Source organism: Methylobacterium sp. AC433 (assembly GCF_979253015.1).
Genome location: NZ_CEEDBN010000003.1, coordinates 166,665 through 221,730 on the forward strand (window position 1 = coordinate 166,665; position 55,066 = coordinate 221,730).

Consider the following 55,066-nt stretch of genomic DNA (forward strand, 5'->3'; position numbering starts at 1 on the left):
CGGTCTCGGCCGGACGGACGAGGACGCGTTCCGACACGGCGCCGTAGACCGGGGGGGTGTTCACGTGGCGGTAGCACTCGGCGCCGCCGCAGCCGCCGGCTTGGGCCGAGGAGAACTGGGCCGAGGAGAAGGTGAGGACGGCGCCGGCGATGGCGGCGAGACTGATACGGGCTGCGACCGGCGTGGTCATGGCGGGTTCCTCGGATCGAGACGCTGTACAGGACGGGATGGCGCGCGAAGCCCGCGCGCATCTCGACGTTCCAGAGGCGGCCAAGTTGCCGCTCGATCAAGCTGTATCGAGACTCAAGGTAAAATTAACCCAAGCTTAGGACTACTTAGAAGTTTCACTGCGTAGGTAAAAACCCGCGGAACTGTCGCGAAAGTCAGGTCTGCCCACGCTTGAGCTGGTAGAAGATGTGCCGGCCGATGACATCCATCTTCTTCAGCCGGCGCGACCAGCCGGGTTTCACGTAGTCCGCATGGTAGTGCGTCGCCCCGCCGACCTCGCTCAGGTAGGTGCGTCCCTCGATCACCGCACTCGCGATGCGGGTGGCGGTCTGCCAGGACGGCCCATCCGCGACCCGCAGGGACTTGCCCTCGCAGGCGAAGGAGAATTGGCAGCCCATGTAGCGGTGCCGGTTCTGGTAGACGACGCCGCAGACATTGCCGGGATAGAGGCCGCTCTTCACCCGGTTGAGGACGACCTGGGCCACGGCGGCCTGTCCCTCCTCGGATTCGCTGCGGGCCTCGAAGTACACCGCCTCGGCGAGGCAGCGCTGCTCGCGGTCCATGGCATCCGGGCCGATCAGGTCGGCGTAGCGGTGGCGGGCGACATCCGGCAGCGTGGCGGCGCCCGGCGTGGCCCCATCCGCCTGGGTTCCGCGCGGCGACAGGCCCGGGAAGGCGAGGCTCGCGGCGGCGATCTCGATCGGCGTCGCGTCGGCCGGGGCGGGCGTGGTCGAGGACAGGGCTTCGGCGCGGGGGATGGCGGGCGTCGCCCCGTCTTCCACGACGACCACCGAGCCTTCGCTCTCCCCACCGGGGTCGAGACCGAGATCGGGTGCCGGCACGAAGCCGGCGTCGAGATCGGGATTCCACGTGGCCGAGCCGGCCGCCAGCAATCCGCTCGCTGGATCCGCGAGGCTGGCCCTGACCAGGAGGGCCTCGCCCCGGCCCTCGGGGACGGCGATGCCGTCGGCGTCACCGCGGGCGTAGACCCGATGCGGCGCGTGCGAGCGGGTCTCCGTCCCGGCGAGACGCGCGCCCGGGGAGGCCGTCGCCAGGAGACGGCCCTGCCCGGCGGCCCATCCGGCGGCACCCGGCGCCATGTCCGTGCCGGCGGTGGCGGTGAAGGAGACGAGCAGCCCGATGCCGGCCGCCCAGGGGGTCATCGCGGCGCTGAGCCAGCGCAGATGCGACGCGCGTCGTAACCGTTTCGTACCCACGCCACCGACTCGCACCAGGATGCCAAACGCTCAGGTCGCCGGCCCCACGAGAGGGGCGGGGCGACCGTTGCGTTCAACTATCGTGCGGTATGGTTGCGGAGCGGTTAAGCGCCGCCGTCAGAGGGCGCCGGGGCGTCCGTGCAGCGCCGCAAGGTTGCCGACCAGCGTGGCCAGACCGGAGCGACCGCTCTCCTGCGCGCCGGCGATGCGCTCGGCATCGGCTCCGCTCTGCGTCGCCACGGCAAAGACGAACAGCGCCACGGTGGCGAGGCCGCCGATGGCGGCCACGACCCAGAGATAGGCCTGCTGCATCGCACGGGGCAGCGGCACCGCGACGGGATTTTCGTTGAGGAACAGAGGAGGTGGGCTGGTATCGTTCATGCCGGCGATCCCACGCGGTGGCTGCCGCCCTTGTGAGCAGGGTTGCCTGCGCGCAACGGACTGGCACTAGCACTGAACGTGCCCGCGCGGAATCGGTTCGCCGCGTTTTCGACAATTTGTTGAACGGTTCGTTTCATGCCCGTCCGGGGGCGGCGCGGAGCCACCTCCGGACGGGGCGAGAGCAGGTCGTGGAGCGCCTACTTCGCGCCCTTCGCGGCCAGCGCCGCCTGGGCCGCCGCGAGGCGGGCGATCGGCACCCGGTAGGGCGAGCACGACACGTAGTCGAGGCCGACCTCCTGGCAGAAGGCCACCGAGGCCGGATCGCCGCCATGCTCGCCGCAGATGCCGAGCTTGATGTTCGGCCGCACCGCGCGGCCGCGCTCCACGCCGATCCGCACCAGCTCGCCCACGCCCTCCTGATCGATCGAGATGAAGGGATCCGCCGAGAGGATGCCCTTCTGGGTATAGGCGCCGAGGAAGGTCGCGGCGTCGTCGCGCGAGATGCCGAGGGCGGTCTGGGTCAGGTCGTTGGTGCCGAAGGAGAAGAACTCCGCCGTCTCGGCGATGTCGCCGGCCCGGAGCGCGGCCCGGGGCAGCTCGATCATCGTGCCCACTTGGTAATCAAGCGTGCCGCCTGTTTCGGCAGCGACGGCCTTCGCCATGGCGTCGATGCGCGCCTTGACGATGTCGAACTCCATCTTCGTGAAGACCAGCGGCACCATGACCTCGGACGTCACCGGAGCGCCGGTCTCCTTGGCGGCCTGGACGGCGGCCTCGAAGATCGCGCGGGCCTGCATCTCGGCGATCTCGGGGAACGCGATGGCGAGGCGGCAGCCGCGGAAGCCCAGCATCGGGTTGAACTCGTGCAGCTCCGTCATCCGGCGGCGCAGCTTGTCCTCCGACACCCCCATGCTGGTGGCGACGTCCCGCACCTCCGCGTCGGTGTGCGGCAGGAACTCGTGCAGCGGCGGATCGAGCAGGCGGATCGTGACGGGCAGGCCCGACATGATCGTGAACAGCTCGACGAAGTCCTGGCGCTGGTAGGGCAGGATCTTGGCCAGCGCCGCGCGGCGGCCCTCGACGTCGTCGGCGAGGATCATCTCGCGCACGGCGACGATGCGGTCACCCTCGAAGAACATGTGCTCGGTGCGGCAGAGGCCGATGCCCTCGGCGCCGAAGTTGCGGGCGGCGCGCGCATCGGTCGGGGTGTCGGCGTTGGTGCGGACCTTCATGGTGCGCACCTTGTCGGCCCAGCCCATCAGGGTGGCGAACTCGCCGGACAGGGACGGCTCCAGCATGGCCACCTCGCCCAGGAGGACCTGCCCCGTCGAGCCGTCGATGGTGATCTTGTCGCCCGCCTTCAGGACGGTTCCGGCCACCGAGAGGGTGCCGGCCTTGTAGTCGACGCGGATCGAGCCGACGCCGGAGACGCAGGGCTTGCCCATGCCGCGGGCCACCACCGCCGCGTGGCTGGTCATGCCGCCGCGGGTGGTGAGGATGCCCTCGGAGGCGTGCATGCCGTGGATGTCCTCGGGCGAGGTCTCCACGCGCACGAGGATACATTTGCGCTCGGCCTTGCGGGCGGCCTCGGCATCCTCGGAATTGAACACGATCTCGCCGGTAGCGGCGCCCGGCGAGGCCGGCAGGCCGGAGGCGATCACCTTGCGCTCGGCCTTCGGGTCGATGGTCGGGTGCAGGAGCTGGTCGAGCGCGGCGGGCTCGACGCGGCCGATGGCCTCCTCCTCGGTGATCAGGCCTTCCGCCGCGAGGTCGACGGCGATCCGCAGGGCCGCCTTGGCGGTGCGCTTGCCGTTGCGGGTCTGGAGCATCCAGAGCTTCCCGCTCTCGATGGTGAATTCCATGTCCTGCATGTCGCGGTAGTGGGTCTCGAGGAGACCGTAGATCCGCACCAGCTCGGCGTAGGAATCCGGCATGGCCAGCTCCATCGAGGGGCGGTCGGACTTGGCCTCGATGCGGGCCTTCTCGGTGATGTCCTGCGGGGTGCGGATGCCCGCCACCACGTCCTCGCCCTGCGCGTTGATCAGGAACTCGCCGTAGAGGGCGCGCTCGCCGGTGGACGGGTTGCGGGTGAAGGCGACGCCAGTGGCCGAGGTGTCGCCCATGTTGCCGAACACCATGGCCTGGACGTTGACGGCCGTGCCCCAGCTCTCCGGGATGCTGTTGAGCTCGCGGTACTTCTTGGCGCGCGGGATCATCCAGGAATCGAACACCGCGCCGATGGCGCCCCAGAGCTGGTCCTCCGGCGCCTGCGGGAAGTCCGATCCGTGCTCGGCCTTCACGATGGACTTGTACTTGCCGACGAGGTGCTTCCAGTCCTCGGCCCCAAGTTCCGTGTCGAGGCTGACGCCCTTGCCTTCCTTGTAGTGCTCCAGCGCCTCCTCGAAGGCGTGGTGCTCCACGCCGAGGACGACGTTCGAGTACATGGTGATGAAGCGGCGGTAGGAATCGTAGGCGAAGCGCGGGTCGCCCGCGCCCTGGGCGAGCGCCTCGACGGTGAGGTCGTTGAGCCCGAGGTTGAGCACGGTGTCCATCATGCCCGGCATGGAGGCGCGGGCGCCCGAGCGGACCGAGACGAGGAGCGGGTTCTCGGGGTCGCCGAAGCCGCGCCCGGTGAGCGCGCCGACCGCGTCGAGGGCGGCCTTGACCTGGGCCTTCAGCTCGTCCGGATACTGCTGTCCGTGATCGTAATAGTAGGTGCAGACTTCGGTCGTGATGGTGAAACCGGGGGGGACCGGCAGACCGAGATTCGACATCTCGGCGAGGTTCGCGCCCTTCCCGCCCAGGAGGTTGCGCATGGACGACTGGCCCTCGGCCTTGCCGTCACCGAAGGAGTAGACCCACTTGCCCATCTGTATCCGTCCGCTTGCAGGAGTGAACACTGCCCCATGCCTAACACGGCGGGTTGGACCATCTTCTGCTGCAACGCAAGATGAACGTCTTCTCCAGGCCGGGACAGCGTGACGCTTCGGGTCGGCTGTAACGGAGCCGTTGCCCGATCAGCCGAGCGCGCGGAACACGCCGAGGCCGATCAGGCCCACCAGGATGAGGTAGATCGCCACGATGAAGTTCAGCAGGCGCGGGACGATGAGGATCAGCACGCCGGCGGCCAATGCGATGACGGGCTGAAGGCTGGAGATCGTGATGGTCATGGGGCGCGCTCCGGCACGGCTTCAGGACTTGTGTGAGCCGCGAGGCGGCTCAGACGCGGTACTTCCCGTTGCGCTTGACCAGGACCTGCGTGCCCACGGGGACGCGCTCGTAGAGATCGACGATGTCCTCGTTGAGCATGCGCACGCAGCCCGAGGACATCTGCTCACCGATGCTCCAGGGCTCGTTGGTGCCGTGGATGCGGAACAGGATGTCGCGGTTGCCCTGGTAGAGGTAGAGGGCGCGGGCGCCGAGGGGGTTGTCGACGCCGCCCTTGCGGGTGCGTGGCAGGTCCGGGTTCAGGGAGACCATGGTGGTCGTCGGGCTCCAGTCCGGCCAGACGCCCTTGCGTCCGACCCGGGCCTGGCCCTTCCACGAGAAGCCGAGCTTGCCGACGCCGACGCCGTACTGCACGGCCGTCCCGTCCTCCTGCACCAGGGCGAGCTGCCGGTTGTCGATGTCCACCACGATCGTGCCCGGCTTCTCCGGGCCGGTGTAGCGCACCACCTGCCGGCGATACTTCGGATCGAGGCGCGACTTGTCGACCAGCGGCACGTCGTAGGGCTTGTCCGGCATCGTGCCGGTGTACCAGGCGGCCTCGTCGTCCTGGGCCAGGTTCACGGGGCCGCGCGACTGGCAGGCCGCGAGGGGTGCGATCAGGATCAGGCCGAGGGCGAGGCGGCGGGACGGCATGGACAGCTCCACGTTTCGATGCGTCTGACGACGGCTTCGTCCCTGACTAGCGCTCCCCGGCCGCGGACGTTGTGTCATTCCCGCCGCAGGTAGGATGTTGCGTATCGGGCAAGGCCCCTGCCGACAGGCCTTGGGAGCGACCGATGGCAGCGGCCGGACCCGGTCCCTGCGGCGCGCATTGCATCGCGCTGGCCGGGGTTCCATGATCGGCCCGGGCCGATGACGGCGCCGGAGCGCAGGCGACGATGGTGGAGACGCAGGTGCTTGCCGAGATCGATGCCGGGACCGCCCTGGCGGACCTCGCCCCGGCCGTCCATCTCGACCATTGCGTCATCCACGTCACCGATTGGGAACGCTCGAACGCCTTCTACCGCGACGTGATGGGCGCCGAGATCATCCCGCGCGGCGCGGCCTTCGCCTACCGCTTCGGCGGCGTTCAGCTGAACGTGCATGGGCCGGGCGTGGACGCGATGCCCCTGGCCCGGCATCCGGTGATGCCGGGCAACAGCGATCTCTGCTTCCGCTGGTCGGGGACGATCGAGCAGGCCGCCGACCATCTCGCATCGCAGGGCGTGGCCGTGGAGCTCGGTCCCGTCGCGCGCCACGGGGCGGCCGGGGCCGGCCTGAGCATCTATTTCCGCGATCCCGACGGCTCGCTGATGGAGTTCATCACCTATCCGCAGCCCTGAGCGACGCGCGAGTCGCCGTTCGCCCTCAGCCCTGGCTCTGGGCGAGCTGCTGATTGGTCTGCTCCAGGCGCAGCGCCAGTTCGCGCATGACCGCGATGGCGATGGGCGGGAACTGCCCCAGCAATTCGAGGAACACGGTGCGGTCGATCCGAAGGGCCGTCGTGGGATCCACGGCGGCGACCGTCGCCGAGCGCGGCTGGTCGGCGAGGATACCCATCTCGCCGACGAGGGCGTTCGCCCCGAGGAGGGCGAGGCGGAACGGCCCCTGGGGACTGTCGATGGAGACCTCCGCCGAGCCTTCGAGGAGCAGGTAGGCGGCGTCGGCCGCGTCACCGCGGGCGAAGAGCTGCTGGCCGGATTCGAAATGCACGCGCTCGCTGGTGAAGGCGAGGAGCTTCAGGCGCGACGGTTCGACGCCGCGAAACAGCGGCACCTGGCGAAGGGACGAAACCTCGGTCTCGAGGGTCATGGGTCGGGCTCCCGTGGCGCGACGTCCCTCCGGGCACGGCACGATCTTGGTGCATCCAATGCGGGTCGCAGCGGCTTTGTCCAGACCCCGCCCCGTCGCGCTCCGCCCGCGCCGCCAGATCGGCGCGAGGGATCACGGCCGAACGGTCCAGATCAGCGGGAGATCTAACGGTTAAGCTTGGATTAATCGCCAATCGTGGCGGCCGCGACTGCTCGTCCAACGATCAGATGAGGAACCATCGATATTGGCAAAGGTTGTCTTGGCAGTGAACGCAAAGCTGAGGAGGCGCTGATGGCATCAGGAAATTCCACCTCGAAGCGAGGTTTCGCGTCGATGGACCTCGAACGGCAGCGGGAGATCGCGAGCAAGGGCGGGCGCAGCGTGCCCGCGGAGAAGCGCTCCTTCTCGCAGGACCGCGAACTCGCCTCGAATGCCGGCCGCAAGGGCGGACAGTCGAGCGGCTCGGGCCGCCCCGGCGACGAGTAAGAACTACTCCGGCGCGTGGCCTTCAGGGCCACGCGCCATTCTTCGTCCGACGACGCGCCAACGAAAACGCCCCGTTCCTTCAGGACGGGGCGTTTTCGTTGCAAACGATTTTCGAGTGGGCTCTGTCAGGTCATGCAACGGCCCGGAACCATGCGACGGGCTTCCGGCCCAGCCAGTGAACTGATCGACCGCTCGCATCCTTCCTGCAGAGGCTTGCGGAGACGGGGCATGTCCTTCTCACTGGCGGTCCGTCCCATCTCGGGTGCGGTTGATTCGGACCGCGGTGCGACGCTCGGAACGGAGGCGACGTGCAACGGCCGCGATGTGGCCGGAACGACACGGGTCTCGGGGGAAATCCGATCGGCGACCAATGCCGGAGGCTTCGTGGTCGGGGTCCACTGATCCGCTGCCTGACGGACGGTCGGCTGGATCAGCAACGTCAGAACGGCGGCCGGCCCACTCACGCTGAGAAAGAAGCGAGACCGAGACATCGTCGTAATCTCCGCGCAGAGCTTGACAGGTTGTCGGTTCAACGCAGCTCGGAAACAACGGTTCCTTAACCATCGTAAACTGAAAAACCAAGCCTTAACGGGTTAGGTCGCATTCTCTGGATTGCACGCGTTCCGAGCCGCCGCTCATGAGGGTCGTGGCGAAAATGCATCTGGGAAGATAAAAATTCCGTCCGCACGGCACAGGTTCGGAACTGGAGCAGCCGCGCGTCGTTGTTCCAGCACCCGGCCGCCTGGTCCTCCCCCGCATTCCCCTTGTGCATTGGCCGGAACCTTCCAACGGGTCGGACATCCTCCGACCCGTTTTTTTGTGCCCGTTTTCCAGGGCGGGCCGGCGCTCCGAGCCGGCGCTCCGAACCGGGACCGAAGGCAGTTCAGCACGAAAAAACCCCGGTGGTCGGACCGGGGTTTCAGGGCTGTCAGGCCGCGATACTCGGCGCGCGTCGCGCGCCGGACGTCGCCAAATCAGGCGGACTTCGCCTCGCGACGGCGGGCGCTCTGCTGGAAGAACAGAGCCTGACTGATCACGGCCGAGACGTTGGCGGGCTGGAACGGCTTGGCGATCAGGAAGGCCGGCTCGGGCCGCTCGCCGGTGAGGAAGCGCTCGGGATAGGCGGTGATGAAGATCACCGGGACCTCGAAGGTCTTCAGCAGGTCGTTCACCGCATCGAGGCCGGAACTGCCGTCCGCCAGCTGGATGTCGGCCAGGATCAGACCCGGGCGCGTGCCCCCGGAAGCGATCTTGATCGCCTCGGTGCGGGTGCGCGCGACGCCGATCACGTTGTGGCCGAGCCCCTCCACGAGCGCCTCGAGGTCCATGGCGATCAGCGGCTCGTCCTCGATAATGAGGATCTCGGTCGCCATGTCGGCCGCGAGCTCGCGGCCGGCCTCGTCGACCAGATCGCGCACTTGGCTGACGTCGACGTCGAGGATGATCGCCGCGTCCTCCTCGGAGAAGCCTTCGAGGCAGGAGAGCAGGAAGGCCTGGCGCGGCAGCGGCGTGATCTGGCCGAGGCGGACCTCCGCCGGCAGGTCGTGCTGAACCTGCTCGCTCTGGCCGTTCACCGAGAGCGAGTTCCAGATGCGGGTAAAGACGCGGAACAGGTCGGCCTTCACGTTGGAGCTTCGGCCGAGCGTCTCGGGCTCGTTCACGAGGGTCTCGAGCGTGGCCGCGACGTAGGCGTCGCCAGCAACCTGGCTGCCGGTCAGCGCCCGCGCGTAACGGCGCAGGTACGGCAGATGCTGAACGACGAGTTGAGCTGTCGACATTATATCCCCTTGGCTTTGCCGTTCTCTCGGGCGCCTCCGCCACAACGCGGAATGCAGGGCTCCGTTCCGCCGGCCGGGAACCGATTGTTCACAGCAGCGTTGCAGGTGCAGCCATGGCCTATGTGAAGCCGCAAAACAATCGCGGCGATGTCGCTTGTCGACATCCAAGGGGACCGACGTATGGACGATAACGGACCGGGTCCCGGCTCCTCACCCGAGGGGGCCGACCCGAAGACGGGCGACGCTGTGCCCGGGCAGGGACTGAGCGATCATACCCAGAAGCGGATCGGACTTCATCTCCGGGCCATGTACGACACCATCGTGCAGCAGCCGGTGCCCGACCGGTTTCGTGACCTGATCGCCAAACTCGACGCGACGACGCCGGATCCCGACCCGCAGACCTGACGCGTCCGTCCGGGAGCCGGGTGGCCGAGCGTGCCGCGCCACGCATCCGCTTGGCGGGTCGCGCGAGCGGCAAGGAAAAAGGGCCGCTCGTCGGAGCGGCCCTTTTCATGTGTCAGGTTGCCGGCGTGCCGGCGTCGACGCGTATCAGAGCGTCGGCGAGCGGCCGCGCATCAGGCCGATCACGGCCGAGATGGCGAACAGCACGATGGCGACGAAGAACACGAGCTTCGCGGCTTCCATCGCCGTGCCGGCGATACCACCGAAGCCAAGCAGCGCCGCGACGAGGGCGACGACCAGGAACGTAACGGCCCATCCGAGCATGTGACTCAACCCTTCATCAAGTACGGTGCAGCATCGGCTGCGACCTCATGACAGCATAACGCCAAGTTAGCGGGACGGTTCCTGCGCCCGTCACAGGATCGCCACCTTTTCCTGTGGGGACGAGACCGCGCTTTGACTCGGTTTGTCGGTGACGCGGTGGCAGCCCGGCGTCAGAGAGCTTTGCGCCGCGAGGCCCGACGCCAGGCAAGAGCCGCGAGGGCCAGGGCGAGGCCGTACTGAGCGAAACCGTTTTCCGAGAGATCGCCGATGGACCCGTGCATCTGAAGCAGGAGCCGGGTCAGGCCGTTCAACGCGACGAGGGCGGCGCAGAACAGGGCCGAGGCGGCGAGCAGGGCGACGAATTCGGGCATGGCGGCGTGTCCGGTTGACCCGAACTCCACCACGCAAAGCTTGCGCCAGCCTCGCGACAGGCGCGGAGGGCACCCGCCATCCGACCGGCGCCCGTCCGAGCGCCGGCGGGAATCCGTTCTCAGGGCCGGCGCGACGCCGCCGGCTTGGCGCGAGTGGAATTGGCGGCGGGGGTGGGTGCCGGTGTGGCCGGCTGGGCGGCGGGCGGACGCACCGACTCGACGACGAGGCGCTTGACCGGCCAGCCGTCCCCCCAGCGCTCCATGTCGCTGAAGCGCGGATTGCCCTTGAGGCTGTTGGCGTCCGCGCCCGCGAAGGCGGCCGCGGCGGCGAGGTCGAAGGTCTTCCAGTAGGCGAGGTAGTCCAGGCTGTCGGCGCGGGCATTGTTGATCTGCGAGACGAGCGTGGTCTGCTCGCCGGTCAGCGCCATGTCGGGCGACCACTTGAAGGGCGGCACCGGCTGCTTGGGATCCCGCGGCGGCTCCGGCGGCAGCTTGATCGCCGAGCCGTCGTAGGCGGCATCCACGGCCGCCGGCGACGTCAGCGTGGCGGCCAGGGCCGGAAAGCCATGGTCGTCCGAGAGAGCGCGCACGAAGAGCTTGCGCTCGGTCGGCACCGCGCTCGCCTCGCGCAGCAGGCGCCTGCCGGCCAGGTCGGCGGCGCGGGCGTCGCGGTCGCCGATGACGGTGATCACAAGGGTTTCGGGGGCGATTCGTCCCAGGTCGTGCAGGACGATGCCGCGGGAGCGCGCGTCGCTGGCGATGCCCCCCGGCATGATCGCGAAGACGAGGCGCGGCGCGGGCAGGCCCTGCTCCGCCGCGTCGGCCGCCAGATTGGCGGCGATGGGGGCACCGGCGAGGTATCCGATCATCGCGACCCGCTTGAGATCCGGCTTGGCGTCGGCATCGCTCCCGAGATCGGACAAGGTGAATTTGAGGATGCGCGCGGCGATCGCGCTCGCCTCGGACGGACGTGTCCGGTTGAGGTCCTGGAAACGCGGAAACACGACGAGCGCGCCGGTCCGGGCGAGGTGATCGATCCAGGCGCCATAGGCCTGCGGATTGGAAGCGCCCCAGGCGTGGAGGAAGACGACGACGGGGCGACCTTCGGCCGGTGCCGACCCGGTCTTGTAGAACACGAAGCTGCCGGCTCCGGCCTTGCCGAGACCGCGCTTGACGATGGTCGCTGCGCGGTCACCGACTCCGCCCGGACCGTCGGCCGGCTGGGTCGGCGGGGCGGCCGCGGCGGCCGGCCCGGCGGCCAAGAGGACGGCCAGGCCCAAGGCGGCGACGCCGAGACTCAAGTTCAAACGCATGGAAAGCCCGAAAGCGCGGCCCGTGAGCTTCGAAGGCCAGTCCTCGCGAAGCCCGGATCAACGTTGCGCCGGACCATACGGTAATCCGGCGCTCCTGAGTGCGGTATTCCCGCCGCACTGTGTGTCCGGAATTCGCCGATCAGTGATCCGATTGGGCGCGGCGCGCGTCGATCATCGCGGCCAGGCGCATCAGGTCGCTGGGCTGAACTGCGTCGGCCATCGAATCATAGACATCGCGCAGGTTGCTTCCCAGCGTCTCAAGTAGCTGATCCTCGGGGAGACCGGTCAGGGACGACCAGGATTCATCCGGATGCTGGGTACGGATTGACTGGGCGAGGTTCATCGTCGGCTCTCGGGCCATCGGGCGGCCTCTCGATCGTGGGAAACCGGTCAACGGGCTCGTGGCCGGATGTTTCCATTGATCTATGATAATTCTAATTGCCCCGAGCTGGCGTGCCGATGATGTCCGGTCCCGCGGCGCCTCCGTCGGCGCGGCCGGCAGCCTCCTCGACCCAGGCCAGGATGTCGGCGGCGCGCCAGGGCTTGGGAATGAAGGTCGCCGAGACGCGCAGGTCGCTGGGCTGGTCGCCGGCATCCCCGGAGGTGAGCAGGACCCGGACACGCGGCCACGTCACTCCGATGATGCGGGCGAGTTCGAAGCCGCCGATCGGCCCCGGAGTCCGCACGTCGGAGAAGACCACGCTGACCTCGTCGCCGCGATCGTTGAGGATGGCGAGGGCCCGCTCGGCCGTCTCGGCCTCGATGACCCGAAAGCCCGTCTCTTCGAGGAGCTCGGCCGCGAGGAAGCGCTCGTCTGGCTCGTCCTCCACGACGAGGATCACGGGACGTGCGTCAGACGGGATCACAGCACTCATGGGTCCGGTACGCTCTTCGGGCCAGAACGGCGGGCCAAGTGCAATCTAGCGCCACGGAGGTGCGAAGCTGTCAATGTGGCGGAACCGACCAATAGCGCTGAAGCCGGCCCGAGCGGCCCGGTTGTGCTTTCGGTGTCACGCTTTCGCGAGGTTTTTAGCCAACGCCGTGTGATTTCAGAAAGGCTAGGGCGCGAGCCCAACCATCCCTGGCATCCGCTTCACGGTAGCTCGGCCGATAATCCGCATGAAAACCGTGCGGTGCATCGGGATAGACGACGAGCTCCACCACCTTGCCGGCCGCCTTCGCCTTGTCCCGCGCCGCCTCCACGTCCCGGACCGGAATGCCGGTATCGGCTCCGCCATAGAGGCACAGGAGCGGCGCGTTGAGCTCGCCCGCCACGTCCGTGCCGGTGCGGGGCTGGATGTCGGTGCGCTCGCCGCCGACCGGGCCGTACCAGGCGACACCCGCCTTCAGATCCTTGCGATGGGCGGCGTAGAGCCAGACGCCGCGCCCGCCGCGGCACCAGCCCATCGTCCCCATCCGCGCCGGATCTCCGTGCGAGGCCGAGACGGCCCAGCTCGCAGCGGCATCGAGGTCGGCGATCCACTGGGCATCCGGGGTCTTCGAGATGACGTCGCGGATGATGGCCTTGGCATCGGTCATGGTCGAAAGGTCGCCCTGTCGGGCGTAGAGCTCGGGTGCGACCGCACAATATCCGGCCTTGGCGAGCCTGCGGCAGATGTCCTTGATGTAGTCGTGGACGCCGAAGATCTCCTCGATGACGAGGACGATCGGAAACGGACCCGCCCCCTTCGGCATGGCCCGGTATCCCGGCATCGGGCCGTCCGCGGCGGGGATCTTCACCTCGTCCGCCTCGATGCCCTCGGCATCGGTATGGATCACCTGCGCCTCGACGGCGCTCGTCGCCAGGGTCAAGCCCGTCATCAGGCTCGTCATGACGAAGCCGCGCCGGGAGAAGGGCGGCGTCAGGAGCCCGTCGAGGCCGTCGAGCGGCGCGCTGTCGAGGCGGTGATCCGAAGTTTTCAACATGACGATCCCGGTGCGACCTATGGAAGGCGATTCTGGATCGCAGGAGGGAAGCTAGGGCGTTCTGCGGCGGCGGCCAGCCTCAGAGCGCGACGCGCTGGCGGCCGGCCTCGCCCGTCCGCTGATCCGCCATCAGGCTCGTGCGCCGGGCTGCGAGGCGGGGCTCGCCGGCAGGATTCCGCTTCCGGATCGCTCCGGGGCCGGCGGATTTCGGCCGGACGAGATCGCCCAGGGCCACGAAGCCCGTATCACCCCGGCGCGATCCGGCGCCGGCGACGAGGCCGAAGGCGACCGCAAAGGATTGCGAGAGGCCGGAATCCGTCGGGACTCCGAAAGCCGCGACCGCGGCGAGGAAGGCCTCGCGAAAGCTCCGCGGCGTGCACCAGCTCTTCTCGGCGAGGTGCATCGGCCATTCCCAGAGGTCGCCCCGCCGCATGGCGATCGCGTCCCGGGCGATGAAGTAGCCGGTCTCGCGATGCTGCAGGCCGTCGGCGACGACACGCCAGTCGGTGTTCTCGAACAGGGCCGGGATCGTCGGGCGCGCGTCGTCCAGAGGCAGGTCGAACATGATGTCCCCTCGTCGCCAGGTTAGGTGCCGCCGCGTGGCAGTCCCGAAATGGATCAGAACATTGAGGGAACAGTGGTGGGAAAGAGGGCGGGCGTCAAGCCTTTGTTCTCGATGTGTTCGAGGATGCCGCAGCGATTCCCTACCGGGCCTTCCGGTCGAAGAGGGCGTGCTCCACCCGGTCGCCCGCATGGATGCGCAGCCGGGCCGCAGTCCCGGCATTGAGCTCCAGGACCGAGAGGACGGGTTCGTTCGACGGGATCACCTTGGTGGAGAGCGGTTCGGTGTCGGCGGCGATCTTGGCGATGGTCCCGTCGGCGCGGATGAACAGCATGTCGAGGGGCAGGTAGGTGTTCTTCATCCACATGGCCACGGGGGCGGAGGCCTGGAAGTCGAAGAGCATGCCATGGTCGGGCGCCATCGTGCGGCGGTACATCAGGCCGCGGGAGCGCTCCGCATCGGTCCGCATCACCTCGACGGCAAAGACGTGCCGGCCTTCGCGGCCGACGATGCTCAGCGGCTCGGTCGGCCCGGAGGCCGCGTCCTGCGCGGCCGCCCGGCCGAGGATCAGCCCGAACAGGGCCAGGGCGAGGAGCGCGCGCAATCCATCGCGCCAGTCGATCAAACGTCGCGTAACCACCGGACCATCCGTCAGTGTGAGGCGGGCAGCGCACCGTCGAGCAGCCGGACTTCGGCGGCCATCTTGCCCTTGGATCCATCGCCGTAGCGGACGAGAACGGTCTCGCCCGGCTTGAGCTCGGCGATTCCGTAGCGGCGGAGCGTCTCCATGTGAACGAAGATATCCGGCGTCCCGTCGCCGCGGCTCAGGAAGCCGAAGCCGCGCAGGCGGTTGAACCACTTCACCACGGCGGTTTCGAGTCCGCTGGTCGGGGTCACGGTGACGTGGGTGCGGGGCAGCGGAAGCTCGGAGGGATGAAGCGCGGTCGACTGGTCGAGGGAGATGACCCGGAAGGCCTGCCAGCCGCGGGGCCGCTCCGTGGCCTCCACGACCACGCGGGCGCCCTCGCTAGCACTCTGGTGCCCGTCGCGGCGCAGGCAGGTGATGTGCAGGAGCACGTCGGCCGAGCCGTCGTCCGGCACGATGAAGCCGAAGCCCTTCGCCACGTCGAACCACTTGATCCGGCCCGCGACCTCCGTGAGGTCGAGCGGCCGCTGGGCCTCGGTGCCCTGCCCTTCGACGGCGCGGTTGTCGTCCTGCTCTCCCGACGAACGCTGCCCGAAGGGGCCTGAACCGAAATCGTCAGACATGTAAGCAACCCACACCGAATCACGTCTCGCGACCCGCACGAGAGATTAACAAAGTCATGACTCGGCGGAAGCCTGTTTGGCGGTCGAGGCCGGGCTTCGATGCCGCATTGTTCGGCAGGGCGGTTCGCGAGCAACAGCCGGACGCATCGGATCGAGGGGCAAGTCGAAGCCAAGCTTTAGTATTTTTGGGCGTTCGCGGAAGTCGGCCAAAATTTGTTAAGCGTCTTCGTGGGAGACGCCGGTTTCGTTTCGAAAACGGTGCGGCGTCGCGACGACGCGCGAACGATGCTAGGGCCTGCGCGATGAAGCGCCCGCCCCCCTCCCCCGTCGCGCCACGGTTCCGATACGCGGCCCTCGACGCCGCGCGCGGCCTCGCCCTCGTGGCGATGGCGCTCTACCATGCGACCTGGGACCTCGGTGCCCTGAGGCTGACCCCCGAGAACTACGCCCTGACGCCGCCGGGCCGGCTCGCCGCGCACGGCATCGCCGGAAGCTTCCTGATCCTCGTCGGAATCGGCCTCGTCCTGATGAACGGCGAGCGCTTCGCGGGCCGCCCGTTCCTGCTGCGGCTGGCCCGGATCGCCGGTGCGGCGGCCCTCGTCACCATCGCGACCCTGGTGGCCGATCCGTCGAGCTACATCTTCTTCGGCATCCTGCACTGCATCGCCGTGTCGAGCGTGCTCGCCCTGCCCTTCGTGCGGGTCCTGCCGGGCTGGGCGGCCCTCCTCGGTGCGGCCCTCGTGCTGGCCGCTCCGCACCTGATCTCGGCCGGCCTGCTCGACGCGCCGGTCCTGTCCTTCGTGGGATTGGGACGCGGCACGCCGCAGACCAACGACTACGTGCCGCTGTTCCCCTGGTTCGGGCTGGTGCTCATCGGCGTCGCGGCGGCCCTCTACGGCCTGCCCGCCTTCCGGCGCTCGCGCCTCGCGGACTGGTCGCCCACCGGGCGGACGACCCGGGGCCTGGCCTGGGCGGGGCGCCACAGCCTGGCGATCTACCTCATCCACCAGCCGGTGCTGATGGCGCTGCTGACCGGAGTCGTCAGCGTGACCGGACCGCATCCGCAGGCGGGGGTGGCCGAATTCCGAGCGCTCTACCGGCGCAACTGCGTCGCGACCGGCGGCGAAGCGGAGGCCTGCACCCGGGCGGCGGCCTGCGTCTCGGACGCGTTCCGCCGGGAGCATCTCTGGGCGGACACGCCGCGCAGCTTCACCGCCGAGGAGCGCCGGCGGGCCCAGGGGTTGTCGCAGGGCTGCTACGAGGCGGCGGAGGGAACGGCACCGGCGCCGTGAGCCGGCACCCGTTCCCGAGACGCCGTCAGTCCTTGGCGCGCTCCACGTAGGAACCGTCCTCGGTCATGATCACCACTCGGGTGCCGACGGCGATGTGCGGCGGCACCGCGGTGCGCACGCCGTTCGAGAGGATCGCGGGCTTGTAGGAGGAGGAGGCCGTCTGGCCCTTCATCGCCGGCTCGGTCTCGGTGACCTCGAGGACGACGCGCTGCGGCAGGTCGAGGGTGAGCGCCACGCCGTTATGGGTGGAGACCATCACGGCCATGCCTTCCTGCAGGTACGGCGCGGCGCTGCCGACGACGTCCTTGGGGATCGCGACCTGGTCGTAGTTCTCGGGGTTCATGAAGTGGAAGCCCTCGCCGTCCTCGTAGAGGAAGGTGTGCTCCCGGTCCTCGACGAAGGCGCGCTCGACCGACTCGGTGGTGCGGTAGCGCTCGGACACCTTCACGCCGTCGGTGATGCGGCGCATGTCGAGCTGGGTCACCGGGGTGCCCTTGCCGGGGTGGATGTTCTCGACCGTCAGGATGACGTAGAGCTTGCCATCCTTGTCGACGACGTTGCCCTTGCGGAGCGTAGAGGCGATCACCTTCACGGGGTCTGGTCCTGCTGTGTTCGTTGAAGAAAAACGGACTCGGCGCCCCGACGCGGATCTTTCCGCGGGAGCGACATCTTGGCCCCGCCACTAACCTATCCGCGCCACCGTTGCCAGTCGCGCCGCGAGACGGCACTCCCGAGTCGTCGATTCCCGGACTGAAGCCCAGCGCAAAGCTCGCCGCATGAACACCCCTTCCCCCTGGTGGGCGCCCCATCGCCATGCCGACCGCCGGCCGGCCCTGATGGCCCGGAACCGCATCGTCGCGGCCTTCCGCGCGCATTTCGCGGCGGCCGACTTCGTCGAGGTCGAGGCCGCCGCGCTGCAGGTGTCGCCGGGCAACGAGGCGCATCTCGCGGCCTTCGCCACCGAGGCCCTGGGGCCGGACGGATCGCGGCGGCCGCTCTACCTGCACACCTCGCCGGAATTCACCTGCAAGAAGCTCCTCGCCGCGGGCGAGCCGCGCCTCGTCAGCTTCGCCCGCGTGTATCGCAATCGTGAGCGCGGACCCCTTCACCATCCGGAATTCACCATGCTGGAATGGTACCGGGCCGGAGTCGACTACACCGCCCTGATGCGCGACGGCGCCGACCTCCTGGCGCTCGCCGCCGAGACGGCCGGCGTGCCGACGCTGCGCCACCGCGGGCGCATGGCCGATCCGTTCGCGGATTTCGAGCGCGTGACCCTCGCCGAGGCCTTCGCCGAGCGAGCCGGGATCGACCTCCTCGCCACCATCGACCACGACGGCGCCACGAACCGCGACGCGCTCGCGGCGTCCGTCTCGGGGGCCGGGCTCAGGGTCGCGGACGACGATACCTGGGCCGACCTGTTCAGCCGGGTCCTGGTCGCGCGGATCGAGCCGCATCTCGGGCTCGGGCGACCGACGATCCTGTACGAGTACCCCGTCAGCGAGGCGGCCCTGGCGCGGCCGAGCCCCGGCGATTCGCGCGTCGCCGAGCGCTTCGAGCTCTATGCCTGCGGCGTCGAGCTCGCCAACGCCTTCGGCGAGCTGACCGATGCCGAGGAGCAGCGCCGGCGCTTCACCCTCGAGATGGCCGAGAAGGCCCGCGTCTACGGCGAGAGCTACCCGATCGACGAGGATTTCCTCGACGCCCTGGCGGTCATGCCGGAGGCGAGCGGGATCGCCCTCGGCCTCGATCGCCTCGTCATGCTGGCGACCGATGCCCGCCACATCGAGGATGTGCTCTGGACGCCGGTGGCGGGGCCGGCACGATGAGCGCCTCCCTGCGCCGGCCGGCCGACCTCGTCCGTGCCGGGCTCGCGGCTCCCGGCGCCCTGCCGGCCCTGGAGGCGGTGGCGGCGCGCTACGCCGTCTCGGTCACGGCCGACATGGCCGAGCTGATCGATCCGCACGACCCGGCGGACCCGATCGCCCGCCAGTTCCTGCCCCGGGCGGAAGAGCTGGAGACCCGCGCGGAAGAGGCAGCCGATCCGATCGGCGACGCGGTCCACAGCCCCCTGCCCGGCCTCGTCCATCGCTACCCGGACCGGGTGCTCCTGAAGCCCCTGCACGTCTGCCCGGTCTATTGCCGCTTCTGCTTCCGGCGCGAGATGGTCGGTCCGGAGGGGCTCGGCACCCTGAGCGAGGCCGAACTCGCCCGGGCCCTCGCCTACATCGCCGGGCGGCCCGAGATCTGGGAGGTCGTCGTGACGGGGGGCGATCCCTTCGCCCTGGCGCCGCGGCGGCTCGCCGAGATCGCGGCGTCCCTCGCGGCGATCCCGCACGTGCGGGTGCTGCGCTTCCACACCCGGGTTCCGGTGGTGGCCCCCGACATGGTCGGAGACGCGCTCGTCGCAGCCCTGAAGCGCTTCGAGGGAGCGGTGTTCGTGGCGCTGCACGCCAACCACCCGCGCGAGTTCACGCCGGCGGCCCGCGCGGCTGTGGCGCGGCTCGTCGATTCCGGAATCCCGATGGTGAGCCAGACGGTGCTGCTCGCCGGGATCAACGACGACCCGGACACCCTGTCCCTTCTGATGCGGCGCTTCGTCGAGAACCGGATCAAGCCGTACTACCTGCATCACGGCGACCTCGCGCCCGGAACCGGCCACCTGCGTACGGATCTCGCCGCCGGCCGCGACCTCGTCCGGTCCCTGCGCGGACGCCTCTCGGGCTTGGCTCAGCCGCTCTACGTCCTCGACATCCCGGGCGGCCGAGGCAAGGTTCCGGTGGGACCGGACTATCTCGCGCAAGCGGGCAGCGGCTGGCGCGTGACGGACCCGCAGGGCGCCGTCCACGACTATCCGCCGAAGGCGCGCGAGCCCTGAGGCAGCGGGTGCGTTGACACGCCTCCGGCGCCAAGCTTTTGATGCGAAAGCGCTGTCGCGGGGCGGTCCGGCCTGAGCCGGGCCTCGCCCTCTCCAAGGATCTTCGGGGAACCGGATGGGTGTGTTTCAGGAGTTCGTCGGGCGCTTCTCCCAGACCATGGGGGCCTATCTCGGCGACCGGGCGCTGATGGAGGCGGCGGTCTCGGCCTCGGCCAACGTGATCCTGGCGGATTACGAGATCGACGAGGAGGAGATCGAGGTGGCGCTGGCCGGCATGCGCGCCAACCCGATCCTCGAGCGGGGCTACGACACCCTGAAGCTGGAGGCCGAGCTGTTCGACGGCATCGCCCGCGCCCGCACCCGCGCCGGCCGCGCCGAGAACCTGCACTTCGTCGCCGCCATCGCGGAGCGCGAGATCGCCCAGCGCACCAGCGTGTTCCTGATCGCCGCCGATGTCGCGGACCAGGCCGGGATCAGCGAGCCGGAGCATGCCGCCCTGGCCGAGATCGCAGTGGCGCTCGGCGTCGACAAGGACGCGCTCCTCGGCACGGTGCGGCAGGCCTGAGACTCAGTCGGCGACGCGGCCCGTCACCAGGGCGGCGTCCTTCTCCACCTGACACTCGAAGCGGCGCGGCAGCAGGTTGGAGCGATCCATCCGGCGCAGGCCCAGCACCATGAGGACAAGGGCGATCCCGGCGAAGGGCGCCCCGACGATCAGCGCGGCCGCGATCTCCGATCCGATCAGGGCGGCGAGCCCCTTCACCAGGGCCACGAACAGCATCACCAGCGCGGCGACCACCAGGGTCAGCGCGGTGCCGAAGCGGGCGACGAGGCCGAGGATGGCGCGGATGTTCCCGTCCGTCTCCCGCCGCATCAGCTCGAGTTCCTGTCCGACGAGATCGCCGCCGTGGCGCAGACCCTCGCTGATCAGTCGGGCAAGGCTCGGCGTCGGTCGTGCCATCGGGTCGGGTCCTCTCGTCGCGTGCAGGGTGTTCGCGTTCGGTTCGTTCGCGGGCGAGCGCCCTTCGCGGACGGATCCCTGATGGCCACAACCGTGGCGGTCCGATCCCGTTCCAGCGGAACGCGTTCGGCCTCAAGCCGCCTCGCTGGCCTGCACCTCGGCGATGGCCTTGGCGATCGCGTCGATGAGCGTGGTGTCCTCGCCCGCCATGGCATCCATCGAGGCCATGCGGCCGACCACGGTGGCGGCGATGCGCTCCTCCACGGTGCCCTCGGCGAGGGCGTAGTAGATCGTCGCGCGCTGCCCGTCCCGGTGGCAGCGGCCCTCGATCTGCGCGAGCTGGATCGCGCTGTGGCGCAGGTCGTGGACGATCAGCGCGCGGGGCCTCTCGCCTCCCGGCAGCTCGTGGGCATGCAGGGAGATCGATTCCGTCACCGTGAAGACCACGGCGTCGAGCCCGCCTGTCTGGAAGGCGAGCCGCACCGCCTCGTTGGCGTCGCCCGATTGCGTGCCGGTGATCGCGTCGGCCCGCCAGCCCGCCGCGCGCAGGGCCTCGACCAGCGCGGCGGCCGTCTCCAGGAAGGCCACCGAGATCGCGACCGCGTGGCCGTCCTCCATCAGCAGGTCGGCGAAGGCGGTGCTGCCCGAGACCCGGAGCTGGCTCGCCTTCTGGCGGAAGCGCAGGTCCGCCGCCCAGCCCGCCGGCCTGCGAGTGCTGCCGCCGAGGAGTCCCCATTCCCGGCGGAACTCCCGCCAGGTCGCGTCGTAGAGGCGGCGCTCCGACGGGCCGAGGGCGACCGCGCTGAGGGCGCGCTGCACCTCCGGCCATCCGGCGATGTCGCCGGGGCGCCGGCGCAGGCCGATCGCGCGCGTCCCCTTGAACAGCAGGTCGGCCATCACCGTGCAGTCGCGCGGGTTCGCCTCCCAGGACCAGTTCGTCCAGCGCCCCTTGGCGCGGCCGATCCCGAGCCGCTGCATCAGGCCTCGGAATTCAGCCAGCGTCCCGGTCGGCTGTCCCGCGGCTTCGCCGAGCAGGCGCCCGAGATAGGAGAGCTCGTGGGGGGCCTGCCCGGCGGTGGCGCTGAGGTAGACCGTGAACGCTGCCGCGTCCGCGATCTGCCGGCAGACGAGGCTCTGCTGGGCGTAAGGATTCCGGAGGCGGTGGCTCTCATCGAAGACCACCAGCGGCCAGGTGCGCTTCGGCGTGCCGTGCCGGGCGAGCGCGTTGTTTTTGGCCCGGGTCGAGCGCCGGTTGCCGGCCGGGGGCGGCGCCATCAGCGCCTTGGTGCGCTCGTAGTTGGTGAGCGTCACCGCCTTCTCGCCGAGCCCCGACAGGGCGATGGTGCGTCGCCATTGCGGCATCGCGCCCTTGGGGCAGACGATGAGGACCTCGCGCTCGGGCATGGCCGCGACCGCGCTCCAGACCGAGAGGGTCTTGCCGAGCCCGGTCATGTCACCGAGTAGGAATCCCGTCCGGCCCGCGGCACGCGCGGATAGGATCGCGTCGCGGGCCGAAACCTGGTGCGGACGCGGCACGAGGCGGTCGCCGAAGACCATCAGGCGGCGTTTCCCGGCGCGCGGAATCGAGGAGACTTAATTCTCGTCGCGGCCTTGCAAGCCTGCTCGCGAAGTCTTGGGCCGACCCTCACCATCTTTTGAAAACCTTGGAACTGTTCAGGTTGTGCTTTTGTTAAGGGGTCATCTCGGCGCGCAGTCGGGCGCCCCCACCCGGAGACATCGATGCCGACGATCCCGCTCTCCGCCGCCGCGCGCGCCGCAATCGCCCCTGCCTTCGGACTGATGATGCTCACGCTGCCGGCGAGCGCCCAGAGCGCCGATGGCGGCCTGTTCGACCTGCTCTTTGCCCCCGCCCGGCCGGTGCAGCAAGTGGCGCCCGCGCCCGCACCGGACTTCGACTACCAGCAGGCCCGTCGCTCGATTCGGCGCGTTACCAGTCGCCCGCGTCCGAAGATCCGCTACGCGGCGCTTCCGAAATCCGAAGCGCTGCAGATCAAGGTCACCGACCGTCAGACGCCCCTCGACATGAAGGCCGGCCCGGCGGCCGCCTTCATGAAGGATGAGACCCTTCGCCCGGGTGACATCGTGGTGATGAAGGAGGGCGCGAAGGTCTTCGTCGGCCGGCCCGACGACCGTCACACCGCCCGCGATTTCGAGAGCATCGGCCGGTCCGATTTCGTCGACCGGCGGACCCGCAACCAACTCGCCGCGATGATGCTCCCGATCGGCGCCATGCCGGCCGACCAGGCTCGCAAGATGATGGCGCAGGCGCACAAGGTCATGCCCGCCAGCGTCGACCAGACCGTCAAGCCGGAGTTGACGGCGATGCGCATCATCAACCCCTGGAAGACCAACCCCTAGGCCGATCAGGCGGCCCGGACCGTGACCAGGAAACCATCCACTTCCTGGCGCAGGGCGGCGGCCTGACGGGCGAGGTCGCTCGCGGCCGTGAGCACCTGGGCCGAGCCGTTGCGGGCGGAGTCCGCCGCCTCGCGGACGCCGACGATGTGCCCGGACACGGCCCGGGTTCCCTCGGAGGTGAGGACGGTGTTGCGGGCGATCTCCTGGGTGGCCGATTCCTGCTGATCCACCGCCGCGGAGATGTCGCCCGAGATCCGGCCGAGACGCTGGATGACTTCCATGATCCCGCCGATCGCCGTCACAGACGCGTCCGTCGATTGCGAGATCTCGAAGACCTTGGCGCCGATCTCCTCGGTGGCCTTCGCGGTCTGGGTCGCCAGGCTCTTCACCTCCGCGGCGACGACGGCGAAGCCCCGCCCAGCCTCGCCGGCCCGCGCCGCCTCGATGGTGGCGTTGAGCGCCAGCAGGTTGGTCTGGGCCGCGATGCTGGTGATCAGACCGACGATCTCCCCGATGCTGCTCGCCGCCTGCGCCAGGCGGTTCACGTCCTCGGCCATCCGGGCGGCATCGCGCTCGGCCTCGCTCGCGACCGCGCTCGAGGCCTCGACCCGGTTGCCGATCTCGCGCACCGAGGCGCTCAGCTCTTCGGTGGCGGCCGCCACCGTATCCGCCGTGGCCGCGGTCTCGGCCGAGGCGGCGGCCACGGAGCCGCTGAGGGATGCGGTGTCGCTCGCAGCCTGCGTCAGGGCATAGGCCGCGGTCTCCAGCTGGCTCGAGGCCGCCGAGACCGCCTCGACGATGCCGCTGGCCTGAGCCTCGAAGCGATCGGCGAGCGCTTCCATCTCGGCGCGCCGGGCGGCCGCGGCGTTGGCGGTGACGTGGTCCGCCTCGGCGGCGATGCGCCGACGCTCGGCCACGCTGGCCTGGAAGTCGACGGCCGCCGCCGCGATGGCGCGGACCTCGCGGGCACCACGCCGTGGGATGGTGCCAGCCTCCTCGCCACGCCCGATCGCCGTGAGCGAAGCGGCGATCCGGGTCAGCGGGCGGGCGATGGCGGTGCCGAAGGCGAAGGCGAGGCCGCAGGACAGGCCCAGGGTCGCGAGGCCGACGGCCGTCCAGAGCATGACGCTCCTTTCGGCCTCGGCCCTGGCGGCTCCGGCGGCCACGCCGAGATCGGCGGTGAGTCGGTCCTCGATGGTCTTCAGGGCGTCGATGCGCTGGGTCGCGAGGCCGAACCAGGCGGGGGCGTCGGTGAAGGCGAGCGCGTTGCCGGCGGGCGTATCGAGAACGAGGCGGCGCAGGCGGTCGACTTCCCGGGCGGCGGGCGCGGCCTTGCCGGAATCGAGGAGCGCGGCCTGCGCCGGCTCGGCGCCCAGGCGGAACAGGGATTCGTAGAGGGTCTGGCCGGCGCTGAGGCCCGCCAGCCGCTCGTGGCCGGACAGATCGATGCGGCCGGCACCGAAGATCGCCGAGGCGGCGGCCCGTTCCTGTCCGGCAAGTTCCTTGAGCGCCAGGAAGGACGAGTAGGAGGCGATGCGCGCGGCAAGGTCCGCACTGGCGGCGACCTGGGAGACTTCGCGCACGAGATCGAGCGCGTTGGCGATCACGCCCGAATACAGCCCCATGTTCTGCGCCGGCGTCCGGCCAAGCGCGTCCACCGCGATGCGATGGGGACCGATGCCGGAGAGCTGCTCGCTGAGCGCATCGTGGCGTCGGACGACGCCGGCTCCGACGGCGGCGAGATCGAGGCCGCCCTGACCCTCTTCCAGAGCCTTGTGGGCGGAATCGGTGCGCAGGCGCTGGGCGTCGAGCTCGGCACGGAACTGGGTGCCCTTGGCGCCGAGATAGAGGCTGGACGCGCCGCGCTCGCGCTGAACCTCGTGCACCAGGGCACTGATGCGACCCGCCATGCCGACGAGCGCCTGCACGTTCGTCATCCGGGTGCGCATGTCCATCCGCTCGGTGACGGCAAGTCCCACGACCAGCGCGAAAGCGAGGCAGGGTGCGAGCGCGACCAGAAGTATGCGCGTGCGGAGCGACGTGAACAGACCGGTAGACATGGAGCGAGACCTGCGTGAAATCGTTGCCGACACTGTCGACGTCTCCGGTAAAAGTTGCGTTTCGCCGCTGCCGCATGTTCATTTTTTGATCAGAGATCTTAGATTTTGGGCAGATTTGCTGCAAGAACCTGTGTCGAGACATCCTGTTGCGTGCCTGATTCGATGCGGCCCTCGGTTTCGGGATCGCACCCGTCCCTTCGGCGATCGTGCTCGGTCGATGCATCCTGCGCTGTCGGCGATCCGGGTTCCGGAGAAGCGTCGCAGCGGCTGGGAAATCTGCGGATGTCTTCGCACCGTCCCCATTGGCGGACGCGCCACGCCGTTCGAAAGCCTCGCGATGTTGTCCGCGTACGCATTTTGTTCTAGCTGAGGGGCGGATATGCGCGGCGCGCGCCTTGCCCGACGCGGTGGCGCGCCCGACATGCCGCGGGGGCTCCGGTCGAGTCCTGCCGAGTTCCGCGCCGCAGACGTTTCCGAAGAGACTCCATGGCCAAAGCCAAAGCCGCCGCCAAGACATCGCAAGCCGAGGCCGAGCGGGTCGAAGCCAAGATCGAGGCGCTGTTCGACGGCGCCCGTGATGCGCGCGTCATCTCGGTGCGGGGCGCCCGAGAGCACAACCTGAAGAACATCGACCTGACGATCCCGCGCGATCGGCTCGTCGTCTTCACCGGGCTGTCCGGCTCCGGCAAGTCGTCGCTCGCCTTCGACACGATCTATGCGGAAGGTCAGCGCCGCTACGTCGAATCCCTTTCGGCCTATGCGCGCCAGTTTCTCGAGATGATGTCGAAGCCCGACGTCGACCAGATCGACGGGCTCTCGCCGGCGATCTCGATCGAGCAGAAGACCACCTCGAAGAATCCCCGCTCGACCGTCGGCACCGTCACCGAGATCTACGACTACATGCGCCTGCTCTGGGCGCGGGTCGGCATCCCTTACTCGCCGGCCACGGGCCTGCCGATCGAGAGCCAGACGGTCAGCCAGATGGTGGACCGGGTTCTCGCCCTGCCGGAGAAGAGCCGCCTCTACCTCCTGGCGCCGGTCATCCGCGGTCGGAAGGGCGAGTACCGCAAGGAGATCGCCGAGTTCCAGAAGAAGGGCTTCCAGCGCCTGCGTGTCGACGGCGAGTACTATGCCATCGACGACGTGCCGAAGCTCGACAAGAAGCTGAAGCACGACATCGACGTGGTGGTGGACCGGATTGTGGTCCGGGCGGACATCGCCGCGCGTCTGGCGGATTCGTTCGAGACGGCGCTGGACCTCGCCGACGGCATTGCCCTGATCGAGTTCGCCGACACGCCCGAGGGCGAGACGCCGCGCGAGGCGATCACCTTCTCGTCGCGCTTCGCCTGTCCCGTCTCCGGCTTCACCATCGCGGAGATCGAGCCGCGGTTGTTCTCGTTCAACAATCCCTTCGGCGCCTGCCCGACCTGCGGCGGCATCGGGCACGAGATGCGGATCGACCCTGAACTCGTGATCTCGGATGCCAAGCTGAGCCTGAAGCGTGGCGCGGTCGGCCCCTGGGCGAAGTCGACCTCGCCCTATTACGGCCAGACCCTCGACGCGCTGGCCCGCCACTACGGCTTCAAGACCACGGTGCCCTGGGGCGACCTGCCGGCGAAGGCCCGCGACGTGGTCCTGTACGGCACCGGGCCCGAGGCGGTGCGCTTCGCCTACGACGACGGGATGCGGGCCTACGAGGTCAATAAGCCGTTCGAGGGCGTCGTCCCGAACCTGGAGCGGCGCTACAAGGAGACCGAGAGCGATACCTCGCGCGAGGAGATCGCGCGCTTCATGAGCGAGACGCCCTGCGCCACATGCAGCGGCAAGCGCCTGAAGCTCGAAGCCCTGTCGGTCAAGATCGCCATGCAGGATGTGGGCGAGATCACCGCTCTCTCGGTGCGCGACGCCCACGCCTGGTTCTCGGACCTGCCGGGCAAGCTCACCGACAAGCAGAACGAGATCGCCTACCGGATCCTCAAGGAGATTCGCGACCGCCTGACCTTCCTGATCGATGTCGGGCTGGAATACCTGACGCTGGCGCGCGGCTCCGGCTCCCTCTCGGGCGGCGAGAGCCAGCGCATCCGCCTCGCCTCGCAGATCGGTTCCGGGCTCACCGGCGTTCTCTACGTCCTCGACGAGCCGTCCATCGGGCTGCACCAGCGCGACAACGAGCGCCTGCTCGGCACACTGAAGCGCCTGCGCGACCTCGGCAACTCGGTGATCGTGGTCGAGCACGACGAGGACGCCATCCTGCAGGCCGATTACGTGGTCGATGTCGGCCCGGGGGCCGGCATCCATGGCGGCCAGATCATCGCCCAGGGGACTCCCGAGGAGGTCCTGAAGAATCCGGCATCGCTCACCGCCAAGTACCTCACCGGCGAGATGAGCGTCCGTGTCCCGACCGCACGCCGCAAGGGCCGCAAGGGCAAGCTCAGCCTCGTCGGCGCCCGCGGCAACAACCTGAAGAACGTCTCGGTGGAGATCCCGCTGGGCACCTTCACCTGCATCTCCGGCGTCTCCGGCGGCGGCAAATCCACCCTGATCATCGACACGCTCTACAAGGCGGTGGCGAAATCCCTGAACGGCGCCCTGGAGCATCCCGCACCCTTCGAGCGGCTCGACGGTCTCGAGCACCTCGACAAGGTCATCGACATCGACCAGTCGCCGATCGGCCGCACCCCGCGCTCCAACCCGGCCACCTACACCGGCGCCTTCACGCCGATCCGCGACTGGTTTGCCGGCCTGCCGGAAGCCAAGGCGCGCGGCTATCAGGCCGGGCGGTTTTCGTTCAACGTGAAGGGCGGGCGCTGCGAGGCCTGCTCGGGCGACGGCGTCATCAAGATCGAGATGCACTTCCTGCCGGACGTCTACGTCACCTGCGACGTCTGCAAGGGTCGTCGCTACGACCGCGAGACCCTGGAGGTGAAGTACCGCGACCATTCCATCGCCGACGTGCTCGACATGACCGTCGAGGAGGCCGCCGACCTCTTCAAGGCGGTGCCGACGATCCGTGAGAAGATGGAGACCCTGGCCCGGGTCGGCCTCGGCTACGTCAAGGTCGGTCAGCAGGCCACCACGCTGTCGGGCGGCGAGGCCCAGCGCGTGAAGCTTTCCAAAGAACTGTCGAAGCGGGCCACGGGCCGCACGCTCTACATCCTGGACGAGCCGACGACGGGGCTGCACTTCCACGACGTCGCCAAGTTGATGGAGGTGCTCCACGAACTCGTCGATCAGGGCAACACGGTCGTGGTGATCGAGCACAACCTCGAAGTCATCAAGACCGCCGACTGGGTGATCGACATGGGTCCCGAAGGCGGCGACGGCGGCGGCGTCGTCGTGGCCGAAGGAACGCCCGAGCAGATCGCCAAGTCGCGGGCGAGCCATACCGGGCGATTCCTGCGCGACGTCCTGGCCCGGCGCCCCGCCGCTGCCTCTGCGAAGGGCCGCGCCGCCGCCGAATAGCTCTCCGGGGCTCCGCGATACCCGGCGATTCGCCCGGCCGGATCGAACGCGAGGCGTTTCGCGGCGCATCATTCGGCCGAAACGCGTGCACCGGACGGTCCTGCCTGCCCAATGGCCCGGACGCTCTTGCCGGATTTTCCCACCGCGGAACCGTAACCATAACAGCCTGAGTGTTCAGCGGTATTTTGCCGTGAGGGCTTCCGAAAGCGGCGTGTTCGGCTCCGCCAACCTGCTCAAAAGGTTAACAAATCCTTCCGCGGCACTGCATCGAAAATGCGGCTTTTGCGCAACGGTGCGGGTCGAACTGCCCCGTTTCCAAGCATTCCGCTGTCCTTCCGCGGCGTCCTGTAGAATAGTTCTCGACGTTGAGACTTGAGAACGGGCCGCAAGGGGGGCCGCCGGACCAACTGCAAACAAGCTGCGAACAAGCGGCGCATCGGCAGAATGGTTCGGATGGCTACGCGGCGGACGCCTGAAATCCTTGGGAAGGAAGAGTAAAAATGTCGAAGAACTGGCTCGTCGCCGGAGCGCTCGCGCTCACGGCCAGCATGACCGCCACCGCATCCTACGCGCAGTCCACCACCGTTCCGGGTGAGCAGGTCGGCCTGGCCACCGGCGCGCCGCTGCCCGAGGGCATCTATGCGCTGAACACCTTCGTCTATCAGAACCGCGACCGGCCGTCGGCCGTCGACGCTGGCGTCAACGTCCCGGTACTTGTCTGGTCGACCCCTTTCGTGCCGTTCGGCGGCCGCGTTGAGCTGCTCGTCGCTCCCCCGACCGTGTTCGTGTTCGGCAAGGACAGGGGCGGCAATGGTATCCGGGATCTGTCGTTCAACGTCGGTACCTTCGTCGGCGGCATTTGGGCCTTCGATCTGGGCAACAACTTCGGCGTCAGCTTGCTGGGCGGCGCTTACCTGAACGACCTGAACGGTGATCGTGGTGTTCTGACCACGAACAATGGCGTCAATCTCCTACCGCCCGGCGGCGCTACTCTGGGCCAGCTTGCCTCGAACACCTACCGCTTCGGTGTTGCAGCCAGCTACACCGGTGACGGCTGGAACCTGACCGCCAACCTGACCGCTAACATCTACGACTCACCGACGGTGTTCGGCGGCAATAACCGTGGCGGTCTTGCCACGGTCTACTCGATCTCCGACGCCCTGAACCTCGACCTGACCGCGACCAAGAAGTTCGGCAAGTTCGAGATCGGCGCGATCGCGTACGGCACCTACAACTTCGACACCCAGTTCAAGGGCGGCAACATCATCAACGCTGCCAACCCGGCCGGTGTCCCCGATCGCGGCCGGTTCCTGATGGGTGGTCTCGTCGGCTACGACTTCGGGCCCGTCACGGCGCAGGTCTACGTCGCTCGTACCGTCGTCAGAAGCGCCGGCACCTTCGACAGCACCGAGATCTCGGGCCGCCTGATCGTGCCGCTGTACTCCCCGACCCCGGTCGCCGCTGCTCCCGCGCCGATCATCCGCAAGTACTGATCCAGACGCCGGCGGCGAGGTGTTTCCTCGCCGCCGCACGGATCGCGCGAAGCCCGTCCGACCCTTGGTCGGACGGGCTTTCGTTTGTTCGGACGGCAGTGTCCAAGGCAGGATCCGGCGATCCGAGCCCGTGTAATCCTCACCAATCCGCGCTCCAACTGCTGGCGTCCTGAAACTTTCTGCCACGGCGCCCCGTAACGGCCGCTGACCCCCTCGACGGGGCACCCGTTTCTCAAAGGATGCGCTTCATGATCAATCATTACACCCGTCGTCCGGTGGCGTCCCGGATCGCCGCCGTCGTACTCGCCGTCTCGGTCGGTGCTGCCTTCCCGGTCGCGGCCTTCGCGAAGAACCCGATGGTCGGCGGCGCGCCGATGTACGCCTCGAAGAACATCGTCGAGAACGCGGTGAACTCGAAGGACCACACCACGCTGGTCGCCGCCGTGAAGGCCGCAGGCCTCGTCGACACCCTCGTCGGCCCCGGCCCCTTCACGGTGTTCGCGCCCACCAACGCCGCCTTCGCCAAGCTGCCGGCCGGCACCGTCGAGACCCTGGTCAAGCCCGAGAACAAGGCGACGCTCACCAAGATCCTGACCTACCACGTGGTCCCCGGCACCTACACGGCCAAGGACCTGATGAAGCTCACCAAGGATGGCGGCGGCGAAGCGCAGCTGAAGACGGTCGAGGGCGAGCCGCTCATCGTCCAGGCGAAGGGCAAGAAGGTCTACGTGACCGATGCCAAGGGCAGCACCGCCACCGTCACCACCGCCAACGTGATGCAGTCGAACGGCGTCATCCACGTCATCAACGGTGTGCTCCAGCCCTGATCCCCGTCGAACGACCGCCCATCTGACGGAAACGCCCGCGATCCGAGAGGATCGCGGGCGTTTCGCGTTCGGAGACGGCGGGGTGCGTATGCTCCCTCAGCTCACCCGGTTGAGGCGTCGCGCGCCCTCGAATCGGTTGAGAAAGCGCGGCTCCTTCTCCGGAGCGATGCGGATGGCGAGGTGCATCGTGCCGCCCTCCTCCTCGCGCCGGTCCAGCACCTCGGCATTCTCGTAGAGCCAGTGCAGGGCGGCCCCGTCCTCCGGCGGCAGGATCACCGCGAAGGTGGAGCGCTGGCGGGCGATCCGCGCCTCGATGCGCGCGGTGAGGGTTCCGAGCCCCTCCCCCGTCAGGGCCGAGACCAGGACGGGCGCATCGCTGTCACGATCGCTGCGCCCCTGCCCGCTGAGGTTGAGGAGCCGCGTGCGCTCGTCGACGTCGAGGAGATCGGCCTTGTTCCAGACCTCGATGATGCGCGAGGCCGAGGTCTCGATTCCGAGTTCGCGCAGCACCGAACCGACATCCTCCGCCTGCGCGGCGCTGTCGACGTGGGAGACGTCGCGGACGTGCAGCAGGATATCGGCATGGATCACGTCCTCCAGGGTCGCCCGGAAGGCCGCGATCAGGGAGGTCGGAAGCTCCGAGATGAATCCTACCGTGTCGGAGAGGATCACGGTCTCGCCGTGTGGCAGCTTCGTCGCCCGCGCCGTCGGATCGAGGGTGGCGAACAGCATGTCCTGCGCCATCACCTGGGCCTTGGTGAGGGTGTTGAACAGCGTCGACTTGCCGGCATTGGTGTAGCCGACGAGCGCGACGATCGGGTACGGCACCCGGGCGCGGCTCTGCCGGTGCAGGCCGCGGGTGCGGGTGACGCTGTCGAGCTCGCGCTCGATCTTCGTCATCCGCTCCTGGATCATGCGCCGGTCGGCCTCGATCTGCGTCTCGCCGGGGCCGCCGAGGAAGCCGAAGCCGCCGCGCTGACGCTCCAGGTGGGTCCAGGACCGGACGAGGCGGCTCTTCTGGTAGGCGAGGTGCGCGTGCTCGACCTGGAGCGTGCCCTCGCGGGTCGAGGCCCGGCGCCCGAAAATCTCGAGAATGAGGCCGGTGCGGTCGATGACCTTGCAGCCGAAGGCCTTCTCGAGGTTGCGCTGCTGGACCGGCGAGAGGGCGCAGTCCATCACCACGAGGCCGATCTCGCGGGCGCGGATCACGACGGCCAGTTCCTCGACGCGGCCCTTGCCCAGATAGGTGGAGGGGCGGATGCGCTGGACCGGCGCGACGATGGCCTCGACCACGTCGAGCTCGATGGCGGCCGCGAGGCCGGCGGCCTCGTCGAGGCGCGCCTCGGTGGAGCGCAGGGACTCCGGACTGCCGCTGGCGCTGCCCCGGGCCGTTGCGGCGGCGCGCCCGAGATAGGGTCCGACGACAAGGGTGTGGGTTGCCGCCGCGATGTCGCCCTCGGGAGCAGCCATCGCCTGGAGCCGGGCTTCGCCGGGCGTCATCGGTTCCGTCATGAAGGTCTTCGTTTCACCCTATCCTGCGAGTCCTCAGGACAATGGGCGCTTGCCGGCCCCAGACAAGGGCGCGGCAAACCTTTCCGGCCGGGGAGAGGCCGTTTCGCGCGATCTCAGGCCTTTTCCGGAGCCGTCTCGTCGGGTTCGAAGAGCTGGACCGGATGACCGGGCATGATCGTCGAGATCGCGTGCTTGTAGACCAGTTGCGAATGGCCGTCCCGGCGCAGAAGCACGCAGAAATTGTCGAACCACGTCACGACGCCCTGAAGCTTGACGCCGTTGACGAGGAAAATCGTGAGCGGAATCTTGTTCTTACGAACATGGTTCAGGAACGTGTCCTGGAGGTTCTGAGCGCGCTCGCCCGCCATTTTTTCTTATCCTTGGTTCGCATCGCCGCCCGCCGTGATGACGGGTTCTCATCTGTTGGTCTCGCCGGCACCGGAACAGCGAACAACGCCGTGTCGGTGCCGGAACATTACACGTGTATCGGGCCCGCGATGCAAGTGCATCGCCGCCTGGTTCTCAAGGGCCGATGCCGAGCGACTTGAGTTTCCGGTGGAGCGCGGAGCGCTCCATGCCGATGAATTCCGCGGTGCGGGAGATGTTGCCGGAGAACCGGGCGATCTGCGCCACGAGGTATTCGCGCTCGAAGATCTCCCGCGCCTCGCGCAAGGCGAGGCTCATCAGCTTCTCGCCGCCCGAGCCGTTCGGGGTCGTCGGCACCAGGGCGCCGATCTCGGTCGGCAGCATCTCCGAGGTCACCTCCTGATCCGGGTCGGTGTGGGTCAGGATCATCAGGCGCTCGACGTTGTTGCGCAGCTGGCGGATGTTGCCCGGCCAGTCGTGCGACTGCAGGACGGCCATGGCGTCCTCGGCGATGCGCCGGCGCGGCAGGCCGGTGGCGCCGGAGATCTGCTCCATGAAGAACGCGATCAGTTCCGGCACGTCCTCCCGCCGCTCCGACAGGGACGGAACCCGGATCGGCACCACCGACAGGCGGTGGAACAGGTCTTCGCGGAAGCGCCCGGCGGCGATCTCCTCGGCGAGGTCCCGCGACGAGGACGAGATGATGCGCACGTCGACATGGACCCGGGTGGTGCCACCGACGCGCTGGAAGTTCTGGTCGACCAGCACCCGCAGGATGCGGTTCTGGGTCTCGCGCGGCATGTCGGCGACTTCGTCGATGTAGAGCGAGCCGCCATGGGCCTCCTCGAGCGCGCCGACCCGGCGGGCCCGGCCCTCCCCGGCCTCGACGCCGAACAGTTCGGCCTCCATCGTGTCCGGGGTGATGGTGGCGGCGTTGATGACCACGAACGGCCCGCTGGCCCGGGATGACAGGGCGTGGAGCGTGCGCGCCGAGAGTTCCTTGCCCGAGCCCGGCGCCCCCAGGATCATCACGCGGGCATTGGTGGGCGCCACCCGCTCCACGGTCTGGCGCAGCTGGTTGACCACCACCGAGGCACCGACGAGCCGGCTCGCCTGGCCCGACCGGGCCTTGAGGTCGCGGACCTCGCGCTTGAGGCGGGAGGCTTCGAGAGCCCGCTCGGCCACCAGGATCAGCCGGTCGGCCTTGAACGGCTTCTCGATGAAGTCGTAGGCCCCCGCCTTGATCGCCGCGACGGCGGTCTCGATGTTGCCGTGGCCCGAGATCATCACCACCGGCAGGTCGGGATGGCCGGCCTTGATCTGGTCGAGCACCTGCAGGCCGTCGAGGCGCGAGCCCTGCAGCCAGATGTCCAGGAAGACGAGGTGGGGCCGGCGCGACTCGATAGCGGCCAGGGCCTCGTCGGAGCCGCCGGCGGTGCGAGTGCGGTGGCCCTCGTCGTCGAGGATGCCGGCCACGAGGTCGCGGATGTCGGCTTCGTCGTCGACGATCAGGATATCGGCGCTCATGACTGGATCTCCGCGATTGGGGGGGCCGTCCGCGCGGCGCCCTTCTCATCCTGCGCGGAGGGTTTGCCCTCCGGCGGCGTGTGGGTGGCTGAGTCTCGGGCGGGGGCGACGGCGCCGTCGCGCGGGACGCGCAGGCGTACGCGCCCGCCCCGACCATCCGGATTGTCGTTCAATTCGATTCCGCCGCCATGCTCTTCGAGGACTTTGCTGACGATGGCCAGCCCCAGGCCGGTGCCACCCTCGCGGGTGGTCATATAGGGCTCCAGCAGCCGCTGGCGCCCCTCGGCCGGAAATCCCTTGCCGTTATCGGTGACCTCGATGACCACGAAGCCGTCCTCCAGGACGAGGCGGACATCGACACGGCCCTGGCCGAGCTCGGCCTCCGGCACGGCCTGCACCGCCTCGACGGCGTTCTTCAGGATGTTCGTGATCGCCTGGGACAGGAGGCGGATGTCGAAGGCCGCCAGGATCGGCTGATCGCCGTCCTCGCCGAACGAGAACTCCATGTCGGGATGCGCCACGCGCATCATGAACAGGTTCTGGCGGGTGATCTCGCTGAGATCGTTCCGGGCGATGGCGGGCTTGGGCATCCGCGCGAAGGACGAGAACTCGTCGACCATGCGCTTGATCTCGTCGACCTGCCGGACGATCGTCGCCGTGCACTGGTCGAACACCTCCTTGTCGGTGGTGATGACCTTGCCGTACTTGCGCCGGATGCGCTCGGCCGAGAGCTGGATCGGGGTCAGCGGGTTCTTGATCTCGTGGGCGATGCGCCGGGCCACGTCCGCCCAGGCCGAGGTGCGCTGGGCCGAGACGAGGTCGGTGATGTCGTCGAGGGTGACGACGAAGCCGCGGGCGCCCCCTTGCGCCTGCTCGCTGGTCACCCGCACGGTCACGGTGCGCTCGCGGCCGTCCCGCGTGAGCTGGATCTGCTGCTGCATGGTGCGCAGGCGGGCCTCGCCGCCCTCGGGGAACAGCGCCTGCAACTCGGGCACGGCCTGGATCAGCGGCCGGCCGACGATCGCGTCGGCGGGCAGGCCCAGGGTGCGCTCGACCGAAGGGTTGGCGATGGTGACGTGGCCCGCCGCATCGACGCCGAGGACGCCGGGCGAGACGCCGGCCAGCACCGCCTCGGTGAAGCGCCGGCGCCGGTCGATGAGGTCGCTCGCCGCCATCAGCCCGTCGTGCTGGCGCCGCAGCTCCTGGGTCATCTTGTTGAAGCTCTCGGACAGGTGCGCGAGGTCGCCGTCGCTCTTCCGGGCCGGCACCTGCGCGTAGAAGTTGCCCGAGGCGACCTGGTCGGCCGCGTTGATCAGGCGCCGGATCGGCGCGACGAAACGGTTGGCGAAGTTGAGGCCGAACCACACGGCCGAGAGCAGCGCGATGAGCGCGATCAGCGCGAAGACCGAGGCGAAGCTGATCTGGATCGAGCGCTTCAGGGAGTCGTAGGTCAGGTACTCGGCCGCTGCGGCGCGCGACACGCCGGGGAATTCGATGGCGAGCTGGCTCACCTCGCGCTGCACTAGCAGCACGGCGCCGTCATAGGCCGGCATGCGCAGGAGGGCGGCGAAGACCCGGCCCTCGCTCGGCACTAGGCAGATTGGATCGACCGATTTGGCCGCGTCGTCGAAGGCCGCCGCCGAGGGCAGGCGCCGCTCCTTCAGGGCATCGATCTTGGCGCGGGCCACCACCTCGGTGGGCCCGCGCATGATCTCGGCGACAGGCAGGCCGAGGGCGGTGGCGCGGGTGGTGAGGAAGCTCTCGAACCAGCCGCGATTGACGTCGAAGTTCGGCCGCGCCCGGGTCAGGTCGTCGGCGAGGATGCGGATCTCACGCGCCAGGCTCTGGCACTGGTTCTCTTGGTAGGCATCCGCCACCTCGACGGATTTGAGCACCACGTCGCGCACCCGGTCGGTGAAGCCGAGGGACAGGCCGCGATCGATGGTCACCGCCGCCACGACCGCCAGCAGGACCGTCGGCAGGATGGCGATGAGGCTGAACAGGCCGACGATGCGGGTGTGGAGCCGTGCCACGGCAGCGTTGGTCCGGCGCGCGTACAGGAAGACCCGCGCCTCCCAGGCGATGATCACCACGAGGCCGAGGACGAGGAAGACGTTGATGCCGAGGAGCGTCAGGCCCACCGTCGGGGTCGGCGTGACCCGGATGACCCCGGCCAGGATCAGGAAGGTGGTGATGGCCGAGACCAGGGCGGTGACGACCACCAGGGCGCCGACGAGGCCGGGACCGCGCGGTGGCGCACGCACCGTCGCGGGGGAGCGATCGACACCCTCGGCTTCCGCCTGATCGGCGGTGCCGGCATCCTCCCGGGAGGGGTTCGAAATGTGGGACGAACGGAGCCACGGCATGGCTGATGCGTCGCCACAACAGTGTGGCGAAATTAATACGGATCGGCCCTGGAGCCACGAAGGAGCGACGCGCAACGGCGGTGCGTACGCGCAACCCGCGACGTCATGATCGGCTGCTGGCGCGAGCGGCGAGACCGATCGACGGCACGGAAAAATACATTATCTTCCGGCTCCTCCTCATCCAGAGATCAGTATGTCCAACACGCCTGTCTTCGCCTCGGCCGCCGTCGCGGCGCCCCATCGCCTCGCCGCCGAGGCCGGTCAGCACGTCCTGGCACAGGGGGGAAACGCGATCGAAGCGATGACCGCCATGGCCGCCGCCATCGCGGTGGTCTACCCGCACATGAACGGCATCGGCGGCGACGGCTTCTGGCTGGTGCGCGAGCGCGGCGGGCGGGTGCGCGGCATCGAGGCCTGCGGCCCGGCCGGCCGGAACGCCACCATCCAGCGCTACCGGGAGAAGGGCTACGAGGTTCTGCCGTCGCGCGGCCCGGATGCGGCGCTCACCGTGGCGGGGGCCATCGGCGGTTGGCGTCTCGCTCTCGACCTGTCGAAGGCGCTCGGCGGCCGCCTGCCCCTGGGCACGTTGCTGGCGGACGCGATCCGCCACGCCCGCGACGGCGTCGCGGTCTCGCCGTCCGAGGCGCGCTACGTGCCGAAGGAACTCGACACACTCCACGATCAGCCGCATTTCGCGGAGACATTCCTCGACGGCGGCAAGCCCTTCGCGGCCGGCGCCCTCCGCAAGCTGCCGGCGCTGGCCGCCACCCTGGAGCAGCTGGCCCATGCCGGCCTCGACGAGTTCTACAAGGGTGACCTCGGGCGCGAGATCGCCGCCGATCTCGACCGGCTCGGGACGCCGGTGACCCGGGCCGACCTCGAGGCTTACGCTCCCCGCGAACGCGCGCCGCTGTCGATCCGCCGCCGCGATGCCACGCTCTACAACTTCCCGCCGCCGACCCAGGGGATCGCCGCGCTGCTGATCCTCGGCATCTTCGACCGCCTGCGGATCGACCGGCCCGAGACCACCGCGCATTACCACGGGCTGATCGAGGCGACGAAGCGCGCCTTCGCCATCCGCGATCGGATGGTCACCGACTACGATCGTCTGACCGTCGATCCCGCCAGCTACCTCACGCCGGAGCGGCTGGACCGCGAGGCGGCGCAGATCGACATGCGCCGGGCCGCGAACGTCCCCCTGCGCAATCCCGGCGAGGGCGACACGGTGTGGATGGGTGCCATCGACCGCGACGGCCTCGCGGTGTCCTACATCCAGTCGATCTACTGGGAATACGGCTCCGGCCTCGTCCTGCCGAAGACCGGCATCCACTGGCAGAATCGAGGCACCTCGTTCTCCCTCGACGCCAAGGCGGTGAACCCGCTGGAGCCCGGGCGGCGGCCCTTCCATACCCTGATCCCGGCGCTGGCCTGCTTCGACGACGGCCGCGTGATGTCCTACGGCAGCATGGGCGGCGACGGGCAGCCGCAATTCCAGTCGCAGATCTTCGCGCGCTACGCCGATTACGGGATGGACCCGGCCGCGGCCGTCGACGCCCCGCGCCTGCTCTACGGCCGGACCTGGGGTGCCGAATCCCTCACCGTGAAGGTCGAGGACCGGTTCGATCCGGCCTGCATCGCCGAGTTGCGCAAGCTCGGCCACGAGATCGAAGAACTCGGCGGTGCCTACATCGACTCCCTCGGCCATGCCGGTATGCTGGTCCGCCATCCAAGTAACGGATCGGTCTTGGCCGTGCACGATCCCAGATCCGACGGTGGGTCCGAGGGGCTGTAACTTCCGCTGATCTTCACGGTCGGGTTGCGCCGGAAAGATAAGCACAGCATCGACTTGCCGTCTTCGGAGGCCTGGCATCATCCTTGCGAAGGGCGACCATCGCAAGGAGCGAATAATGGATACGACCCTATCCCGCCAACGCTGGCTGCAACTCGGCCTCGGACTGGTCGCCATGATGGCGATCTCCAGCCCGCAATATGTCTGGACCCTCTTCACCAAACCGCTGATCGCGACGACCGGCTCGACGCTGCCGCAGATCCAGTGGACCTTCACGATCCTGATCGTGCTGCAGACTTTCTTCTCGCCGGTGCAGGGCTACCTGATCGATCGCTTCAGCCCCAAGCTGATGATCGCGCTCGGCGCCGCCCTGTCCGGCCTGGGCTGGGTCCTGGCCGCGCGGGTCGACACGCTCATGGGCGTCTACGCCACCTACGGCCTGTTCTGCGGCCTCGGCACCGGCATCGTCTATGTCGGCATCGTCGGCTTGATGGTGAAGTGGTTTCCCGACCGGCGCGGCTTCGCCGTCGGCGTGGTCGCCGCCGGCTACGGCATGGGCGCCATGCTCAGCACCTTCCCCATCAGCGACATGCTCGCGACCGACGGCTATCGCCACACCCTCACGGTGTTCGGCGTCGTGCTCGGTGCGATCGGCGCCCTGGCGGCCCTGGGCCTGCGCGCGCCCCGTGCCGGCGAGGTGCTGCCGGCGCCCGCCGTCAACCTCTCGACCTGCGTGCACGACACGGCCCCGAAGGCGATGCTGCGGACGCCGCTTTTCTGGCTGATGTTCGCCATGATGACGATGATGTCGACGGGCGGCCTGATGGTGGTGGCCAACTTCGCGTCCTTCGCCCGCGATTTCGGCGTCGCCGACGCGATCATCTTCGGCTTCGTCGCCCTGCCCTTCGCGCTCACCTTCGACCGCATCACCAACGGCCTGACCCGTCCGTTCTTCGGCTGGGTCTCCGACCGGATCGGGCGCGAGAACACCATGGGCATCGCCTTCGCGGCCGAGGCGGCGGCGATCGCCCTGCTCCTGGTCTTCCGCGAGAACCCCTACGCCTTCGCGCTCCTCTCCGGCGTGGTCTTCTTCGCCTGGGGCGAGATCTTCTCGTTGTTCCCGTCGATCCTCACGGACACGTTCGGGACCAAGCACGCGACGACGAACTACGGCTTCCTCTACATGGCGCAGGGCATCGGTTCGCTGTTCGGCGGCCCGATCGCGGCCTGGATCTACGCCGTGCAGGGCTCGTGGCTGCCGGTCTTCGCGATCATCATCACCCTCGACGTGCTGACCGCGATCCTCGCCTACTTCGTACTCAAGCCGATGCGTCGGCGCTGGCTCGGGGAAACCGAAGCCTCCGGGCTGGTGGGCAAGCCGGCCCTGGCCTGAATCGTCGAAGCTCGCGCCGATCGAACAGTGCGCGGACGGGGAAACCCGTCCGCGTTCTGCTGGGCGGATCCCCGATCAGCGCGAAAGGGTGATGGGCCGCGGTGGTCCGCCTTCCGGCGGCACCCAGTCCTGCGCGTTCCTGAGGCGGATGCCGCTCGCATGCAGGCTCGATCGCCAGATCGGGGCGAGCGGCGTCAGGCGCGGCACGATGCGGAGGTCGACGCCTTCCGCGGCCAACGCCCCGGGCAGGTCCCGGATCGTCTCGCTGCCATCCGGAACGACCGTTCGGTGCGAGACCCAGGCGCCCGGATCGCCGGTCGGCACGAAGGTGGTGGCCGGCATCCGGTAGCGCTGGATCGTCCCGGACGTGATCCGGTCGGCCCAGGCCGCCTCGACATAGGCGACGGCGCGGGCCGAGACGTCGCCGAACCACGTCTCCCGTTCTTCCGGCGTCGTCTCGGCTTTCGGCCAGATCACGATCCGGGGGCAGTCGCGCGGGAACAGGTAGAGCAGGCTGTGCGCGGCATCGATCGCCCAGACCAGCGGACCGTTCAGCCAGGCCAGTTCCGGGCCGCGCGCGATGCCGACGCCCACGGGGCGCGGTTCGAAGACCCGGATGTCCGGGTCCTCGCTGAAATGGAACAGGGGCGCGCCCGGTGCGTGGGCGTCGCGCGGGATCACCGCGCGTTGCGGAACACCTGCAGGTCGAGGTCGCGGACCTTCTTGCGCAGGGTGTTGCGGTTCACACCGAGCAGTTCGGCTGCGCGGATCTGGTTGCCGCGGGTGGCGGCCAGCGCCGCGCCGATCAGCGGCCCCTCGATCTCGCGCAGGATGCGATGATAGAGGCCGGGCGGGGGCAGCGTGTCGCGGTAGCCACCGAAATACTCGGCGAGGTGGCGCTCCACCGCCCCCGACAGCGTCTCGGCCTCGCCGCTCGGCTTACGCCCGCTCGCCGTGCCGTTCTGCTGGCTCTGCGCCAGCGGCAGGGTGTCGAGCTCCGCCTCGATGACCGGGCCGGTGATCGTCTCCTGCGGATAGAGGGCGGCGAGGCGCCGCACGAGATTCTCCAACTCGCGGACGTTGCCGGGCCAGCGGTAGCGCTTCAGCCGCTCCATCGCCTCGCCGTCGAGCTGCTTGCGGCTCAGGCCCTCGCGCTCCACCAGGACGAAGAAGTGGCGGATCAGATCGGGCACGTCCTCGGAGCGTTCCCGGAGTGCGGGAAGCCGAAGCGGCACCACGTTGAGCCGGAAGAACAGATCCTCGCGAAAGATGCCCTGCTGGATCGAGACCCGCAGGTCCTTGTTGGTGGCCGCGATGATGCGGACATTCGTCTTGATCGGCACCCGGCCGCCGACGGTGGTGTACTCGCCCTGCTGCAGCACGCGCAGGAGGCGCGTCTGCGCCTCCATCGGCATGTCGCCGATCTCGTCGAGGAACAGCGTGCCGCCCTCGGCCTGCTCGAAACGGCCGGCCGAGCGCGACAGCGCGCCGGTGAAGGCGCCCTTCTCGTGGCCGAACAGCTCCGATTCGATGAGGTCGCGCGGGATGGCGGCCATGTTCACGGGCACGAACGGGCCGGTGCGACGGCGGCCGTAATCGTGCAGCGCGCGGGCGACCAGCTCCTTGCCGGTGCCGGATTCGCCGGTGATCATCACCGTGAGGTCGGTCGGCATCAGCCGGGCCAGGGCCCGGTAGATCTCCTGCATGGCCGGCGAGCGCCCGACGAGCGGGATGTCCTCGTTGCCCGGGTCGGTGCCGGCGGGGGCCGTGCCGCGCGGGCGGGACAGGGCGCGCCCGACGATGGCGATCAGCTCCTTCAGGTCGAAGGGCTTGGGCAGATACTCGTAGGCGCCCCGCTCGGAGGCGCGGATCGCCGTCATGAATGTGTTCTGCGCGCTCATGACGATGATCGGCAGTTCGGGGCGCACGCGCTTGATGCGCGGCAACAGGTCGAAGACGTTCTCGTCCGGCATCACCACGTCGGTGATCACGAGGTCGCCCGCCCCCTCGGCGACCCATCGCCAGAGCGTCGCACAGTTGCCGGTCGAGCGGACCTCGTACCCGGCCCGCGACAGCGCCTGGTTGAGGACGGTGCGGATGGCGGCGTCGTCATCCGCGACGATGATGTGTCCGTTGGGCATGACGCGACTCTACAGCTCCGCGGACGATTCGCGCCCATCGCGGGCGCTCGACATGGGGAGAAGAAGACGAAAGGTGGTCCGGCGCGGGACTGGATCGCACTCGACGATCCCACCGTGATCGCCGATGATCTTGGCGACCAATGCAAGTCCGAGGCCGGAGCCCTGCGCCTTCGTGGTGACGAAGGGATCGAACAGGTCGGGCAGGAGGTCCGCCGAGACGCCGGGGCCGTTGTCGCGCACCGCCACCTCGATGGGCAGGCTGACCCGCTCGCGCGAGCCCGGCACCTGGAGGCGCAGGCCCGTGCGGAAGGCCGTCGACAGGGTGATCTCGCCGTCGACCGCATCGGCCCCGATGGCCTCCGCGGCATTCTTCACGAGGTTCAGGATCACCTGCACGAGCTGGTCGCGATTGCCGAGGACCGGCGGCAGCGAGGGGTCATAGGTCTCCACGAAGCGGATGTGGCGGGCAAAGCCCGACTGCGCCGAGCGCTTCACCTGGTCGAGCACCCCGTGCACGTTGACGGAGCCGCGCTCCACCGGGCGCTCGTCCCCGAACAGTTCCATGCGCTCGACGATGCGCACGATCCGGTCGGACTCGTCGCAGATCAGCCGGGTCAGGAGCCGGTCGTCCTCGTTGCCGGACTGCTCGAGGAGCTGAGCCGCCCCCCGGATGCCCGCGAGCGGGTTCTTGATCTCGTGCGCCAGCATGGCGCCGAGTGCCACCATGGAGCGGGCCGCCCCGCGATGGGTGAGCTGGCGGTTCATCTTGTCGGCGATGGTGCGCTCCTGCAGCATCAGCACCACCGCGTCCTCGTCGTCGCCCAGCGGCGTCGCGAACACGTCGACGCTGCGCTCGAGCCCCGAGCGCGGCTGGACGAGCTCGACCCCGTACTCGCTGACGCTGGCACGCCGCCGCCGCACCTCCGCCACCAGGGCGATGATCGGCGAGGCGAAGGGGATGATGTCGGAGAGGCGCCGCCGCTGCATCAGGCGCGCGGAATGATCGAAGAACGTCTCGCCCGCGTGGTTGACGTGGAGGATGTGGTCGTTGGCGCCCACCGTCAGCACCGGCAGCGGCAGGGCGTTGATCACCGCCTCGTTGGTGGGGGCGGTGTCGGTCCGCGCGCCCCCGGTCCGGCCCGGTGTCGGCTTGCCAGAGCTCATGCGGCCTCCCCGATGGTCTGCGGCATCGCCCCGTCGCGTCGGCCCGTGAAGGCGCGCGCCAGGAGCGCGGTGGCGATCGCCGGCTCGGTGGTGGTCAGAAGCTGCATCCGCGCCTCCGGATCGAGGCCGCCGCCGGCCTCGGCATAGGCCGCGAGGTGCTTGCGGGCGTGGCGCACGCCCATGCGCAGGCCGTAGAGGGCGAGCAGTCCCTGGTAGTGCTCCACCGCCAGGGCCGCCATCTCGGCGCCCGTCAGCACGGGCGCGGGCCGCCCGGCGAGGCCGGCCGCGAGGGCGCCGACGAGCCAGGGCCGGCCCAAAGCGGCCCGCCCCACCATGAGCCCGGCGGCACCCGAGCGGGCGAGGCAGGCCCGCGCCTCCGCCAGCGTGGTGATGTCGCCGTTGGCGATGACCGGGATCGCCACCGCCTCGACCACGGCCCGGATCGCACCCCAGTCGGCCCGGTCCTTGTAGAATTGCTGCCGGGTCCGGCCGTGGACCGTCACGGCGTTCAGCCCGAGCCCCTCGGCCCGTCGGGCGAGTTCCGGCGCGTTGAGGTTGGCGTGGTCCCAGCCGAGGCGCATCTTCACCGTGACGGGAATGCGCACCGCGCCGCGCACGGCCGCGAGGATGCGGGTCGCTCCCTCGATGTCGCGCATCAGGGCCGAGCCCGAGGCGACGCCGGTGACGACCTTGGCCGGGCAGCCCATGTTGATGTCGACGACGTCGGCGCCGTTCGCTTCGGCGATGCGCGCGGCCTCGGCCATCGGCTCCGGCGCGCATCCGGCGAGCTGCACGATGTGGGGATCGACGCCGCTGCCCTCGGCCCGCAGCCGTGCCTCCTGATCACCGCGCGCCAGTTCGGCGGCGGCCACCATCTCGGAGACGACCGCGCTCGCCCCGAGGCGGCGCGCGATGCGTCGGACGTGCAGGTCGGTGACGCCGGAGAGCGGCGCCAGGAGGACCGGCACCGGCCGGAAGCCATCGGTCGACGGCGAGTCTCCGACGGCCCCCGCCGCCCGGAGAAAGCTCAAATAATCATCAGCGTACATTATGCTCAACAAATAGACAAAACGGCCCGCGGTGCAAGCGATTCCGTAGATTTGATTTCAGCTTCTCCCGCGCTTAAACGACAGACCACCCCCATCGGCGGGTTGCCAGGGCCTTCGCAACGCGGACGCGCGGTGACGTGTCGGTGCGCGGATCCTCACACACCCGAAGCGCGGGAGCATACGCATGTCCGGCACCGCGTGGAATGCGGCAGCGGTGGTTGTCGCGGCCGGCCGCGGCATTCGCATCGGCGGCGACACCCCGAAGCAGTATCGCCGCGTCGGCGGCCAGGCCGTGCTCACCCGGACCCTGGCGGCGCTCGCCGCCCATCCAGGCATCGCCCGCATCCAGCCCGTGATCGCGCCCGACGCCGCCGATTTCTACCGCGCCTGCCTCGACGACCTCGACGCCGCCACCCGGGACAAGCTCGCCGAGCCGGTCCCCGGCGGGGCCACCCGCCAGCAATCGGTCCGCGCCGGGCTCGAAGCCCTGGACGGAGCCGCCGCGCCGGATCTCGTCCTCGTCCACGACGCCGCCCGCCCGCACGTGGACGTGGCCCTCATCGAGCGCGCGCTGGTCGCCGGGCGCGACCATGGCGCCGCCGTGCCGGGCATCGCCGTCACCGACACCATCAAGGTGGTGGAGGATCTCGGCGACGGTACCGGCCGTGTGCGCGAGACGCCGCGGCGCGAGGGCCTGCGCGCCGTCCAGACGCCCCAATCCTTCGCCTACGCTCCTCTGCGCGACGCCCACCGCCGGGCGGCCGATGCCGACCTCCACGCCTTCACCGATGACGGGGCGCTCGCCGAATGGGCCGGGCTGCCCGTCGTCGTGTTCGAAGGCGACCCGCGCAACCGCAAGATCACCCAGCCGGCCGACCTGATCGAGGCCGATCGCGGCTTCTCCGGCCAAACCCCCACCGCCCTGAGCGAGGCCCATCCCATGACCACCTACGTCACCCGCCTCGGCACCGGCTTCGACGTCCACGCCTTCACGGAAGGTGACCATGTCTGGCTCGGCGGCGTGAAGATCCCGGCTGACCGGGGCGTGCTCGCCCATTCCGACGGCGACGTCGCCCTGCACGCCCTGACCGACGCACTGCTCGGCGCCATCGCCGATGGCGATATCGGGACGCATTTCCCGCCGAGCGACGAGCAGTGGCGCGGCGCGGCCTCCGACCGCTTCCTGGCGCACGCGGTGGAACTGGTGCGGGCCCGTGGCGGCAAGATCGACCATCTCGACATCACGGTGCTGGCCGAGGCCCCGCGCATCGGCGCCCATCGCGAGGCGATCCGCGCCCGCATCGCCGAGATCGCCGGCGTGCCCCTGAGCGCGGTCTCGATCAAGGCCACCACCACGGAGAAGCTCGGCTTCGTCGGCCGCGCCGAGGGCCTCGCCGCCCAGGCCGCCGCCACGGTGCGGCTGCCCGAGGTGACGGCCGAGCTGAACGCCGCCGACGAGACGGCCGAGCGCCGCTCGTGATCGACGATCCCGCCCTGCTCGCCCGGGCGGAGGCGCTGGTCGCCGCCTACGCAGCGGCGGGGCTGACGCTCGCCACGGCGGAATCCTGCACCGGCGGCCTCGTCGCCGGCCTGCTCACCGCGATTCCGGGCTCCTCCGCAGTGGTCGAGCGCGGCTTCGTCACCTACTCGAACGCGGCGAAGGCCGAGAGCATCGGCGTGCCCGCCGACCTCATCGCCACGCACGGCGCGGTGAGCATGGAAGTGGCCCGGGCCATGGCGGAGGGCGCCCTGGCGCATGCCAGCGCCGGCGTCGCCGTGGCGATCACCGGCATCGCTGGTCCCGGAGGCGGCAGCGCCGACAAGCCGGTCGGGCTCGTGCATTTCGGTCTCGCGACGCGGGGGGCTCCCGTGCGCCATCGCGAGCGCCGATACGGCGATCTCGGCCGCACCGAGATCCGCCGTCAGGCGGTGGGCGATGCCCTGGGCCTGCTCGAGTCGGTCCTCGCGCCGACGTCTTGAAACTGACACGCTTGGCCGTCAGTTTGCGGGTCACGGCGCCGCGTTCCGCGCCGGGTTCGCCCTCGAACCGTTAGGGAGGCCGCATGATATTGGTATCGATCGCCTCTCCGGCCCGCCCGCGCGCCTTGCGCCTGCCGGCCTGACGCCGCCGCGCGCTCGAGCGCGCCGCGCCCGTCCCTCCCCGTATCTTGTCCATCACAACGGCAGGCCGCGCGCGGCTGCCGCCTTCGGAGCCGGTGCTCGATTGGCGCCGTGATCACCCCATGATTCTCGACCGCCTGAACGGCGCGGAGGCCTATCGGGCCGTCCTCGCGTTCCTCGTTCGCCAATGGCGGACCCGACTGCCGCTGCTCGCCGGCGTCGTCGCGGCGATCGTCGGCTCGACCCTGGCCGACGTTTTCCTGCCCCTGTTCGCAGGGCGCTTGGTCGACGCGCTCTCGGCCGCCGACCGCGACGCGGCCCGGTGGGACGCGTTGATGGCGTTCGCGGCGATGGGCGGCCTTGGGGTCGTGACCCTGGGACTGCGCCACGTCGCCTGGGCGCTGGTGGTGCCGCTGACCCTCTCGACCATGCAGGCCGTGGCACAGGCCGGCTTCCACCGCGTGCAACGCCTCTCCACGGATTGGCATGCCAACAGCTTCTCGGGCTCCACCGTGCGCAAGGTCTCGCGCGGGATGTGGGCCCTCGAAGGGCTGAACGACACGCTGCTGCTGGAATTGCTGCCGGCCTTCACGGTGCTTCTCGGCACCATGATCCTGCTCGGCCTGCAATGGCCCGTGATGGGACTGGTGATCGGCCTCGGTTCGCTGATCTACCTCGGCATCGTCGTGATGCTCGCCACGCGGGTCATCGCCCCCGCGGCCCAGCTCTCCAACGTCTGGGATTCGCGCCTCGGCGGCGCGCTGAGCGACGCCGTCGGCGCGAACGCGGTGGTGAAGGCCTTCGGCGCCGAGGCCCGCGAGGATGCACGCCTAGCGCGCCTGCTGGGCAAGTGGAACCGGCGGACGCACCGGACCTGGATGCGGATCACCTGGAGCATCACGGCGCAGTTCGTGCTGCTCCTCGCCCTGCGCACCGCGATCGTCGGCACGGCGCTCTGGCTGTGGTGGACGGGGGCGGCGACCCCCGGCGACGTGGCCTACGTGCTCACCACCTACTTCGTGGTGCACGGCTACCTGCGGGACATCGGCGGTCAGATCAACCGGGTACAGCGGGGGGTGAACGAGATGGAGGAACTCGTCGCCCTCGAGGCCGAGCCCTACGGCGTGGCGGACCGGCCGGGTGCGACGGCGCTCGTCGCGGAGGGCGGCGACCTGCGGTTCGACCGCGTGACCTTCCACTATGGCGGGCACGCGACGCCGCTCTACCGCGACCTGTCGGTGCATATCCCGGCCGGGCAGCGGGTCGGGCTCGTCGGCCGGTCCGGCTCCGGCAAGACGACCTTCGTCAAGCTGGTGCAGCGCCTCTACGACGTCACCGGCGGCCACGTCCGTATCGACGGGCAGGACGTCGCCGGGGTGACGCAGGCATCCCTGCGCGCGCAGATCGCCATCGTCCCGCAGGAGCCGGTGCTGTTCCACCGCTCGCTGGCCGAGAACATCGCCTATGCACGGCCCGGCGCCACGGCGGAGGAGATCGCGCACGCCGCCCGCCTCGCCAACGCGCACGACTTCATTGCGCGCCTGCCCGGGGGCTACGCCACCCTGGTGGGCGAGCGCGGCGTCAAGCTCTCGGGCGGCGAGCGCCAGCGGGTGGCGCTCGACCGCGCCTTCCTGGCCGACGCGCCCCTCCTGATCCTCGACGAGGCCACCTCCAGCCTCGACTCGGAATCGGAGGCGCTGATCCAGGAGGCGATGGAGCGGCTGATGCGCGGGCGCACCGCCATCGTCATCGCGCACCGGCTCTCCACCGTGCGGGCCCTCGACCGGATCCTCGTCTTCGACGGTGGCCGCATCGTCGAGGACGGCACCCACGCGGACCTGGTCGCCCGGCCGGAGGGGCGTTACCGCGCCCTGTTCGAGCGCCAGGCCGGCGGGGTGGTGGAGGCGTGAGGCGCGCGCGGCGCGTGCTGTTCGTGTGCAGCCGGAACCGGCTGCGCAGCCCCACCGCCGAGCAGGTTTTCTCGGCCGAACCAGATCTGGAGGTCGCCTCGGCGGGGACGGATGCGGCGGCCGACGAACCCGTCTCGGCGGAATGGCTGGCCTGGGCCGACCTGATCGTCGTGATGGAGCGTCGGCACAGGGCGCTGCTGCAGCGCCGCTTCCGCGCCAGCCTCAAGCACGCGCGGCTCGTCTGCCTCGACATCCCCGACGTCTACGGCTTCATGGACCCGGACCTCGTGCGGCTGCTCCGCGCCCGGGTCGCGCCCCACCTGCGCTGAAGCCGCCTGACGAGGCTCAGGCCGCGCCGTAGACCCGGTTCGCCCGCGCTTCGAAGGCGTCGGTGAACTTGCGGAAGGCGCGGTCGAACATCGTGCCCATGAGCATCCCGAGCGTCCGGCTCTTGAACTCGTAGGTGATGAAGAAGTCGACCATGCAACCGCCGCCCTCGGCTTCCTTGAAGGCCCAGCGGTTCTCGAGGTGGCGGAACGGGCCGTCGATGTACTCGGCGACGATGCGCAGGTTCTGCGGATCGAGGGTCACGCGCGTGGTGAAGCGCTCGCGGATCGCCTTGTAGCCGACCCCCATCTCGGCCACGAGCACCTCCGTGCCGTCCGCTCCCGGCTGACGGCGCAGCACGCGCAGGGATTCGCAGAGGGGCAGGAAGTCCGGGTAGCGCTTCACATCGGCCACGAGGTCGTACATCTGGCGCGGTGAGTGCCGCACCGCGCGGGTGATCCGGAATGAGGGCATCGAGACTCTAAGCGTTGGCGATGCGGGCGAGACGGGCCGCCTTCAGCTTTGCGAAATCCTCACCGGCGTGGTGGGAGGAGCGGGTCAGGGGCGTCGCCGAGACGAGCAGGAAGCCCTTGGTGTAGGCAGTGGTCTCCAGGCCCTTGAATTCGTCCGGCGGCACGAAGCGCACCACCTCGTGGTGCTTCTTCGTCGGCTGGAGGTACTGGCCGACGGTGAGGAAGTCGACATCGGCCGAGCGCAGGTCGTCCATGAGCTGGACCACCTCGTTCCGCTCCTCGCCGAGGCCGACCATGATGCCGGACTTGGTGAAGATGGTCGGGTCGAGTTCCTTCACGCGCTGGAGCAGGCGCACGGAGTGGAAGTAGCGGGCACCCGGGCGGACCGTGAGGTAATTGCCCGGCACGGTCTCCATATTGTGGTTGAACACGTCGGGACGGGCCGCGACCACGACTTCGAGAGCGCCGGCTTTCCGCAGGAAATCCGGGGTCAGCACCTCGATGGTGGTGGCGGGGCTGCGCGCCCGGATCGCCCGGATGGTGCGGGCGAAGTGCTCGGCGCCGCCGTCGGCGAGGTCGTCCCGGTCCACCGAGGTGATGACCACGTGGTGCAGGCCGAGCTTGGCCACCGAATCCGCGACCTTGTCGGGCTCCGACGGATCGAGCCCCTCGGGCAGGCCGGTGCGCACGTTGCAGAAGGCGCAGGCTCGCGTGCAGGTGTCGCCCATGATCATGAAGGTGGCGTGCTTCTTCTCCCAGCACTCACCGATATTGGGGCAGCCGGCTTCCTCGCAGACCGTGACGAGCCCGTGCTCGTGGACGATCTTGCGGGTGTCCTCCCAACCCTTCGAGCCGGGCGCCTTCACGCGGATCCAGTCGGGCTTGCGCTGGATCGGCTTGTCGGGCCGGTGCGCCTTCTCGGGGTGGCGCGGGCGCTGATCGTTGCGAAGCAGGTCGAGGACGACGGCCATGACAATCCACGGGATTCGCCCGCGACAGGCCGGCGTATCCTCCGACTTAAGCCGTGACGCCCCCGACCGCAAACCCGCCGCGACGGGATGGCGCGACAGGGTCCCGCGTTCGTCAGGCGCCCTGTGGATCAGTAGCGGCGCCCGGCGATCGCCCGGTAGATCGTGATGATGATGACGGCCCCGACCGTCGCCGAAATCAGGTTGCGCCAGAACCCGAAGACCGGGATGTGCAGCTTGTGGGCGAGATAGTTTCCGAGCAGGCCGCCGAGGATGCCCATCACGATGTTGGCGATGAGGCCCATATTCGCCGCGGTGAAGCGCTCGGCGAGCCATCCCGCCAGCGCCCCGATCACGATCGCCATGACCAGGCCGACGCCGGGCTGACCCAGGGCGCCGTAGACGTGTCCATCCATCCCGCGTGTTCCTCTGTGCGGTGCTCGACCCGTTGTCGGCCGGCGCTCAGGTGTCCCCGAGCGGCGCGGGTTTCAAGCGGAGGGGTGTCCGTCGCATCGGGGACGGCACCGGATCAGGTGTGGATCACCTTCCCATACGCATCCAGCACGCTCTCGTGCATCATCTCGCTGAGCGTCGGGTGCGGGAAGACCGTGTGCATCAGGTCTTCCTCGGTGGTCTCCAGGTTCATGGCCACGACGTAGCCCTGGATCAGCTCGGTGACTTCGGCACCGACCATGTGGGCGCCGAGCAGCTGGCCGGTCTTGGCGTCGAAGACGGTCTTCACGAGGCCGTCCGGCTCCCCGAGCGCGATGGCCTTGCCGTTGCCCGCGAAGGGAAAGCGGCCGACCTTCACGGCGAAGCCCTGCTCCTTGGCCTTGGCCTCGGTGAGGCCCACGGAGGCGATCTGCGGCTGGCAATAGGTGCAGCCGGGGATCTTGGCCTTGTCCATGGCGTGGGTGTGCAGGCCCTTGATCGTCTCCACGCAGAGCACGCCCTCGTGCTCGGCCTTGTGGGCGAGCATGGGCGGGCCGGCGACGTCGCCGATGGCATAGATCCCCGGCACGTTGGTGCGGCCGAGGCCGTCCGTGACCACGATCCCGCGCTCGATGGTGACGCCGAGCTTGTCGAGGCCGATGCCCTCGATGTTGCCGACGACGCCCACCGCCGAGATCAGCTTCTCGGCGCTCAGCTGCTGGGACTTGCCGTCGCCGGTCTCGATCGTCGCCGTGACGGCATCGGCGGATTTCTCCACCTTCGTGACCTTGGCGCCGGTGAGGATGCGGATGCCCTGCTTTTCGAAGCGCTTGCGGGCCAGCCCGGCGATCTCGGCATCCTCGACGGGCAGGATCTGCGGAAGGAGCTCGATCACCGTCACCTCGGCACCCATGGTGCGATAGAACGAGGCGAACTCGATGCCGATGGCGCCCGAGCCCATGACGAGCAGGCTCTTGGGCATCGTCTCCGGCACCATGGCCTCGTAATAGGTCCAGATCTGCTTCTTGTCTGGCTCGATGCCCGGGATCGCGCGGGGCCGCGCGCCCGTCGCGACGATGATGTGCTTGGCCGAATACGCGCCCGCCGCCAGGGCGCCCTTCGGGGCCGGCGCACGGGTGGTCTCCTTCACCGTGACCTGTCCCGGCTGGTTGCCCTTGGCCGCGGCCGTGACCGTGGCCTCGCCCCAGATCACGTCGACCTTGTTCTTCTTCAGGAGCATGCCGACGCCGCCGTTGAGCCGGGTCGAGACCCCGCGCGAGCGCTTGACGATGGCGGCCGTGTCGAACCCGACCTCTTTCGCCGACAGCCCGTAATCGGAGGCATGCTGCATATAGTGATAGATCTCGGCCGAGCGGAGCAGGGCCTTGGTGGGGATGCAGCCCCAGTTCAGGCAGATGCCGCCGAGATGCTCGCGGTCGACCACGGCGGTCTTGAACCCGAGCTGCGCCGCCCGGATCGCCGCCACGTAGCCGCCGGGGCCGGCGCCGATGATGAGGATGTCATAGGTGTCGGCCATGTAGGGCTCCTGCTCCCCGTTCCCGCATGGGAAGGGGCCGGGTGGGTGATTGCCGGGCTCGGGGACGGGTCAGCGGGCTCCGGTCACACCAGCATCCCCATCGGGTTCTCGATCAGCGCCTTGAACGCCGAGATCAGCTCGGCACCCAGTGCCCCGTCGAGCACCCGGTGATCGCAGGAGAGGGTCGCGGTCATCACCTGGGCGACGGCCGCGGCGCCGTCGCGGACCACGATGCGCTTCTCGCCCGCGCCGACCGCCAGGATCGAGGATTGCGGCGGGTTGATCACGGCCGTGAAGTGCTTGATGCCGAACATGCCGAGATTCGAGACCGAGGTGACGCCGCCCTGGTACTCCTCGGGCTTCAGCTTCTTGGCCCGCGCCCGGGCGGCGAAGTCCTTCATCTCGTTGGAGATGGTGGAGAGCGTCTTCTGGTCGGCCCGGCGGATCACCGGCGTGAACAGGCCGCCGTCGATGGCCACCGCCACGCCGACCTCGGCGTTGTTGAAGCGCAGGATCCGGTCCTCGGCCCAGACCGCGTTGGCCGTCGGCACCCGCATCAGGGCGAGACCCATCGCCTTGATGACGAAGTCGTTCACCGAGAGCTTGAACAGCGGCTTGCCGTCCTTGGTCGTGCCGGCGCTCTTGTTGAGCTGCTCGCGCAGGGCCATCAGCGCGTCGAGCTCGCAATCCACCGTGAGGTAGAAGTGCGGGGCGACCTGCATCGCCTCGGTGAGGCGCTTGGCGATGGTCTTGCGCATGCCGTCGAGGGGCACCTCCTCGAAGCTGCCCTTCGCGTAGAAGCCGCGGACCTGATCCGTGGTCAGGCCGGCGGGGGCCGCCGCCTTGGCGGGCGCGGCCTGTGCGGGGGCCGCCTGCGGCGCCTCGGCGGGCTTTGGTGCGGCGGCCGGGGCGGCCTTGCCGGTGCCGGCGGCGAGCGCCGCGCGGACATCGCGCTCGATCACCCGGCCGCGAGGGCCGGAGCCCGTCACGGCGGCGAGGTCGACGCCCTCCTGCTTGGCGATGCGGCGGGCCAGCGGCGAGGCGAAGACGCGCCCGGCCTCGGCCGCGGGCGCGGCGCTCTGGGTGCCGGCGCCCTGACCACCGGCTGGCTTGGCGCCGTCCGGCGCCTCGTTGACCCGGGCGTAGGACATCGTCCCGCCGCCGGGGGTGGCGTTCTCGCTCGGAGCCTCGGCCTTGGCGTCCGCCTTCGGCGCCTCGCCGCCGCCGGGAGCCTGGACGCTGGCCGGATCCTCGCCATCCGCCACGATGATGGCGATGAGGTCGTTCACCGGAACGTCGGCGGTGCCCTCGGCCACCAGGATCTTGGCGAGGACGCCCTCGTCGATGGCCTCGACCTCCATCGTCGCCTTGTCGGTTTCGATCTCGGCGAGCACGTCGCCGGACTTCACCGCGTCCCCCTCCTTCTTGAGCCACTTGGCGAGGTTGCCCTTCTCCATCGTGGGCGACAGGGCGGGCATCAGGACGTTGATCGGCATGGGGTGAAATCCTGATCGTCAGCGGGCGGTGTCGGGGGAGCGGCGGTCAGTTCAGAATCGGTGCGTCCGGGTCGAGGCTCTCGGCCTCGAAGCCGGCGCTGATGCGCGCGAAGGCGTCGTCCTCGGACATCTCGGTCTCCAGCGCGTAGACCCGCGCCGCCTGGCGGGCGAGGTCCGCCAGCAGACGGCCCCAGGTGGCCGGATCGTCGAAGGAGCGGCGCAGGGCGATGCTCACCGCGCCGTCCACGACGCTGGCGCGCAGGACCTCGATGCCACCGTTCTCGATGGCATCCGGCGGGGCGGAGAGTTCTTCGAATTTGTCGGTCATCATCTCGTCTCCGGTCTCTCCCCGACACGGGGAGAGTTGGAGGTGAACGCGTGCGGCCCTCAGCGGTAGCAGACGGCCTTCACCGCCTCGATCACCTCGGCGACGTTGGGCAGCGCCAGCTTCTCGAGATTGGCGGCGTAGGGCATCGGCACGTCCTTGCCGGTGACGCGCAGGACGGGGGCGTCGAGGTAGTCGAAGGCATCGACCATCAGGCGGGCCGAGATCTCGGCGCCGATGCCCGATTGCGGGAAACCCTCCTCGACGGTGACGCAGCGACCGGTCTTCTTCACCGATTCCACCACCGTGTCGGTGTCCATCGGGCGCAAAGTCCGCAGGTCGATCACCTCCGCCTCGATGCCCTCTTCCGCGAGCGCCTGCGCCGCCTTCAGGGCGTAGGTCATGCCGATCGAGAAGGACACGATCGTCACGTCCTTGCCCGGCCGATGGATCCGCGCCTTGCCGATGGGCAGCACGAAGTCGTCGAGCTTCGGCACCGGGAAGGTCTGGCCGTAGAGGATCTCGTTCTCGAGGAAGATGATCGGGTTCGGGTCGCGGATCGCCGCCTTCAGCAGGCCCTTGGCGTCGGAGGCGGTGTAGGGCGCGATGACCTTGAGGCCGGGGACGTTGGAGTACCAGGCCGAGTAGTCGTGGCTGTGCTGGGCGCCGACGCGGGCGGCCGCGCCGTTGGGGCCGCGGAACACGATGGGACAGCCGAGCTGGCCGCCGGACATGTAGAGGGTCTTGGCCGCCGAGTTGATGATGTGGTCGATCGCCTGCATGGCGAAGTTGAAGGTCATGAACTCGACGATGGGGCGCAGGCCCGTGAAGGCGGCGCCGACGCCGATGCCGGCGAAGCCGTGCTCGGTGATCGGGGTATCGACCACCCGGCGAGCGCCGAACTCCTGCAGCAGCCCCTGCGTGATCTTGTAGGCGCCCTGATACTCGGCGACCTCCTCGCCCATCACGAAGACGTCCTCGCTCCGGCGCATCTCCTCCGCCATCGCGTCGCGCAGGGCCTCGCGCACCGTGGTCGGGACCATCTCGGTGCCCTCGGGGAACTCCTCCATCACGGGCGCGGGCGCCTTGCTGGTGATGGTGGCGGGGGCGGCCGGGGCCTTCGGCGCGTCGTCGCCGGTCTTGGCGTTCGGGGCCGGCTTGTCGGCCTGACCCTCGGCCTGCATGTCGGGGGCCGGGGCCGGCTGCGCGGACGACTCGGCCTTCGGCGCGCCGTTGCCGGCGGAGGCCGCCGAGACGTCCTCGCCCTCGGCGGCGATGATGGCGATGGGCGTGTTGACCTTCACGCCCTCGGTGCCCTCCTCGACGAGGATCCTGGCGAGCACGCCCTCGTCGATGGCCTCGACCTCCATCGTCGCCTTGTCGGTCTCGATCTCGGCCAGCACGTCGCCGGATTTGACCGGGTCACCCGCCTTCTTCAGCCACTTCGAGAGCTTGCCCTCCTCCATGGTCGGGGAGAGGGCGGGCATCAGGATGTCGGTCGCCATGGAATACTCGTCGATCGAGGATGAGGCGGTCAGCCCG

General features: G+C 69.3%; 53 protein-coding genes (1 of these 53 running past the window's edge). 17 read left to right on the plus strand and 36 right to left on the minus strand.

Annotated features, from left to right (window positions below; genetic code table 11):
* From AC0IWM_RS06745 to AC0IWM_RS06770, 6 genes are all read right to left on the minus strand, one after another.
* A protein-coding gene (locus AC0IWM_RS06745; protein ID WP_447675546.1) for a hypothetical protein crosses the window boundary here: on the minus strand, positions 1 to 190 show its start. It extends 413 nt beyond the left edge of the window; only the first 190 of its 603 coding nucleotides appear in the window; the start codon lies at positions 188 to 190; its stop codon lies beyond the left edge, outside the window.
* Between the two features lie 193 nt (positions 191 to 383).
* Positions 384 to 1,391, minus strand: a complete 1,008-nt coding sequence (locus AC0IWM_RS06750) for a cell wall hydrolase (protein ID WP_471753672.1) — start codon at positions 1,389 to 1,391, stop codon at positions 384 to 386.
* A 171-nt stretch (positions 1,392 to 1,562) separates the two neighbouring features.
* Entirely contained in the window at positions 1,563 to 1,826 is a 264-nt protein-coding gene (locus tag AC0IWM_RS06755; RefSeq protein ID WP_471753674.1) for a hypothetical protein, read from the minus strand.
* A 197-nt stretch (positions 1,827 to 2,023) separates the two neighbouring features.
* The gene (ppdK, locus tag AC0IWM_RS06760; protein ID WP_471753676.1) at positions 2,024 to 4,696 is read right to left on the minus strand and encodes a pyruvate, phosphate dikinase; all 2,673 of its coding nucleotides are present in this window, start codon (positions 4,694 to 4,696) and stop codon (positions 2,024 to 2,026) included.
* A gap of 147 nt (positions 4,697 to 4,843) precedes the next feature.
* Complete coding sequence (locus AC0IWM_RS06765; protein WP_082487738.1) at positions 4,844 to 4,996, minus strand: DUF3096 domain-containing protein; 153 nt, start codon at positions 4,994 to 4,996, stop codon at positions 4,844 to 4,846.
* A gap of 49 nt (positions 4,997 to 5,045) precedes the next feature.
* Positions 5,046 to 5,687, minus strand: a complete 642-nt coding sequence (locus AC0IWM_RS06770) for a L,D-transpeptidase (RefSeq protein ID WP_471753678.1) — start codon at positions 5,685 to 5,687, stop codon at positions 5,046 to 5,048.
* A gap of 245 nt (positions 5,688 to 5,932) precedes the next feature.
* Between AC0IWM_RS06770 and AC0IWM_RS06775 the strand changes: the two genes are divergently transcribed.
* On the plus strand, positions 5,933 to 6,376 hold the full coding sequence (locus tag AC0IWM_RS06775; protein ID WP_471753680.1) for a VOC family protein: 444 nt from the start codon (positions 5,933 to 5,935) through the stop codon (positions 6,374 to 6,376).
* A 25-nt stretch (positions 6,377 to 6,401) separates the two neighbouring features.
* Here AC0IWM_RS06775 and AC0IWM_RS06780 read toward each other — a convergent pair whose 3' ends face one another.
* Positions 6,402 to 6,845 (minus strand): cyclic nucleotide-binding domain-containing protein, encoded by a 444-nt coding sequence (locus AC0IWM_RS06780; protein WP_056474661.1) that lies wholly within the window; start codon positions 6,843 to 6,845, stop codon positions 6,402 to 6,404.
* A gap of 291 nt (positions 6,846 to 7,136) precedes the next feature.
* Between AC0IWM_RS06780 and AC0IWM_RS06785 the strand changes: the two genes are divergently transcribed.
* Positions 7,137 to 7,331, plus strand: coding sequence for a con-10 family general stress protein (locus AC0IWM_RS06785; protein WP_055953126.1), 195 nt, complete (start codon positions 7,137 to 7,139; stop codon positions 7,329 to 7,331).
* 974 nt (positions 7,332 to 8,305) lie between these two features.
* On the opposite strand, the gene AC0IWM_RS06790 is transcribed toward AC0IWM_RS06785, so the two are convergent.
* The gene (locus tag AC0IWM_RS06790) at positions 8,306 to 9,109 is read right to left on the minus strand and encodes a response regulator (protein ID WP_055953119.1); all 804 of its coding nucleotides are present in this window, start codon (positions 9,107 to 9,109) and stop codon (positions 8,306 to 8,308) included.
* Between the two features lie 180 nt (positions 9,110 to 9,289).
* On the opposite strand from AC0IWM_RS06790, the gene AC0IWM_RS06795 reads away from it, so the two are divergent.
* A complete protein-coding gene (locus AC0IWM_RS06795) occupies positions 9,290 to 9,514 on the plus strand; it encodes a NepR family anti-sigma factor (protein WP_471753682.1) in 225 nt (74 codons plus the stop codon).
* A 144-nt stretch (positions 9,515 to 9,658) separates the two neighbouring features.
* Here the strand turns inward: AC0IWM_RS06795 and AC0IWM_RS06800 are convergent, their stop codons facing one another.
* The 9 genes from AC0IWM_RS06800 to AC0IWM_RS06840 form a co-directional block, all read right to left on the minus strand.
* Positions 9,659 to 9,835, minus strand: a complete 177-nt coding sequence (locus tag AC0IWM_RS06800; RefSeq protein WP_003599466.1) for a DUF1328 domain-containing protein — start codon at positions 9,833 to 9,835, stop codon at positions 9,659 to 9,661.
* Between the two features lie 170 nt (positions 9,836 to 10,005).
* Complete coding sequence (locus tag AC0IWM_RS06805) at positions 10,006 to 10,206, minus strand: hypothetical protein (RefSeq protein WP_471753684.1); 201 nt, start codon at positions 10,204 to 10,206, stop codon at positions 10,006 to 10,008.
* A 119-nt stretch (positions 10,207 to 10,325) separates the two neighbouring features.
* Positions 10,326 to 11,519, minus strand: coding sequence for an alpha/beta hydrolase (locus AC0IWM_RS06810; RefSeq protein ID WP_471753686.1), 1,194 nt, complete (start codon positions 11,517 to 11,519; stop codon positions 10,326 to 10,328).
* A 139-nt stretch (positions 11,520 to 11,658) separates the two neighbouring features.
* Positions 11,659 to 11,862, minus strand: a complete 204-nt coding sequence (locus AC0IWM_RS06815; RefSeq protein WP_471753688.1) for a hypothetical protein — start codon at positions 11,860 to 11,862, stop codon at positions 11,659 to 11,661.
* Positions 11,863 to 11,953: 91 nt separating this feature from the next.
* Positions 11,954 to 12,394, minus strand: coding sequence for a response regulator (locus tag AC0IWM_RS06820; protein WP_471753690.1), 441 nt, complete (start codon positions 12,392 to 12,394; stop codon positions 11,954 to 11,956).
* Positions 12,395 to 12,548: 154 nt separating this feature from the next.
* Positions 12,549 to 13,445: a dienelactone hydrolase family protein gene (locus AC0IWM_RS06825; protein WP_471753692.1), complete on the minus strand. Its 897-nt coding sequence runs from the start codon at positions 13,443 to 13,445 to the stop codon at positions 12,549 to 12,551.
* Positions 13,446 to 13,524: 79 nt separating this feature from the next.
* A complete protein-coding gene (locus AC0IWM_RS06830; protein WP_471753694.1) occupies positions 13,525 to 14,010 on the minus strand; it encodes a hypothetical protein in 486 nt (161 codons plus the stop codon).
* 139 nt (positions 14,011 to 14,149) lie between these two features.
* Positions 14,150 to 14,647 carry a DUF192 domain-containing protein gene (locus AC0IWM_RS06835; RefSeq protein WP_471753696.1) on the minus strand — a complete coding sequence of 166 codons (498 nt, stop codon included), beginning with the start codon at positions 14,645 to 14,647 and terminating at the stop codon, positions 14,150 to 14,152.
* An 11-nt stretch (positions 14,648 to 14,658) separates the two neighbouring features.
* Positions 14,659 to 15,276, minus strand: a complete 618-nt coding sequence (locus AC0IWM_RS06840) for a cold-shock protein (RefSeq protein ID WP_471753698.1) — start codon at positions 15,274 to 15,276, stop codon at positions 14,659 to 14,661.
* 302 nt (positions 15,277 to 15,578) lie between these two features.
* On the opposite strand from AC0IWM_RS06840, the gene AC0IWM_RS06845 reads away from it, so the two are divergent.
* Positions 15,579 to 16,568 (plus strand): acetyltransferase domain-containing protein, encoded by a 990-nt coding sequence (locus tag AC0IWM_RS06845; RefSeq protein WP_471753700.1) that lies wholly within the window; start codon positions 15,579 to 15,581, stop codon positions 16,566 to 16,568.
* Between the two features lie 25 nt (positions 16,569 to 16,593).
* Here the strand turns inward: AC0IWM_RS06845 and efp are convergent, their stop codons facing one another.
* On the minus strand, positions 16,594 to 17,160 hold the full coding sequence (efp, locus tag AC0IWM_RS06850; RefSeq protein ID WP_055953091.1) for an elongation factor P: 567 nt from the start codon (positions 17,158 to 17,160) through the stop codon (positions 16,594 to 16,596).
* A gap of 184 nt (positions 17,161 to 17,344) precedes the next feature.
* Between efp and epmA the strand changes: the two genes are divergently transcribed.
* From epmA to AC0IWM_RS06865, 3 genes are all read left to right on the plus strand, one after another.
* The gene (gene epmA / locus AC0IWM_RS06855; protein WP_471753702.1) at positions 17,345 to 18,397 is read left to right on the plus strand and encodes an EF-P lysine aminoacylase EpmA; all 1,053 of its coding nucleotides are present in this window, start codon (positions 17,345 to 17,347) and stop codon (positions 18,395 to 18,397) included.
* Complete coding sequence (locus tag AC0IWM_RS06860; RefSeq protein WP_471753704.1) at positions 18,394 to 19,446, plus strand: lysine-2,3-aminomutase-like protein; 1,053 nt, start codon at positions 18,394 to 18,396, stop codon at positions 19,444 to 19,446. The genes epmA and AC0IWM_RS06860 overlap by 4 nt, the downstream gene beginning before the upstream one ends.
* Before the next feature lie 115 nt (positions 19,447 to 19,561).
* Positions 19,562 to 20,011: a Tellurite resistance protein TerB gene (locus AC0IWM_RS06865; RefSeq protein ID WP_471753706.1), complete on the plus strand. Its 450-nt coding sequence runs from the start codon at positions 19,562 to 19,564 to the stop codon at positions 20,009 to 20,011.
* Positions 20,012 to 20,014: 3 nt separating this feature from the next.
* Here AC0IWM_RS06865 and AC0IWM_RS06870 read toward each other — a convergent pair whose 3' ends face one another.
* Positions 20,015 to 20,407: a phage holin family protein gene (locus AC0IWM_RS06870; protein ID WP_471753708.1), complete on the minus strand. Its 393-nt coding sequence runs from the start codon at positions 20,405 to 20,407 to the stop codon at positions 20,015 to 20,017.
* A gap of 132 nt (positions 20,408 to 20,539) precedes the next feature.
* Positions 20,540 to 21,964, minus strand: coding sequence for a DEAD/DEAH box helicase family protein (locus AC0IWM_RS06875; RefSeq protein WP_471753710.1), 1,425 nt, complete (start codon positions 21,962 to 21,964; stop codon positions 20,540 to 20,542).
* Between the two features lie 183 nt (positions 21,965 to 22,147).
* Between AC0IWM_RS06875 and AC0IWM_RS06880 the strand changes: the two genes are divergently transcribed.
* Complete coding sequence (locus AC0IWM_RS06880; RefSeq protein WP_471753712.1) at positions 22,148 to 22,786, plus strand: hypothetical protein; 639 nt, start codon at positions 22,148 to 22,150, stop codon at positions 22,784 to 22,786.
* A 5-nt stretch (positions 22,787 to 22,791) separates the two neighbouring features.
* Here the strand turns inward: AC0IWM_RS06880 and AC0IWM_RS06885 are convergent, their stop codons facing one another.
* Positions 22,792 to 24,846, minus strand: a complete 2,055-nt coding sequence (locus tag AC0IWM_RS06885; RefSeq protein WP_471753714.1) for a methyl-accepting chemotaxis protein — start codon at positions 24,844 to 24,846, stop codon at positions 22,792 to 22,794.
* 486 nt (positions 24,847 to 25,332) lie between these two features.
* Here AC0IWM_RS06885 and uvrA point away from each other — a divergent pair, with 486 nt between their 5' ends.
* The 3 genes from uvrA (at position 25,333) to AC0IWM_RS06900 (ending at position 30,628) form a co-directional block, all read left to right on the plus strand.
* A complete protein-coding gene (uvrA, locus tag AC0IWM_RS06890; protein ID WP_471753716.1) occupies positions 25,333 to 28,308 on the plus strand; it encodes an excinuclease ABC subunit UvrA in 2,976 nt (991 codons plus the stop codon).
* A 500-nt stretch (positions 28,309 to 28,808) separates the two neighbouring features.
* Positions 28,809 to 29,801 carry a transporter family protein gene (locus tag AC0IWM_RS06895; protein WP_471753718.1) on the plus strand — a complete coding sequence of 331 codons (993 nt, stop codon included), beginning with the start codon at positions 28,809 to 28,811 and terminating at the stop codon, positions 29,799 to 29,801.
* A gap of 248 nt (positions 29,802 to 30,049) precedes the next feature.
* On the plus strand, positions 30,050 to 30,628 hold the full coding sequence (locus AC0IWM_RS06900) for a fasciclin domain-containing protein (RefSeq protein ID WP_471753720.1): 579 nt from the start codon (positions 30,050 to 30,052) through the stop codon (positions 30,626 to 30,628).
* 96 nt (positions 30,629 to 30,724) lie between these two features.
* Here AC0IWM_RS06900 and hflX read toward each other — a convergent pair whose 3' ends face one another.
* From hflX to AC0IWM_RS06920, 4 genes are all read right to left on the minus strand, one after another.
* Entirely contained in the window at positions 30,725 to 32,140 is a 1,416-nt protein-coding gene (hflX, locus tag AC0IWM_RS06905; RefSeq protein ID WP_471753722.1) for a GTPase HflX, read from the minus strand.
* 113 nt (positions 32,141 to 32,253) lie between these two features.
* Positions 32,254 to 32,508 (minus strand): RNA chaperone Hfq, encoded by a 255-nt coding sequence (gene hfq, locus AC0IWM_RS06910; RefSeq protein ID WP_003600267.1) that lies wholly within the window; start codon positions 32,506 to 32,508, stop codon positions 32,254 to 32,256.
* A 154-nt stretch (positions 32,509 to 32,662) separates the two neighbouring features.
* The gene (gene ntrX, locus AC0IWM_RS06915; RefSeq protein ID WP_056474719.1) at positions 32,663 to 34,033 is read right to left on the minus strand and encodes a nitrogen assimilation response regulator NtrX; all 1,371 of its coding nucleotides are present in this window, start codon (positions 34,031 to 34,033) and stop codon (positions 32,663 to 32,665) included.
* Positions 34,030 to 36,399, minus strand: a complete 2,370-nt coding sequence (locus AC0IWM_RS06920) for a sensor histidine kinase NtrY-like (RefSeq protein ID WP_471753724.1) — start codon at positions 36,397 to 36,399, stop codon at positions 34,030 to 34,032. The genes ntrX and AC0IWM_RS06920 overlap by 4 nt, the downstream gene beginning before the upstream one ends.
* A 193-nt stretch (positions 36,400 to 36,592) precedes the next feature.
* Between AC0IWM_RS06920 and AC0IWM_RS06925 the strand changes: the two genes are divergently transcribed.
* Entirely contained in the window at positions 36,593 to 38,191 is a 1,599-nt protein-coding gene (locus AC0IWM_RS06925; RefSeq protein WP_471753726.1) for a gamma-glutamyltransferase family protein, read from the plus strand.
* Between the two features lie 115 nt (positions 38,192 to 38,306).
* The gene (gene oxlT / locus AC0IWM_RS06930; protein WP_471753728.1) at positions 38,307 to 39,581 is read left to right on the plus strand and encodes an oxalate/formate MFS antiporter; all 1,275 of its coding nucleotides are present in this window, start codon (positions 38,307 to 38,309) and stop codon (positions 39,579 to 39,581) included.
* 75 nt (positions 39,582 to 39,656) lie between these two features.
* Here the strand turns inward: oxlT and AC0IWM_RS06935 are convergent, their stop codons facing one another.
* The 4 genes from AC0IWM_RS06935 to dusB are packed head-to-tail and all read right to left on the minus strand — an operon-like array spanning position 39,657 to position 43,935.
* Positions 39,657 to 40,262: a DUF6886 family protein gene (locus tag AC0IWM_RS06935; protein WP_471753730.1), complete on the minus strand. Its 606-nt coding sequence runs from the start codon at positions 40,260 to 40,262 to the stop codon at positions 39,657 to 39,659.
* Positions 40,259 to 41,722, minus strand: coding sequence for a nitrogen regulation protein NR(I) (ntrC, locus tag AC0IWM_RS06940; protein ID WP_471753732.1), 1,464 nt, complete (start codon positions 41,720 to 41,722; stop codon positions 40,259 to 40,261). Before ntrC ends, AC0IWM_RS06935 begins: the two co-directional genes overlap by 4 nt.
* Before the next feature lie 9 nt (positions 41,723 to 41,731).
* The gene (locus AC0IWM_RS06945) at positions 41,732 to 42,886 is read right to left on the minus strand and encodes a two-component system sensor histidine kinase NtrB (protein WP_471753734.1); all 1,155 of its coding nucleotides are present in this window, start codon (positions 42,884 to 42,886) and stop codon (positions 41,732 to 41,734) included.
* On the minus strand, positions 42,883 to 43,935 hold the full coding sequence (dusB, locus tag AC0IWM_RS06950) for a tRNA dihydrouridine synthase DusB (RefSeq protein WP_471753736.1): 1,053 nt from the start codon (positions 43,933 to 43,935) through the stop codon (positions 42,883 to 42,885). The genes AC0IWM_RS06945 and dusB overlap by 4 nt, the downstream gene beginning before the upstream one ends.
* 184 nt (positions 43,936 to 44,119) lie before the next feature.
* On the opposite strand from dusB, the gene AC0IWM_RS06955 reads away from it, so the two are divergent.
* From AC0IWM_RS06955 to AC0IWM_RS06970, 4 genes are all read left to right on the plus strand, one after another.
* Positions 44,120 to 45,415, plus strand: coding sequence for a bifunctional 2-C-methyl-D-erythritol 4-phosphate cytidylyltransferase/2-C-methyl-D-erythritol 2,4-cyclodiphosphate synthase (locus AC0IWM_RS06955; protein WP_471753738.1), 1,296 nt, complete (start codon positions 44,120 to 44,122; stop codon positions 45,413 to 45,415).
* Positions 45,412 to 45,915 (plus strand): CinA family protein, encoded by a 504-nt coding sequence (locus AC0IWM_RS06960; RefSeq protein ID WP_471753740.1) that lies wholly within the window; start codon positions 45,412 to 45,414, stop codon positions 45,913 to 45,915. Before AC0IWM_RS06955 ends, AC0IWM_RS06960 begins: the two co-directional genes overlap by 4 nt.
* Before the next feature lie 263 nt (positions 45,916 to 46,178).
* On the plus strand, positions 46,179 to 47,966 hold the full coding sequence (locus tag AC0IWM_RS06965) for an ABC transporter ATP-binding protein (RefSeq protein WP_471753742.1): 1,788 nt from the start codon (positions 46,179 to 46,181) through the stop codon (positions 47,964 to 47,966).
* The gene (locus AC0IWM_RS06970) at positions 47,963 to 48,295 is read left to right on the plus strand and encodes a low molecular weight protein tyrosine phosphatase family protein (RefSeq protein WP_471753744.1); all 333 of its coding nucleotides are present in this window, start codon (positions 47,963 to 47,965) and stop codon (positions 48,293 to 48,295) included. Before AC0IWM_RS06965 ends, AC0IWM_RS06970 begins: the two co-directional genes overlap by 4 nt.
* A gap of 16 nt (positions 48,296 to 48,311) precedes the next feature.
* On the opposite strand, the gene AC0IWM_RS06975 is transcribed toward AC0IWM_RS06970, so the two are convergent.
* The 7 genes from AC0IWM_RS06975 to AC0IWM_RS07005 all read right to left on the minus strand — a co-directional run bounded on the left by AC0IWM_RS06975 (position 48,312) and on the right by AC0IWM_RS07005 (position 55,029).
* Positions 48,312 to 48,767, minus strand: coding sequence for a type II toxin-antitoxin system RatA family toxin (locus AC0IWM_RS06975; protein ID WP_471753746.1), 456 nt, complete (start codon positions 48,765 to 48,767; stop codon positions 48,312 to 48,314).
* Positions 48,768 to 48,774: 7 nt separating this feature from the next.
* Positions 48,775 to 49,737 carry a lipoyl synthase gene (gene lipA / locus AC0IWM_RS06980; RefSeq protein ID WP_471753748.1) on the minus strand — a complete coding sequence of 321 codons (963 nt, stop codon included), beginning with the start codon at positions 49,735 to 49,737 and terminating at the stop codon, positions 48,775 to 48,777.
* Between the two features lie 128 nt (positions 49,738 to 49,865).
* A complete protein-coding gene (locus AC0IWM_RS06985) occupies positions 49,866 to 50,150 on the minus strand; it encodes a GlsB/YeaQ/YmgE family stress response membrane protein (protein ID WP_471753750.1) in 285 nt (94 codons plus the stop codon).
* A gap of 113 nt (positions 50,151 to 50,263) precedes the next feature.
* Positions 50,264 to 51,703 carry a dihydrolipoyl dehydrogenase gene (gene lpdA, locus AC0IWM_RS06990; RefSeq protein ID WP_471753752.1) on the minus strand — a complete coding sequence of 480 codons (1,440 nt, stop codon included), beginning with the start codon at positions 51,701 to 51,703 and terminating at the stop codon, positions 50,264 to 50,266.
* Between the two features lie 83 nt (positions 51,704 to 51,786).
* On the minus strand, positions 51,787 to 53,199 hold the full coding sequence (locus AC0IWM_RS06995) for a pyruvate dehydrogenase complex dihydrolipoamide acetyltransferase (protein WP_471753754.1): 1,413 nt from the start codon (positions 53,197 to 53,199) through the stop codon (positions 51,787 to 51,789).
* Between the two features lie 46 nt (positions 53,200 to 53,245).
* Positions 53,246 to 53,527, minus strand: coding sequence for a DUF5076 domain-containing protein (locus AC0IWM_RS07000; protein WP_471754119.1), 282 nt, complete (start codon positions 53,525 to 53,527; stop codon positions 53,246 to 53,248).
* Positions 53,528 to 53,586: 59 nt separating this feature from the next.
* Entirely contained in the window at positions 53,587 to 55,029 is a 1,443-nt protein-coding gene (locus AC0IWM_RS07005) for a pyruvate dehydrogenase complex E1 component subunit beta (protein ID WP_471753756.1), read from the minus strand.
* Between the last annotated feature and the right edge of the window lie 37 nt (positions 55,030 to 55,066).

Excerpts from the sequence above, each read along its gene's own strand:
- AC0IWM_RS06750 (WP_471753672.1), bottom strand. The coding sequence starts at position 1,391 with ATGACCCCCTGGGCGGCCGGCATCGGGCTGCTCGTCTCCTTCACCGCC.
- AC0IWM_RS06755 (WP_471753674.1), bottom strand. The coding sequence starts at position 1,826 with ATGAACGATACCAGCCCACCTCCTCTGTTCCTCAACGAAAATCCCGTC.
- ppdK (WP_471753676.1), bottom strand. The coding sequence starts at position 4,696 with ATGGGCAAGTGGGTCTACTCCTTCGGTGACGGCAAGGCCGAGGGCCAG.
- AC0IWM_RS06765 (WP_082487738.1), bottom strand. The coding sequence starts at position 4,996 with ATGACCATCACGATCTCCAGCCTTCAGCCCGTCATCGCATTGGCCGCC.
- AC0IWM_RS06770 (WP_471753678.1), bottom strand. The coding sequence starts at position 5,687 with ATGCCGTCCCGCCGCCTCGCCCTCGGCCTGATCCTGATCGCACCCCTC.
- AC0IWM_RS06775 (WP_471753680.1), top strand. The coding sequence starts at position 5,933 with ATGGTGGAGACGCAGGTGCTTGCCGAGATCGATGCCGGGACCGCCCTG.
- AC0IWM_RS06780 (WP_056474661.1), bottom strand. The coding sequence starts at position 6,845 with ATGACCCTCGAGACCGAGGTTTCGTCCCTTCGCCAGGTGCCGCTGTTT.
- AC0IWM_RS06785 (WP_055953126.1), top strand. The coding sequence starts at position 7,137 with ATGGCATCAGGAAATTCCACCTCGAAGCGAGGTTTCGCGTCGATGGAC.
- AC0IWM_RS06790 (WP_055953119.1), bottom strand. The coding sequence starts at position 9,109 with ATGTCGACAGCTCAACTCGTCGTTCAGCATCTGCCGTACCTGCGCCGT.
- AC0IWM_RS06795 (WP_471753682.1), top strand. The coding sequence starts at position 9,290 with ATGGACGATAACGGACCGGGTCCCGGCTCCTCACCCGAGGGGGCCGAC.
- AC0IWM_RS06800 (WP_003599466.1), bottom strand. The coding sequence starts at position 9,835 with ATGCTCGGATGGGCCGTTACGTTCCTGGTCGTCGCCCTCGTCGCGGCG.
- AC0IWM_RS06805 (WP_471753684.1), bottom strand. The coding sequence starts at position 10,206 with ATGCCCGAATTCGTCGCCCTGCTCGCCGCCTCGGCCCTGTTCTGCGCC.
- AC0IWM_RS06810 (WP_471753686.1), bottom strand. The coding sequence starts at position 11,519 with ATGCGTTTGAACTTGAGTCTCGGCGTCGCCGCCTTGGGCCTGGCCGTC.
- AC0IWM_RS06815 (WP_471753688.1), bottom strand. The coding sequence starts at position 11,862 with ATGAACCTCGCCCAGTCAATCCGTACCCAGCATCCGGATGAATCCTGG.
- AC0IWM_RS06820 (WP_471753690.1), bottom strand. The coding sequence starts at position 12,394 with ATGAGTGCTGTGATCCCGTCTGACGCACGTCCCGTGATCCTCGTCGTG.
- AC0IWM_RS06825 (WP_471753692.1), bottom strand. The coding sequence starts at position 13,445 with ATGTTGAAAACTTCGGATCACCGCCTCGACAGCGCGCCGCTCGACGGC.
- AC0IWM_RS06830 (WP_471753694.1), bottom strand. The coding sequence starts at position 14,010 with ATGTTCGACCTGCCTCTGGACGACGCGCGCCCGACGATCCCGGCCCTG.
- AC0IWM_RS06840 (WP_471753698.1), bottom strand. The coding sequence starts at position 15,276 with ATGTCTGACGATTTCGGTTCAGGCCCCTTCGGGCAGCGTTCGTCGGGA.
- AC0IWM_RS06845 (WP_471753700.1), top strand. The coding sequence starts at position 15,579 with ATGAAGCGCCCGCCCCCCTCCCCCGTCGCGCCACGGTTCCGATACGCG.
- epmA (WP_471753702.1), top strand. The coding sequence starts at position 17,345 with ATGAACACCCCTTCCCCCTGGTGGGCGCCCCATCGCCATGCCGACCGC.
- AC0IWM_RS06860 (WP_471753704.1), top strand. The coding sequence starts at position 18,394 with ATGAGCGCCTCCCTGCGCCGGCCGGCCGACCTCGTCCGTGCCGGGCTC.
- AC0IWM_RS06865 (WP_471753706.1), top strand. The coding sequence starts at position 19,562 with ATGGGTGTGTTTCAGGAGTTCGTCGGGCGCTTCTCCCAGACCATGGGG.
- AC0IWM_RS06870 (WP_471753708.1), bottom strand. The coding sequence starts at position 20,407 with ATGGCACGACCGACGCCGAGCCTTGCCCGACTGATCAGCGAGGGTCTG.
- AC0IWM_RS06875 (WP_471753710.1), bottom strand. The coding sequence starts at position 21,964 with ATGGTCTTCGGCGACCGCCTCGTGCCGCGTCCGCACCAGGTTTCGGCC.
- AC0IWM_RS06880 (WP_471753712.1), top strand. The coding sequence starts at position 22,148 with ATGCCGACGATCCCGCTCTCCGCCGCCGCGCGCGCCGCAATCGCCCCT.
- AC0IWM_RS06885 (WP_471753714.1), bottom strand. The coding sequence starts at position 24,846 with ATGTCTACCGGTCTGTTCACGTCGCTCCGCACGCGCATACTTCTGGTC.
- uvrA (WP_471753716.1), top strand. The coding sequence starts at position 25,333 with ATGGCCAAAGCCAAAGCCGCCGCCAAGACATCGCAAGCCGAGGCCGAG.
- AC0IWM_RS06895 (WP_471753718.1), top strand. The coding sequence starts at position 28,809 with ATGTCGAAGAACTGGCTCGTCGCCGGAGCGCTCGCGCTCACGGCCAGC.
- AC0IWM_RS06900 (WP_471753720.1), top strand. The coding sequence starts at position 30,050 with ATGATCAATCATTACACCCGTCGTCCGGTGGCGTCCCGGATCGCCGCC.
- hflX (WP_471753722.1), bottom strand. The coding sequence starts at position 32,140 with ATGACGGAACCGATGACGCCCGGCGAAGCCCGGCTCCAGGCGATGGCT.
- hfq (WP_003600267.1), bottom strand. The coding sequence starts at position 32,508 with ATGGCGGGCGAGCGCGCTCAGAACCTCCAGGACACGTTCCTGAACCAT.
- ntrX (WP_056474719.1), bottom strand. The coding sequence starts at position 34,033 with ATGAGCGCCGATATCCTGATCGTCGACGACGAAGCCGACATCCGCGAC.
- AC0IWM_RS06920 (WP_471753724.1), bottom strand. The coding sequence starts at position 36,399 with ATGCCGTGGCTCCGTTCGTCCCACATTTCGAACCCCTCCCGGGAGGAT.
- AC0IWM_RS06925 (WP_471753726.1), top strand. The coding sequence starts at position 36,593 with ATGTCCAACACGCCTGTCTTCGCCTCGGCCGCCGTCGCGGCGCCCCAT.
- oxlT (WP_471753728.1), top strand. The coding sequence starts at position 38,307 with ATGGATACGACCCTATCCCGCCAACGCTGGCTGCAACTCGGCCTCGGA.
- ntrC (WP_471753732.1), bottom strand. The coding sequence starts at position 41,722 with ATGCCCAACGGACACATCATCGTCGCGGATGACGACGCCGCCATCCGC.
- AC0IWM_RS06945 (WP_471753734.1), bottom strand. The coding sequence starts at position 42,886 with ATGAGCTCTGGCAAGCCGACACCGGGCCGGACCGGGGGCGCGCGGACC.
- dusB (WP_471753736.1), bottom strand. The coding sequence starts at position 43,935 with ATGTACGCTGATGATTATTTGAGCTTTCTCCGGGCGGCGGGGGCCGTC.
- AC0IWM_RS06955 (WP_471753738.1), top strand. The coding sequence starts at position 44,120 with ATGTCCGGCACCGCGTGGAATGCGGCAGCGGTGGTTGTCGCGGCCGGC.
- AC0IWM_RS06965 (WP_471753742.1), top strand. The coding sequence starts at position 46,179 with ATGATTCTCGACCGCCTGAACGGCGCGGAGGCCTATCGGGCCGTCCTC.
- AC0IWM_RS06975 (WP_471753746.1), bottom strand. The coding sequence starts at position 48,767 with ATGCCCTCATTCCGGATCACCCGCGCGGTGCGGCACTCACCGCGCCAG.
- lipA (WP_471753748.1), bottom strand. The coding sequence starts at position 49,737 with ATGGCCGTCGTCCTCGACCTGCTTCGCAACGATCAGCGCCCGCGCCAC.
- AC0IWM_RS06985 (WP_471753750.1), bottom strand. The coding sequence starts at position 50,150 with ATGGATGGACACGTCTACGGCGCCCTGGGTCAGCCCGGCGTCGGCCTG.
- lpdA (WP_471753752.1), bottom strand. The coding sequence starts at position 51,703 with ATGGCCGACACCTATGACATCCTCATCATCGGCGCCGGCCCCGGCGGC.
- AC0IWM_RS06995 (WP_471753754.1), bottom strand. The coding sequence starts at position 53,199 with ATGCCGATCAACGTCCTGATGCCCGCCCTGTCGCCCACGATGGAGAAG.
- AC0IWM_RS07000 (WP_471754119.1), bottom strand. The coding sequence starts at position 53,527 with ATGACCGACAAATTCGAAGAACTCTCCGCCCCGCCGGATGCCATCGAG.
- AC0IWM_RS07005 (WP_471753756.1), bottom strand. The coding sequence starts at position 55,029 with ATGGCGACCGACATCCTGATGCCCGCCCTCTCCCCGACCATGGAGGAG.